Raw genomic sequence first — 57671 nt, 5'->3', positions numbered from 1 at the left:
ACCATGAACAACTTCTCTTCTGCACGTGTTAAGGCTACATATAATAAGCGGATTTCCTCTGACAGCTGCTCTCTTCTAATTTTTTCTCTCATCGCATGATAAAACAAAGTGGAATATTGAATTCGTTTATCGGGATCAATAAATTTACTGGCAAATCCCAGATCTTTATGAAGTAAATATTTCTCGTTTAAATCCATCATATTAAATTCTTTATCCATACCTCCAAGGATCACGACAGGAAATTCCAGACCTTTGCTTTTATGAATCGTCATTATCCGGACAACATCTTCCTGTTCACTAAGGGCACGTGCAGCCCCTAAATCCTTCTGCTCTTCTTCCATCCTTTCAATAAAGCGAAGGAAACGATATAAACCGCGAAAAGAGGTTTCTTCATAGCTTCTTGCCCGGTCATACAGAGCCCGTAAATTTGCCTGGCGTTGTTTACCGCCAGGGATACCGCCAACAAAATCATAATAGCCGGTTTCCCGGTAAATTTGCCATATTAATTCTGACAACGCTCCTTGCTGGGCAGATAATCTAAAAGTACCCAACAGCTCCAGAAATTCCTTTAACTGTACAGTAACCTGATTCTCTTCCTGCTCCAAATATGCTATCAGTGCATCATAAAAATTTCCGTGGCGATTCGCTAATCGGATTGCTGCTAAATCGTTTTCCTTCAAGCCCACAACAGGTGAACGCAACACAGCAGCCAGCGGAATATCCTGACGCGGATTATCAATTATCTTTAATAAACTGATCATGACCCTGATTTCAATTGCTTCAAAGTAGCCTGATGTTAACTCTGCATAGACGGGGATGCCTTGTTTTTTCAACTCATCCATAATAACAGGTGTCCACGTCATCGAACGCATTAAAATGACAATATCCCGGTACATCAGATTTCTATGCTGGCCAGCTCCCTTATCCACCACTTGCATAGGTGTATCTGTCCCTTCAGCGCCAATCCATTCCCGGATTTTTTTTGCATAAGCCCGCGCTTCAATTTGTGCTTTTTCTAAATCTTCCCCCGTCTCTTCCCCTTCTCCGGACTTCTGTCCTTGAGGATTATCAATCATCAGCAATTCCGGATTAGAGTGGAGCGGAAATTCATCATATAGACGATTTCCGTAAATAAGCTCGGCATCCTGGTCGTGGTCGTATTCAATATCGCCGACCTCTTCATCAAAAAGCTGACGGAACAGATAGTTAGCACCAATCAGCACCTCTTCCCGGCTTCGGAAATTCCGGTTCAAATCAATTCTTTCGGCAGGATAATTGGTTGCGGCAAACTGTTTATATTTCTCAATAAACAGGGATGGCTCTGCATGACGAAATCCATAAATGCTCTGTTTCACATCACCAACCATAAACATATTGCCATTATCCTCAGGATTACGGACTAACTGAAGAATACTCTCCTGTACAAGGTTCGTATCCTGATATTCATCAACAAGCACTTCTTTATACTGCTTTTGCAGCTGTATAGCAATAGGTGAAGCGCCATTAGGAGCTCCATCTTCATCAGTCTCCATTAAAATCTCCAGGCAATAATGCTCTAAATCGTTAAAATCAACAATAGCCTGTTCTCTTTTTCGTTGTTGAAACTGATCCATATAGTTTTCTACCATGGAGGTCATCTGTTTTAAAACAGGTGCCATCCCCTGCATATCCTGGATGTGGGCAGCCAGACTGCGGACAAACCATTTTTCCTTCATTTTGTCCCATCTGTCTTTGACTTTTTTTCGGAAAGCCTTCACCTGTTCCCGTTTTTCTGGATTATCTTCTACTTTTTTTCTTGATAACGCTGCAAACTTCGTATCATGAACAAATTGGTGTAATATATCCCATTGTGATAATTTTTCCGTTGCCGCTTCCAGCACCGCCGTGTCTTTTTCCAACGCATCCAAATAATGATATGGTCCGTCCGGCTCTCTTGCCACAGCAATAGCTAAAGCATTCTCCTGCTTCATTGCTTTCAGTTGGTTGGCAATCTCTTCCTTGACTTCCTGAAGCCAGGGAATGGTTTCTTCTGTCCAGTTTTCCTCTATTTCGTAATTTGTTGTCAGCTGGTGCAACCACTTTTTGGGCGAGGGATGTTGAACTGCGAAATTCGCTGTTTTCAGGATTAATTCTTCTACATCCCGGTCACTTCTATCATTCGAAAAACGGTTTACTACTTCAAAAAACTGTTCCTGTTCCTGATTGGAATCATCGTACCAGCCTTCCAGCAGATCATCCAGAACCTCACGCTTTATCATATCCATTTCCACATCATCCGCAATCCGGAAAGAAGGGTCTAAATCAATCATATAGGCATTTTTCCGTACAATATCTAAGCAAAAGGAGTGCAGCGTTGAAATAGATGCTCTCTGCAATAAAGACAGCTGTTTTTTTAAATGAAGAGACCCCGGTTTTTCAGCTAATGACTTCTCCAGTGCTGCTCCGACTCTCGCCCGCATTTCCTGTGCTGCTGCGTTCGTAAAGGTAACGACGAGCAGTTCATCAATATTAATCGCATCGTCTTCCTTTAAGAGTTTTTGAATAATACGTTCAACGAGGACAGCTGTTTTTCCAGAGCCGGCTGCTGCAGCTACAAGAATATCCGTACCGCTTTGATAAATTGCCTGTTCCTGTTCTTCTGTCCATTTAACCACGGATTTCCCCTCCTTTCAGCCGTTCAATGACTTCTTTTTCTTTTATATTTGGTATTTTTCTATAATTATTTCCTTGCAATGCCGGGTCAAACTGACAAACTGCATGAAAAGGACAATACGTACATGCCTCTGTATCCTTCTTCAAAAACGGATTAATTTCCACGCCGCCGGATGTCATATCCAGTCCTGCCTTTTCAAGCAATACATGGATATGGTTTTTAAGCTGCTCAAAGGTATCATTATCCGCAATTTTCGAATGATGGTTGAATGTCCCGTCTTTTTTCAGACCAGCAGGAATAATATTACTTGTTCCCGTTTCTAACGATTCGTCCATCGTCCTGGCGATTTCTTCATCTGATAACAGCAGCCCTCTCATTTTATAAGACTTAAAGATTTGCCCTTCTATATCACTGTCTATTTTTTCTTTATCCAGATTAATCATTGGATTATGCACATGAAAATAAAGGACACCTGCCGGATTCGCCTGCTGACCGAGCCATTTTTCCGAATGTGTCAGTACAACATCCAAATAAGTTAACATTTGCAGGGCAAGGCCATAATAAACCTCCAGCAGATCCAAAGCACGCGAGCTTGATTTATAGTCGATAATCCGCAGATATAAATCCTGATGAAGCTCTGCTTTATCTACACGGTCAATCCTCCCGCGCAAGAGAAGCTCATAGCCATTTTCCAGCGGCAGAATAAGCGGCGGCAGCGGACTGTCCTTCTCTCCAAAACTCAGCTCCAGACCTACCGGGCTAAAATCTGTCTGTCTAGCCTGCTCACTTAATATAAATGCTGCTCTGGCAATTATTTCTTCCAGCTTCTGCTGAATATAGGTATATCGATTGGAGCTATGCAGAATTTGATGCTGAAGTACAGGTGATAATTTCTGAATGGCCCGGTGCGCATAACCCGCTGACGTTTCTCTGGTAAGCTGCTTGAAATCTGTTTTTTCATTCTGAACCCATTCTGTAATTAAACGTAATGCCTCATGAAACAGTTGTCCGATATCAGGAGCATCTAATTTGTAAGTCTGCCGTTCCTGTAAATTCAGGCTGTAACGCGCAAAATGCTGATAGGAGCAGCGATAATAGGATTCCAGACGGCTGACACTTGCTTTGATTTGTTTTGGATAAAGCTCTTCAGCTGTTTCTTTATTTAATTGCTCCGGCAGGTTTTTATAAAATAAACCTTGTAAAATACGATAGGTCATCCCATCCTTGGGCTGATTTTTGACATACCAGTTGTAAACAGCAAACCAGGCCTCATTGATCTCATATCCCCGCTGCATCCTGGCGAATTGCGTTGTCAGAGCAGCCCGGGTTTTCGTTTTAGTAGTAATAAATCTTAGTGTATCTGCAGTATCTTCCACATCCTGAAATAGTAAATGCTTCTGGCATTTTGGAAACAGATCCTCTATCCTGCTGATTACTTGAGAAGGAACTTTCGCTTTTCCTTCCTCATCACTGATTGGATAACTAATCATTAACCTGTCCTTGGCAATCGTTAACGATAAATAGATATAAAACCAATCATCAAGCAGCTGTCTTTTTCCATTCTCGGCAAGCTTCAAGCCATTTTGCTCCAACAGCTCTCTTTCTTCATCATCAATCATGCCGTCTACCGGCGGCTTCATTGGCCATACTCCTTCATTGACACCAAGTAAAAAAGCGCAGCGGACATTAGACATCCGCGATCTGTCGATGGTACCAACCAAGACATGATCCATCGTCGGTGGAACATGAGAAAACTCTAATGCTTCAAATCCGGCATTTATCGATGCGTTGAAGGTAGACATATCCAGCTCTTCATCACCGGCAATCTCGACCATTTCATCCATCAATTGTATAAGTGCATCCCATACCTGCTGCTGTTCCCTTCCTTTTTCAGGAATACCCTGCTCATCAAAAGAGGCACGCATTTCCTCCAGCTTTCCAGGAACACCCAGCGATTCGAGCCAAATAAAAATAGCTTCACAGCGCTCTTTCACGCTAGAGGCAGTACGAAAGCTTTCATCAAAATATCGGAGTGCCTCTGTGATTTGCTTCCGGTATCTGTTAATTTCCTCCTGCATTTTGCTTTCAAAGCTCGTCTGCGCTGCCTGATCAAATCCGCGGAAACGCTGATATTTCCAAGGCTTATCATCTAACCACTGCTTCCGGTAACGGATTCCGTATTCTATTGTATAATTCTCCAGCTGATCAATTGCATCTCTTGTTAATGGAAGTTCCTTATCACTGGCAGGTATAAATCCTGTTTTCAAAACACGAAAAACTGCATCCGACCGCCAGCCGTTTTCAATTGCTTCCAGCATCGAGCGGACCAATTCAATTAAAGGATGATGCAGCATCGAACGTTTCTGATCAAGAAAGACTGGAATATTATAATCTCCAAAGATTGTTTCAATTAAATCAGCATATACATCCGATTGCCTTACTAAAATGGAAATATCACGATAACGATATTCTCCGTCTCTTACCAGTGAAAGGATTTCCCCGGCAACACCTTCCACTTCCGCACGGGGATGAACCGCTTCAGCTATTTGAATGGGCGCATCCTCTATATACTCAGGAGAAGGACGGACATCGAAATTTTGTTCCAGATGAGCAAAATAGGCACGATCTCTAAATTGATCATCCGCCGGATCTAAATAAACCGGCTGTTCAAACGAAATGCCAATTTCCCCGGCAACAGCTGTTAATTGCTGATAGGTCTGGTTTGTCTGATAAAAGATATCTAACTCCTCCAGCTCTTCAGCATTAACCGGATCTAACGTCAAGCCGATATGAACCGCGGCACACTTTTTCATCAATTCGGCAATGACGGATATTTCCTGAGGCGTAAATCGATGGAAACCGTCTATATAAATATGCGCTCCTTCCAGCATGCCGGCTTTTGGAATTTTTTCCTTTAATATTTGTAATCTGTCTTCATTATCCATATAAGTATGCTGCAGCTGTTTAAGAAGCTGGTCATAAATATAAATGAAATCATCCAGTTTTCGTACTAATCCCATTTCCGATGGAGATTGATGGACAAATTTGTTTAATTGATCCTGCTGTATCCGAAGTGTGTCAGGTGTAATTTCATACCTTTTAAATTCTTGAATAACGGATTCCAGCTGATCAAGAAATCCCTGCTTTTTCATTGCTTTTTGGAATGCCATCCAATCTCCATTTTTCTCAGAAATAATTTTTCGAAGCATCATTTGTGTCCCAACTGAGCTGATAAAAGGCTTTAACCCTCCCCCAGTTTCTTGTAAAACACGCCGTGCAAGTCTTGAAAAACTGGCTACCTGTGCCCGGATACTTCCATTTAAACGCTCCCGGCTAAATAAAGCTGTTTCTAATTGAAATGTCATCTGATCCGGAACGATATAAAAAATAGCCGGTCCAATTGGCTCTTTTTGCAAACAATTTTCAATATCATTCATCATCCATTCACTTTTATCTGTACCGGACCTTCCTAAAATAAATTGTACAGTCAATCGCACACACTCCTTTTTTAATGACATATGTATTTATATATTGAGCAAATTCTATTCATATTTAAACGCAAGCTTTCCTTTCTATTCACATACAATTATCAATCACAACAGTAAAGTAAAATCGGCAGAAAAGAGATGAAGAGCAAGGCCTGTTCTGCAATTATTTCACTTAAAATTACAAGGATACACTTTCCTGTTTATTTTTTTCCAGCAAATAATCTATTTTATAATCTGCACGTTTTAATACATGTTTAATTTCCTTTATTTGTTTTTCTTGTTCGAGCATTTGCCTATATTTATTTTGAAAAAGACTTTTTATCTGCTTCAGATTTTTTATTTCTTCTTTTGTCAGCTGCCTTTCATGGTCAGCATCTTTTGACCAGTCTAACAGTGTTTTGATCTCGTTTAGTGAAAAGCCTGTTTGTTTCAGCTTCATAATCGCATCCATTATATCAAGATCAGTTTCACTGTATTCACGATGAGCTTTTTTTATTTTTGGATGAAGCAGGCCGATCTTTTCGTAATATCGTATCGTATCTTTACTTAATCCGGTACTTGAGGAAGCTTCACTAATTTTAATAATAAATCACCTGCTAAACAATATATTTATATATTAGTAATACAAGACTCAAATGGAATATAAACCGAATCAGATGATGACTGGGAGTAAGTTTTCCATTGGTCAACAATCCTTCTGCAACCGCAAGTATATGCATCAGGACAGATGCAGCGATTAAAATAATAAACATGATGTTTTTATTTGGAATAAACAAAGCAACAAGCATAGTAAATGACACGAATACAAATAAAACCGGCTGGAGCCGTATGCCTGTCTGTCTCCATTTTACCGCACCTGCTATTCCTGTTAATACTGCATAGAGACCAACCAAAAAATAAATAACAATTGACAATGTAATCACTCCTATCTTTTATTACCTATACTTTAAAAGATGGAGTTAACTCCATGTCAATTATATTTTGTATTTCCAATTGTCGTTAGCTGTTGAAAGATGCGCCGCTATTTTCGGAAAGATTTCTTCGCATCTATTTGTGCAGCATGATGAAACTGACTTGTATTTTGGTTTTTATCTTTCTTTAAGTGCAAAAAAAGCTCCTATCTTTATTTTAGCAAAGATGGGAGCCTGTTCCTAATAAAATTATTTTTTATATTTTCATCTGTTTTGCATCGTTCAGGTTCTGTCTGTCTATTAAGATATTCAATGGTCATAATCTCAGGCTATTAAAATATTCACCCGCATTAACGCTGCTGCTTAAATAATTCTGTTACCGGCCAGTAGGTAATATCAACCTTTCCAACCACCTCATCAACAGGAATAAAGCCTATAGACCTGCTGTCTAAGCTGTCTCCGCGATTATCACCTAATACAAAAATCTGGTCTTCTGGCACAGTCTCCTCACCTGTTACTTCAAGGAGTGTAAAATCTTCTGTTAATAGCTCCGTTTCTACATTCTCTTTTTCTTCCTGCAGAAAATCCTCGGGAATATACTCGCCGTTTACATATAACTGATCATCCTTGTATTCTATTGTTTCTCCCGGTAATCCGACTACCCGTTTTACATAATCATTTTCTTCGGTTGCATGAAATACAATAACATCAAAACGATGAAGATTTGAAATATTATTTGTAACTGTATTCACCATCATTAAATTACCGTCATAGAGTGTCGGTTCCATGGATTTTCCATTGACAACATAGTTCTCAAATAAAAATGCCCGAACAACTAAAAACACAGCGATTAACAAAACAGCTACAATGGAAACCCTTATATAATTATATTTTTTCACTGTTATTCTTCCTTCGCTTTAGTCTATTACTTACATCATACCCCAAAGCAAAGGAATCTAATCTTTCAACCGCAGGCAGGAAATATTTAAATTTCGAAAAACCCCACTGGATAAAGTTTTGCTTTATTTTCCAGAGGGGTTTTATCATATAGTGTATTATCCACTATGCTTGTCCACTTTTTTATGAAGCCTTTTCTCTAAATACTTGCCGAACATCCAAAAAACAATAATACCTATACCGACTACAATTGTCCTTACCGGATTCTGAGCAAATTCCATGATGCTGGAGCCGACGTAGGAAATGGAGAAAATCATTACTGTCTTACCTAACAGTACGGCCAATATAAATGGATAGATACTGATTTTAGACAATCCAGCTACAACATTAATAACAGACGAAGGGGAAAATGGGAAACAAAGCAATAAAAACAAAGGTCCAAACCCATGTTTTTCTACCCACGCAGTAATCTTACTCACCTGTTTATTATGGCGAACCTTTTTTAACAGCCTTGTATTTCCCAAACGGCGAATAATCAGAAACACAATTACAGCACCAAGACTTGCACCAAGCCAAGAGTACAGAAAGCCTTCAAATAATCCGTAGGCGGCTGCATTTCCGAGCACAAATACTATAAGCGGCAAGAACGGTAAAAACGCTTCAAAAAAAGGCAATGCAATACCGGGCAATGGACCCAGACCTTCATATTGCTCCAGCAGCTGACGAATAAATTCCTCCCAGCCTTCTTCTTTTAAATATGCCTGCCAATTTGAAAATGTAATATTCATTACGTACATGCGGTCAGTCTCCCTCAAAATTCCAACAATCTTATTGATGATTATATGCTACTGCAGATTTTTTGAAAAGTATAAACTTCTCTATCAAATGAAGCTTAACAAACTCAAATTGCCACCAGGGTTTACTTTTTTTATTATTTTAATATTTATCATATTTCAAGAAAGAAATAAGCAGAGAAGTATTCATAATGATATTCTTAGAAAATAACATTATTTTATGCAGTTTTTTATTATAAAAGGATTTTTAGAACAATCTGGGTAAGGGGAAAATCTTAAGTAAGTGAGAATTTTTTGGAAGGAAAGCAAAACGTAATAAATAGAATCATACTGAATGTCATTTATCGATAAACGCAGTGCTCCGCTCATCGATAAGAAAACGAATTTGGGCTGTCCGCTGGATTTGATTGATTACAATACCATGAGAAACCTCTACATCAATTGTTTTTCCATTTTTAAATAGAATTTGTGTGGAGGTACTGTCTATTTTTTTCACTTCATCTATATGAGAATGTGAGATCCAGGAACAGCTTTCATGTGACGGGGATTTCGTCGGGAAGAAGTACATTCTATTTCTTGGATCAACCGGTATTGGAGTTTTATGTGTGATACCGGAAATACTTTTAATGCCATTTTGTCTGCCTTTTAAATCAGATCCAAAATAGGCACATGCATACTCAATTACTTTTGTCGGTTTTCCTTCTAATACGTATTCCACTTCATCTTCTAAAACTCTGGAAACATATTTTCCTTTTTCATCTTTATCAGATATGACCGCCATGGTGTAAGGTGTAATTTCTCTCATTTTCATTTCTATATTCCTCCTAATTACCTGGTGACACAAGTGAGGTTTGAATTATTATAGCACCAAAATGAGTAAAAAGATATATTTATTTTGAATTTTTGTATTAATTTTAAAAATAAAAAGAAATTAATAAAGCTATAATATAAATTACTTCAACTTATAATTCCTTTCTGCCAAACTATCGTGTACTGATTAAAAAAACTCCATTCTATTCAAGGCTTTAACCTGCCCTTCAGAATGAAGTTTTTTCTTTATATTATTTATCACTAATGGTTTAATAAAGCAGTTCTAAAAATTCTTCTTTAGAAATTCTTCCAAGATAATGTGATACATCAATCTGGTCCAGCGCTTCTTTGATGGCATCACGATTATGACGAATGCCGGCTAAAGCATCCTCCAGCTCTTTTACATTACCTATGCCAAAGAAATCACCGTAGATAATGCAATTTTCGATAATGCCTTTTTTTACATCTAAACGGACATCCACCAGTCCGCCAGGGAATTTCTTAGACTCCTGGTAGTTGAATGAAGGTGATTTACCATAATTCCAGTCCCATTGCTGATAGCGTTTTTCTGAAATCTCATAGATTTTTGCCCAATCATCTTCGGTTAACACATATTGAGGGACATCCTTAACATCTTCTACATCAAAGATATAGCGTAAAATTAATTCCTTGAACTCGTCCATTGATATAGGGTTATCAAGATATTCCGCAATATTTGCTACGCGGCTGCGGATCGATTTAATTCCTTTAGATTCAATTTTGATTTTCTTCACCTTTAATGCTTTCGTTAATTCTTCTAATTGTGAATCCAGCATTAAAGTCCCATGGCTGAACATGCGTCCGCGTGTAGAGAACATGGCATTACCAGAGATTTTCCTTCCTTCTACTGCTAAATCATTTCTCCCCTGTAATTCAACTGGAACACCGATATTATTTAAAGCATCAACAACAGGCTGTGTAAACTTAGCAAAGTTTTGAAAGCTGTCGCCATCATCCTTTGTAATAAAGCTGAAATTTAAATTCTGTTCATCGTGATAAACAGCTCCGCCACCGGAAAGACGCCGGACAACTTTAATTCCTTTTTCGTCTACATAGTCCGTATTAATTTCTTCAATGGTATTTTGGTTTCGTCCAATGATAATGGAAGGACTATTTACATAAAATAATAAATATGTATCTTTCTCACCAAAATTTTCAAGAATATACTCCTCAATCGCTAAATTAATACGAGGATCATTAATACCTTTATTATCAATAAATTTCAACTTAATTCCTCCCTCTTTTTCACTAGTCTCATTTTAACGCATAAACTATTGCAAATCAAAACTTCTACCCGGATACTATTCCCACACATATCCTTCAACTGCTAACACAATTTCACCTGTATAAATCTGTTTTGCTTCTTCTTTCAACTGTTCTAGTACACCAAATTGCGGCAGGTGGCTGAGCACTAACTGCTTTACACCGGCAGCCTGCGCAATACCTGCTGCTTCCTCACTGTTCATGTGTCCTGCTTTTGTTCCATCCTGTCCTTTAAAATAGTTGCAGTCAGCTATCAATAAATCTGCTCCTTCTGCAAACGGAATCCAAGCTTCTGTATAACTGCTGTCCGCAGTATATACAATTGTCTTCTTACCATCTGTAATACGCATTCCGAAGCATGGAACGGGATGCTCCGTTCTAAAAAATGTAATTTCAAACGGGCCTGCTTTCAATACTTCATCAGGGTTATAAGCTATTCCCTCTGTATATTGATGTGATAAAGAGAGATAGCCATCCTTATCTTCTGTGTGGCCATATATTTTTAATTTCTTTTCATTGTTATGAACGTAATAATCAATGAGCTTCGCATACTGTAATACTCCGATATCTGCTACATGATCATGATGATAATGTGATAAAATCACTGCATCTAATTCAGATACAGAAAGGAATTTTTGAAGCTTGGACAGGGAACCGCTCCCCATATCCAATATAAGTTTATAATTATCTTTTTCTAATAAGTAGCTGGATGTAGCGCCTTCTTTATTAGGATAGCCGCCCCAAAATCCAATTATAGTTAGTTTCATTCTGACATCTCCTTCTATTTTTATAAAATTGTATCAATACAGTGTTGACACAAATAAACTGTTATAGTACAATACTTTTAAATCAATTAAATCCTTAGGAGGAATCGAAATGACTGGAATTATCGAATTTTTTAAAAACCTGCCAAAGAAGAAATGCGCAAAATGCGGAAACGCAATGGTAAATGAAAAAGCTGACTGTTATGGTAATATTTGCGACGATTGCGATTATCCGGGACGTTAAAGCTGACAGTAACCCTACCATTATAAATTACTGTTTTTAACATCCTGTTTAATAAAGTGAAACTTCAATCAGTGTGGATTTTCTTCCTCCCCACTGATTGCCAGTTGAACCAATCGGGCCGTTACTGGCTGTTGGATTCCCACTTAGAAATTTCGATTTTTCTCTATTCTTGTAGTGAGAGTCTTACAAAAGCCCTTCGATGGGAAGAATAATCGAAGTCCCAGCCTGTTACGCTGCGATAAACTATGATTTCCCATAAGTTACAATCCTTCTCCTGGATAGCCTGTTATAAGGCTATTCTTTTTTTGTATTCTTTCATTTTGCAAATTAACTTTTGAATTATTTAAAAAATCCTATAATTTTTTCTTCTCCTGTACTATAATTAATTAGGTAGTCGAATTAATTGATAAAGTATTGCTGTATCTTTATTTTCTTTTACATGGGGCAATATTTCAAGTATTTGGGGAGGAATGAATATGTCAAATTCAAACAGACAGTATCGGAAAGATGTTCCAATTGAACAAACATGGGATTTAACAGATCTTTTTCCAGACAAAGAAAGCTGGGAAAAAGCATTACAGGAAGCCATTCAGGGCGCGGATCAAATAACGGCTTTTAAAGGGAAGCTTTCTGAGAGCGCACAGACTTTGTCCAAGGCTTTGAAAACAGCAGAGGCTTATCAAGAAAAGGTTATTCACGTTGCTGTCTACGCTAACTTACTAATAAGCGCAGATGGAAGTGACCCTGCTAACCAGAGCGCAGCAGCAAAAAGCGGTGCCGCGCTTGCAGAAATCAGTTCGAAGCTTTCTTTCTTTGAAACAGAGCTCCTAAAGCTATCTTCATCTGATATAGAACAGTTTATAAAAGACGAACCTATTCTCGAAACATACCGTAAATATTTATTTGATATTCTTGAAGAGAAAGATCATATACTCTCACCTGAATTAGAGGAAGCTCTTTCTGCATTGAGCGAGGTATTAGATGCTCCGCATAATATCTTTTCACGCAGCAAGCAGTCCGATATGCAGTTTGAAGAAATTGTTGACGGTCAGGGAAATACACAGCCGATGAGCGAGCCATTATATGAAGAAAGCTATGAGTATTCAGAGGATGCTGTATTGAGAAGAAACGCCTATGAATCTTATGTAAATACATTTGAACAATATAAAAATACGTATGCAGCAACCTATCAGACCGAGATTACAAAACAGGTACAGCTTTCTAAATTAAGAAATTATGATTCCGTTACAGAGATGCTTTTAGCTCCGCAGCAGGTAACAACGGAGATGTACCATAATCAATTAGATGTTATTCAAGAAAAATTAGCGCCGCATATGCGGAAGTACGCAAAGTTATTAAAAGAAAAGCTGGGCTTAGAAAAGCTGCGATTCTGTGATTTAAAAGCGCCGCTGGATCCTTCTTTTAATCCAAGTACATCTTATGAAGACGCTTCGGAAACAATTTTAAGTGCATTAGATGTTATGGGACCGGAATATTTAGAAGGAATGAAAAAAGCATTATCAAATCGCTGGGTAGACCGTGCTCAAAATGTCGGCAAGGCTAATGGTGCCTTCTGTTCCAGTCCATATGGAGCGCATCCATATATTCTCGTAACCTGGGCTGATAAGATGCGTAATGCCTTTATTTTAGCCCATGAGCTGGGACATGCAGGTCATTTCTACTTAGCTGGTAAATATCAGAGTTTATTTAATACCCGTCCATCAACTTATTTTATTGAAGCGCCTTCCACATTAAATGAATTACTGCTTGCAGACCATTTAATGAAGACAAATAAAGACGATCCGCGAATGAAACGCTGGGTTATTACACAATTATTAGGAACGTACTATCATAATTTTATTACGCATTTATTAGAAGGAGCATTCCAGCGTAAGGTTTATGATCTTGCTGAAGCAGGAACGCCGGTGACTGCCGATGTGCTATGCAGAGAAAAACGTGATGTATTAGAATCCTTCTGGGGCGATACAGTCACATTTGATGAGGGTGCCGGGTTAACCTGGATGCGTCAGCAGCATTATTATATGGGCTTATATCCATATACTTACTCTGCGGGACTTACTGTTTCTACAACGATGGCTAAACGCATTCGGGAAGAAGGACAGCCAGCTGTTGAGGACTGGCTAAATGTCTTAAAATCAGGTGGTACAAAGAAACCGCTTGACCTGATTAAAGATGCGGGCATTGATATGTCCAATCCGGAAAATATCGAGATAGCTGTTAATTATGTCGGCTCTTTGATTGATGAATTAGTCGAAAGCTATTCCGAATAAAATTCAATGTGCCGAAAACCAGGCTGGGTGTAATGCCAGTCTGGTTTTCTTGCACCCTACGAAAATTCTAAAAATGATCATCCAGATAATCTTCAAAGACTGGCGGGATTTTTTTAATCTTTTCTACCCCACTCTTCTCGCAGCATTCCATAGACTTCCCGATCATGTAATATATCCCCTATCACTTCATCAGCCCGGATTGTGCCCTCATGTTTAAACCTGAGTCTTTTAGGAACCGCTGCACTTTTACTGTTCTCTACCGCTGTTTTTATTTCAATTTTATTTAATTTCAGTTCATTAAACGCATAATTTACCATGGCAGTACAGACACTCGTCATAATTCCCTTACCTGTATAATCCTCTCCCAGCCAATATCCAATTTCAGTTTTCTTTACCTTCCAATCAAAATATAAGAAACCGACAGAACCCGCTAAGATTCCCTTATACCATATGCCAACCCAAAAACCTTCCCTATTCACAAAACGAAATAATGACCTTTGGATAAAGGATTTCGAATCTTCCGGCTTATTTGTAACAGACGGAAAGCTTAACCAGTTGCTTAAAAACGCTTTATTTGATGATACTAAATTGAACAATGTTTGTGCGTCATTTTCTTCCAGTAATGAAAGCATAATATCCTCATTAACCTGATTATTAAGCAACGCTTCTCCTCCTCTACTCTTTTTCGATTATATTCAAAACCATGGTTATCTGGTAATGTCTATAACGATATTTCTTTAAAGTATAAAACAAAACTTCACTTAATGGGGATTTTTGTGCTTTCTCCAATAAAAGTTGACGCCATAATTATTTTGCCCGTCCAAGGAATTTTATGATTATTTCATCAAAAATATTGTAATCAACGGCCCTATCAAGGAAACAACTTCATAATAAAAACAGCCATGAAATTATTTACCATCCCACAGCTGTTTTAAATTAATTGTTTATTTATTTTCAGTTAGTGCCTTAAGCGCTAATTCAGCACCTTTTTGTCCATGCTCAATACAATCCGGAAGCCCTGTTCCATCATAAGAGCTGCCGATTAATTCCAGGTTTGGAAGATGACCCGCTACATAGTCTCTGATACGGCTGACAAGTTCTAAATGGCCGGTGTGGTACTGCGGGCGGGCCCCGATAAATCTTGTAATCTCATAGAATAAAGGATCTCCCTTGATTTTCATCACTTTGTTCAAATCTTTTAATACGATATCAACCAGCGCCTCATCCGATTCCTTCACTATCTCCTGATCATCAGGCTTTCCGACATAGCAGCGCAGTAAAGCTTTGCCTGCAGGTGCAGTCCCTTCCCATTTACGATGCGTCCAGGTGCATGCAGTAATTCGGTAATTACTGTTTCTCGTCACCAAAAAGCCGGTACCGTCTAAATCACGTTTAATCTGCTTTTCATCAAAAGCGAGCACAACATTGGCTGTTGATGTCGCAGGAATATCAAATAATTCCTGTAATGGCTGATGCTTGCTTAGCATTCCCGGAACCTGTGTATGCGGCACGGCAACTAAAACAAAATCTGCTGCCAAAACATTTCCGGAATCTAAAAGAACATGATATCCCTCTTCTTTTTTCTCAATATGATTTACTCTATTATCCCGGATGATTCCTACAGCGTCCAATTGTGCTTCAAGTTCATCAACAAGTGTCTGCAAACCATTTGTAAAAGAGAAAAATTGGCCTTGAGCAGGCTTTGCTTTTTTATTTTTTTCAGGCTTTGGCATTGTCTTGCCAAGACCTTTCATCACACTTCCGTAATCCTGCTCCATTTTCCCAAAAATAGGATAAATTGCTTGAAGACTCATTTTATCAATATCACCAGAATGAATTCCAGAAAGCAAAGGATCAATTTGATTATCTACAATTTGATTTCCAAAACGGCGGCGCATAAAATGCCCTAAGGATTCGTCTTCTGTACTTTTATTCTTTGGTTTAATTAAATCCATCAGGCCACGAATTTTACCTGATAAAGTAAATGATTTTGAACGCATGAGCGGTCCAATTTCTTTTGGCACACCCATAAAGGCGCCCTTTGGCATTTTATGCAGCTTATTTTTTATAAGCATAAAGGATTGACCGGTAGAATTATATCTTGTTTGATTAAGAATACCTAATTCTTTAACCAGCTCCATTGCAATTGGTTTACGTGCTAAAAGAGAATCTGGTCCTTTTTCAATTGTAAATCCATCCCGTTTTATCGTATGAATCCGGCCGCCAAGACGGTTTGAACCTTCTACCAGAGTAATTTCGATTGGAAGCTTTGCTGATTGCGCCTGTTTTTGAAGATGATAGGCGGCAGACAATCCTGTCACACCGCCTCCAACAATGACTACTCTTTTTTTATCCATCAGGAAGCACGCTTAACTTTCTTTAATACCACATTTGCTAAGGTTTCAATAAATTCTGGACGGGCATTTGGCATTTCCGGACGATAATAGCTTGCTCCAATCTCATCACAGACCACTTTACATTCATGGTCGTTATCATATAAAACTTCCAGGTGATCTGCTACAAATCCAACAGGTGTGTAAACAAATGCTTTGTATCCATCTTTGTTATACAATTCACGTGTTAAATCCTGAACATCTGGTCCAAGCCATGGATCCGGTGTATTTCCTTCACTTTGCCAGCCAACTTCGTAATTCTTAACATCTGCTGCTTCAGCTACTAATTGTGCTGTTTCCTCTAATTGCTGCTTATATGGGTCTCCATTTTGAAGAATTTTTTCCGGCAGACTATGAGCAGAAACAATTAATACAGATTTTTCTTTTTCTTCTTCAGGCATTTCTGCAAAAGCTTTCTGCACGCCTTTTGCCCAGAAGTCAATAAACCCTGGTTCTGTATACCAATCCTGTACGGACTCAATTTTTATGCCATGCTTTTCTGCTGTGCTATTAGCACGTTCATTATATGATTTAACACTGAATGTAGAGTAATGTGGTGCTAAAACAATAGAAACAGCCTCTTTAATACCATCTTTTGCCATTTCATCTACTGCATCCTCAATAAATGGAGCGATATGTTTTAATCCGATATATGCTTTAAATTCATATTCATCCTGGACTTCATTTAACTTGCTTTCTAACGCATAGGTTTGTTCTTTTGTAATTTTGGCTAATGGCGAAAGACCTCCAATTGCCTGGTAACGATCTTTTAAATCCTGCAATGCTTCTGGCTCTGGTTTTCTCCCATGGCGAATATCAGTGTAATATGGTTCAATATCTTCTTCTTTGTACGGAGTTCCGTATGCCATTACTAATAATCCTAATTTTTTCTTTTCCATTTTCAACACACCTCGTTACGTTTTGTTTAAGAGTAAAAATTTTACTTTTTATACACCAGTTCCAGAGCGTGCTAATAACTGTTTAAAATCAGTATTAGCATGCTTTGTACTTTTCTTACTTTTGCTGTGAATAATTGTGAATAAGATTCGTCAGCCTTTTTAGTGTCTCCGGCTTAATATCGGGAGTAACGCCATGACCAAGATTAAAGACATAGCCTTCCGTGTTCATCCCCTGATCCAGTATAGCTTTCGTTCTTTTTTCAATTGTCTCCCAATCACTCAGTAAAATAGCAGGGTCCAGATTTCCTTGTAATGTTTTGGTTACACCTAAGTTTCTCGCTTCTTCTACAGAAGTACGCCAATCCAGGCCAATTACATCTACCGGCAAATCATTCCACTCTAATAACAGATGACTTGCACCTACACCAAAGGTAATCAGCGGGACATTATATTTTTTCAGCGCGGAAAAAATATCTGTCATTACCGGTTTAATAAAATAACGGTAATCTTCCACGTTTAAGGCGCCCACCCAGGAATCAAAGATTTGAATAGCACTTGCTCCGGCTTTAATTTGTGCTTCCACATAATGAATAATCATACTTGCTAACTTATCCATTAATGCAAACCAGGTTTCCGGCTCACGATACATTAATGCTTTTGTTTTCGTATAATTTTTAGAAGGGCCCCCTTCAATCATGTAGCTCGCTAATGTAAACGGTGCACCTGAAAAACCGATTAATGGGACCTCAAGCTGCTCCTCCGTCAATAAACGGATGGTATCAAGCACATATGGCACATCACTTGCCGGATTAATCTCACCGAGTTTTTCTACATCCTGCATAGTCCGGATCGGCTGTTCAATAACCGGGCCAATTCCGCTTTTGATCTCTACATCTACTCCGATAGCCGGAAGAGGCGTCATAATATCCTTATACAGGATTGCTGCATCTACTCCGTAGTTTTCGACCGGAAGTCTTGTAACATAAGCACAAAGCTCCGGCTGATGTGTAATTTCAAAAAGAGAGTACTTTTCTTTTAATGCCCGGTATTCTGGTTGAGATCTTCCAGCCTGACGCATAAACCAGGCTGGTGTGTAATCTGTTTTGTTTCCGCGATAAGCGTCTAAAATTGTTGTGTTTTTCACTTTTACCATGCAACGTTCATCCTTTTATATTCTTTTTCCATCTCTAACTATATCTATTTATCAGGCTAATGTATAGGGAAGAGGATTGTTTGTCATTAAATTGTCTCATTTTAAAATCATTCTAAAGAAATATCTCTTATAATGCGAATTCAAAAAGTTACTAAATCAGATGTAAGAAGATGAAGACTTCGTTGCTTTTACAATTAGGCTTGCGCGTGCGATGACATCTGCATTGCCTGTGCGATGCAGATGTCACTAACTTCGCCGCTTATCATTTATGATTTTTCGAACATCCTCTTGTAGAGTTTTAGAAAAATGATACAGATTCAGAATGCTGCCCTTCCATATTTGTAATCGGGTCAAATGGTACAACATAATAGTATTCATTTCGGAACCAGATATCATCAATGATAAATTCTGTTTCCCCTTCTACTTCTCCCACCAGTTCATCTGTACCTTCTTCCTCTTTATAAATACGGTATACAACACGATCATCTGCTGAACCGCTCCAGGTAAGCTTTCCTTTCACCAAAGCCATCCCGCCAAATGTATAGCTTGCATTTAAATTCTCAATTGCCGGTAAATCAATTGGATCTGGCAAAGGCTCGACATCTTCCGGCATTGAAAAAGAAGCTGTCAATGCTGAGCCGGTTTGATTATCAATATCTGTCAGTATTTTCTTAGTCAACGATGTAGGATAAGCACTCCCGCCTGTTAAATAATGTTTTTCATCTGACTTATCATACCCCATCCACGCAGCTGTAACATAATCCGGTGTATATCCAACAAACCAGGCATCCTTAGATGCCCCATCTACATAAGTATGTTGTGTAGTTCCTGTTTTACCCGCAAGCTCCTTGGCATAATAGCCGGAGCTCGCTGTTCCTGTCCGGACATTTTCCTTGAGCATTTCTGTCATATCCCAGGCAACCTGTGGTGTAAATACTTCTTTGTTACTTGTTTCTGATTGATATATCACTTCTCCGTTACGGTCTTTTATCTCTGCAATAGCTGTTGCTTCAGACATGTTTCCATTATCGGCAAAAGCTTGATAACTTTGCGCCATTTGTAACGGCGTAACACCTTTTTCCAAACCTCCTAAAGCAATAGATGTCCCCTTATCCTTATCATCGAGCGGCAATTCCAATTTATTCAGATAAGACTTAGCATAGTCTATGCCGATCTCATCGAGCAGCCAGACAGCAGAGGTATTTGTTGATTCTACAATCGCCTGATAAATTGTAATGTTATTTTTATATTCTCCACTAACATTCTTGACATCATACTCCTCCATATATTGATCCGGAATAATTGTAAAAGGATTATATTTATCTTCCTTCATCAACGCCGGACCATACACAGCGACCGGTTTAAAGGTGGAGCCCGGCTGGCGCTGTACATTTACCCGGTTTAAATCACCAAGGCTGAAATTACGTCCGCCGATTGCTGATACAATATGACCGTTATCCTTATCCAGCATTACAAAAGATCCTTCTGTTCCTTCTGTGTTTCCAGGGAAAAAAGCATCCTCCTGGAAGTCTTGATAAGCAATCTGCTGAAAATCATCATTCATATATACCGTAATTTCATATCCGCCGCTTTGTAAATCTTCAAAGCTTAAATTGTGCTTTTCTGCAGCTTCTTTTATTGCTATATCAACATAGCTGTCAACCCAGGGGTTTGTTCCTCTTTTTTCTTCTGACAGGTTTATCCCTAAGTCTTTTTCCTGCTCAAGCACCCTTGTTTCTTCATCTATAAAGCCCGCTGATTCCATTGTCTGGAGGACGACATTTCTGCGCTCGGCTGCTTTTTCAGGATGATTCAGGGGAGAATATCCATTTGGCGCTTTCATCAAACCGGCAAGCAATGCTCCTTCAGAAATAGTTAAATCATCAACATCCTTGGAAAAGAAGAATTGCGAAGCTTTTTGGACTCCGTAGACTCCCTCTCCAAAATAAACCTGGTTGACATATAATTCTAATATCTCATCCTTACTAAGCCTTCTCTCCAGGTAAAGGGAGGCCATTGATTCCTTTATTTTTCTGGCCCATGATTTATCATTTGTAAGAAAAAGATTTTTGGATAATTGCTGTGTAATTGTACTTCCGCCTTCTACTTTACTACGCGCTAATATGTCACGATAGACTGCCCGTCCAATGGATTGCAAATCAATTCCTTGATGCTCATAAAAACGGCGGTCTTCAACAGCAACAAATGCTTGCAGCACATGATCCGGAATATGATCTACGGATACATATTCCCTGTTTTCATTATATAAAGTTTTGACCACCTCTCCGTCCTCTGTACGGACAGTGGTTGTCAAATCAAGCAGCAAATCATTCTCATCTGCGACCATTTTACCTCCTAAAATCAGCAGTCCATAACCGCTTAACAAGAACACAAAAACAGCAGCAATAGCAATCCCCAGCCACTTTATTTTTTGTCGAAATACATTCTTTTGATTTTTTCTTCTATTTTTTCTTCTATCTTTTCTTTTTTCATTTCTTCGTTCACTACTCATAAACTCACCTCGGTGCATATACGTTCCTATTATACGTTATTCTAACTTTTTGATAAAGAATGGACATCTTTAAACTACAGAAAGATTCGACAGGAAATATGTATTATTTTCAATATTATTTGTATTTGTGTACAATTTAATTACTCAACTTTCGCACCGAATAAGCATCTATACTTTACTATTTCAGGATGAACATGTTCTACATTATCCTGCTTGTATTTTGTTAAATCATCCTTCTATGGAGATGGAGATTGTGTATAGCTCCGCTCCGACCAACCACTACGCTTTCCATGGGGACGGCTTCAGCTAACTTGAAAAGAAAACCGCTTTTCAAGTGGATCTTCAGCTCGCCCTGCGATGCACAGGACGTGCAAGTGCAGGCGTTGTGACAACGCTTTTCGATGGGGTGAGTAATCGCAACCCCAGGAGTCACGGGTTTAGCCTGCGAACCACTTAGGAGTCTTCGTGGTTGGTCTGCGCTCAGTTAGGCTTCTACAGCGAATGAAAAAACTCATAGTCTGATGGAATTGGATGAAATAATCGCTTTTCGCTCAATGAAAAGATCCTTTTAGTGTTTCAAATGGTTGATTTAGCAATTTAATTTAAGATATAGTATTGGATAGAAAATATTAAAAATAGCTTTGATGAATAGAAAGTAATCGTGAGAGGAAATTTTTATATGCACCACGAAAAAGAAGTTTTTTAAGGGTCTAATTTCTATTGACTCAGTTGTAGTTGTATTAAACAGTATAGAATCCCCTGCTAGCGGAGGCGGACCGTTTTGACTCCTGAGGGATTAGCGCCATCTGAAGATCCACTTTTGCCAAGGTTAGCTGAAGAGCGTGCCCCTAGGAAAGCAAAACGGGCCGCCGTAGCGGTCGCCTTACACGTTACCTTCTTTCTGGGTAGAGTATATGCTTTGTCAAGAGATAGATGGAAGGAACGATCAACGCTTATCACTATGATAAGAAAATTATTTTTTAGGGTGCGAAAGTGGCTGAATTAATTATAAATACGTGTTCAAAATAAACTGTCAAAACAAGGAGGAATTTTTATGAAAGCGTTTATGACAAGAGGAACCATCCGTTTTTTGGAAACATTGGAGAAAAAAAATACAGATATTGATTTTTACTTTATCTCCAGCAATGATGGCGGTATTGCTTATTATGAAAATAGCTCCAAAAATATTTTTTCATCCGGTCAAGCCTTTGAAGTATTAAAAGCTGTCGGAAAATTATCCAAAGAAGGATATGTAGTAATGAACCATCTTCCAGTTTCAGAGGACAGCAGCTCCACCTTTGAATATCGCATGAAGCAAAGTGACAGCGGCATTGAAAAAACGGATGGGTTCCAGGCGTGGCGTTTTTTACGTCAGGAGAAGACAAGCAAATACGTTGTTTTGACACAATGGAAATCCTTTGCCGATTTTGAGAACTGGAAAAACTCTGATCAATTTAAAAAAGCACATGATTCCCAAAAAGCAAAACAACCGAGCTACTTTATGGACCGTCCATTTGTTATTTCTGGTCATATGCATGAAAAAGAAGAATAAAATATCACCTGAAGCATTAATAAAAACGAAGAAAAGCTGAGACAGCAATAGACTATAATCATGATTCTTCATTTTTATAATCCAACTTATCCATAAAAGAGGTTATCCGTCGCTGGATAACCTCTTTTTTAATGAATAAGTGAGACTTCCTTCCAACAGATCAATCCCCAGTTGCTTTAAACAATTGATTTCGATGTACATAAACAGCAGCCTGCGTCCTGTCATTAACACCCAGCTTACTTAAAATATTGCTCACATGCGTTTTGACCGTTTTTATACCAATGTAAAGTTTTTCACTAATTTCCTGATTTGTCATGCCGTCTCCAATACACAGGAGCACCTCTAATTCCCGCTCCGTCAGGTCTTCATGTGGTTTTTTAACCGCAGAACGAAAACGGCTCATCATCTTTTGGGCAACTTTTGGCTCAATCACATTTTCATCTTTGGCAGCCTTGCGTACTGCATCTGCAATTTCCTGTGCATTTGATGTTTTTAGTAAATAACTGAACGCTCCCGCCTCTAACGCAGGGATAACCTGTTCATTATCATAATAGGACGTAAGAATAATGACTTTGCATGCAGGATAAGCGGACATTATTTGTTTTGTCGCTTCTATCCCATTCCCATTCTCCATTATCAGATCCATCAGAACCACTTCCGGCTGCTCCTTCAATACAAGCTCAGCACCATCAAATCCATTGTTCGCCTGCCCGATAACCTCCATATCATCTTCTGTCTGCAGAAAAGAGATGATTCCTTTCCGCACTATATCATGATCATCAATGACAACAATACGAATCATAAAATATTCTCCCCTTTTTAACTCCCCTGATTAGGAATTCGAATATGAATATATGTACCTTGCCCCTGCTTTGAACGAATGGCAAAGGTTCCTCCCAGCTCCTCGCTGCGTTCCTTCATCGTTTTCAGTCCATAAGATGCTTTATTGTCCTGCTGCTTTTCAGATTCAAATCCTACTCCATCATCTTCAATACGGACATAGAGCTCTTCCTGCTTCCTTTTTATTTCTACCTTTACTGTATTTGCATTAGCATGCCGCAATATATTTGATAATGATTCCTGAATAATCCGAAAAAGATGTTCCTCAACTACTTCTTTTAAATCCGGCATTTCATCAATATCGACTTGAAATGTCAGATTACTTTTCTGTTCCAAAGCGTCTATCAGTTTCTGAACTCCTTCTTCTAATGTCTCCCCGCTTGTCAGATAAACTGGCCGTAAATGAAGTAATAATGCACGCATTTCCGCCTGAGCCTGATGCGCTGAATGTACAGCCTCCTGCATCTGCTCTTTTGCTGTGGCAGGATTTTTATCAAATAGCTTTAATGCTGTTTCTGATAACATTGCCAACCCGAAAAGCTCCTGGCTGACAGCGTCGTGAAGGTCTCTGGCAATCCGCTGCCTTTCCTCAATGACTGCAGCTTTATGTGCTGATTTCGCATAATCTGCTTTTTCATCAGCCATACGCTGTAATGACTGAACCTGACGCTGTAATTTATCCCCTAGATCATTGAGTTCATCAATAATTCGATCTGTTTCATCTACATCTTCATGAATTTTCGAAATTTTGGAATTGTAATTCCCGTTGGCAAATTGTTTGATTTGAATCGAGATGGCATCTAAACGCATTTTTAGTAAGTTCCCGATTTGAGTAAATCCCGATTGTAAGGACAAAATAAAACCGATAATCAGATACAGACCGATAAATAAAAATATGCTTTGTGCTGTTAACCATTCCGGGTCCCAGATAACAAATAAGGATAGAATAATTGCCAGCAGGATACAGGTCGTTAAAAATAAATTATATAGATGTAATCTGATAAAACTGAACCGGACACTTCTCCATCGTTGTTTCATTTTATCACCCCTTATACCCGATCAATACGAATAGAGCCCGCCTTTAAACGTATGTCGATATATAATTTTTTGGTAGCACTTTCAAACTGATCCGTTTCATAAAATAATTCTGTATTAATCCCGGCAGATTCTTCACCTGAAATGTTTATATCTCCGGCTTTTGCTGTTGCACTGGCCTGAAATTCCACTTCTTCCGGAATAATAATAGTGACATCACCTGCTAATGAGCGGATATTTATTTCCGTTTCTTCATCAGGAATATAGGCATCTGTTAAATCCAGATAATAAGTGCCTACCATCGTATTTATATTCATCGGCTCCAGATTCCAATTCCCCTTTTTCTCCATATCACCTATTGTAAATGGCCTATCTTTATTTTTAGAATATGCAGAAGTTTTCTTACGATCTTTTTTTGCTTTTTTATGTTTGTTAGAACTGTTGCTGTACAATACTAAAAAATGGAATCCGCGAAATAAACTGAGTCCTATAAAAATTAAAATCATCGGCCAAAGCTTAAACACACTCCAAAATGTAAATTCAACCAATCCAAACCTGTCCGCTAATAAAAGTCCCCCAAAGACCAGCAGGAAAATCCCGCTCATCCAGGCTCCACGTCTTTTGATAATAGCTGTCCTCAGAAGTACAATTCCTGTCACAACAAAAAACAGCGGGTAAATATAACCCCAGCCGAAGCTTAATTCAAAACCATCTATGTTTAAACTATTTACAATTAACATGACTCCAATCCAAATAAGGCAAATCGCAATAAAATAGGAAAAAATTCTTTTCATGCGTTTCATCAACTCCTTTCTCTATGATTCTATTTTACTTTAGAAAGCTGATTAGAGAGAACCAGCTTAAGAATGTTTCCTTCTCCGCCTTAAGTCTGAGATCGTTCTGCCGATACATATATACAAATAAAGCAATGCAAAACCAAGCGTAAACCCAGCTATAATATCCGTTAAATAATGCACATTGATAAAAAAGCGGCTGATTCCTATCAAAAATACAAGTGTACCCAGCCCAATCTGTACAATAAGGGCTATTTTTTGTGAACGGATTTTTTTACAAAGTAAATACGCAATCAGCCCGTAACAGACCATTGAAATCGTACTGTGACCGGATGGAAAACTGAACCCTTCAGCATTTAGTGCAACAGAAATACTTGGTCTTTCTCTGGAAACCAGCTGTTTTATAAATGAATTCAGCAGGTGCGCAAATAAAGAGCCTCCTAAAAGCAATAATCCCGGGTACCAATGCTTATATAAAAACATAATTCCTATGGCGGCTGCAATAGCTATTGGTATAAGCACGTGTGAAGATCCAAGCTCCGTAACCATCCGGAAAAAGTCATATGTACCTGTTCCATGAACAAGGGTGACTATCGACCTTGTCCATTGATCGGTATAAGGAAGCATTTCCATTTTTATTTGTATTACCCAGCCAATACTTAATAAAAATCCAGCTGTCCATATGCTGAATAAAATAGCTGCAAATTTATTCTTCATGCTATCTCTCCTTCTGTTCTCTCCTTTATGCTAAACAGGTTTGCTGAAAATAACAACGGGAAATACACTTACGGAAGTAAAATTTTATATTTTCTTATATGAATAATATATTTCTACACACGAAATATATTATTCTACAGCATCATTAATTAGTGATATAATAAAATAGATTGGCAATAAAATGAGATTTCACACAATTCTCAGACGTACTACAATAGTTAAGAGGTGATTAAATGTTATCAGCTATTCATTCGCTAATTGATAACACATATGAAGAAATGGTTGACATTCGCAGATATTTGCATCAGCATCCGGAATTGTCATTTCAAGAAACGGAAACAGCTAAATACATTGCGGATTATTATGAAAAACTAGGTATTCCCTATGAAAAAAATGTTGGTGGAAATGGTGTCATTGCAACACTCAAGGGAGCGAAACCGGGAAAAACGGTTGCTTTCCGTGCCGACTTTGATGCTTTACCTATACAGGATGAAAAGGATGTCCCTTACAAATCACAGGTTCCAGGTGTCATGCACGCTTGCGGCCATGATGGACACACAGCTATCCTGCTTACCTTTGCAAAGGTTATGCAGCAGTTTCAGAATGATTTGGAAGGAACCATTGTTTTTATTCATCAGCATGCAGAGGAGTATGCCCCAGGCGGAGCGAAACCGATTGTTGAAGCAGGCGCCTTAAAAGATGTGGATGCTGTATTCGGCACACATTTATGGGCTCCTCTCCCGCTCGGTACTATCTACTCCTCGCATAAGGCAATCATGGCCGGTGCAGACCGTTTTGAAATTACTATTCAAGGGAAAGGCGGACACGGGGCTATTCCACAGGATACAAAAGATGCCATTGTAATTGGCGCTGAAGTGGTGTCACAATTCCAGCAGATTGTCAGCAGACGATTAAGCCCCCTGGCATCTGCTGTTATCTCTATTGGTATTTTTGAAGCAGGAAATGCTTTTAATGTGATTGCAGACCAATCGAAACTGGTTGGAACAGTCAGACACTTCGATACTGCTGTACAGGAGAAGATCATTGGGGAAATGGAACAAATTCTAAAAGGAATTTGTGATTCTTTTGGCGCTTCCTATGAATTTAACTATGTTAAAGGTTATCCGCCGGTTATTAATCATCCGGAACAAACAGATCTTGTCCTGCAGACAACAAAGGAAATTGACGGAGTAAATCTTACTGCTATTACAGAGCCATTAATGGTAGGAGAAGATTTTTCTTATTATTTATTAGAAAAACCCGGCTCTTTCTTCCTGACCGGTGCAAATCTGGAAGGAAATGATTACCCTCACCACCATCCTAAATTTGATATTGATGAAAGATCAATGGTTATCGCTGCAAAAGCGTTCGCCAATATTTATTTATCCTATCAGGAAGAAGCAAAATAAAAAACAAGCTGACGGCCATGTGATATAGCCGTCAGCTTGTTTTTTATACTTTATCTAATTTAGGTTTTACATAGAGCTTAATATATGCCCAAACAAAGGTAAGACCGCCAAGTAATATGATCACGCTCCCCAGCCACTCAAGCTGGAAGATAAATAAAAAGGTAAAAGCAAATGCCTGTACATAGCCGAGCTTCCGAATAATCCGGATAACAGCTATCTGCTTCAAACCCGGGTTAACTGGATAAAGATCCAGCCACATTTGTGTACGGTGATGCTGATAAAGAGCCATCATTTGGAAGACACTTAAATAGATAAACAGAATAGCAAATATCATTTTAATCCAGATGTTAGGAATAACCCAAATAAAAATACCGCCAATTACGACAAGCCGGATGTACATTCCTAAATAATCTCCGCTGCGCAGAAAGGAAATCTGATATAGATAATCATAGGTTGCTGACCGTTCAAATGGAATTCTGCTGATAAACATTTTCGTCAGCCATTCTCTTCTCTTTACTTTATTTTTCAAATGCGGAACATCTGCAAATAAATTAGCAATACGGTAAAAGGATTGTAAACGGATCTGATCCTTCTCGATCAACAAGTCCCAAAAAATCCCAGGCTGCTTCGATGCTACAATAAAATCATATACGATAACCAGAAAAAGCAGCACAATCGCTATAACAGCATATAAAGCCTGCCCCTCAATAACAAAATAGGCTATGACAATATTTAGCAGTGTCCGCACTGTTAAATCAATTGTTCTTAAGCTTTTATCCCGGACTTTCAGCATGTACCAGTTTATCAGCATATTCATCCCTTTTAAAAGAAGAAACAAAAGAATTGTAACAAGAAAAACACTCCCTGCCCGGTCGTCGAAACTGGTAAAATACAATGGACTGAAAGCAGCGGATGCTAATACAATCAGATATGTCTGAATGACGAAGCTATAAATAATACTATTGCGGAAATATGGTCCCATTTGCTGTTCCGCTGCAAGGAGAAAAACCAGGTCCGGCTCCTGCAGCAGTGTCCTTATTGGATTATAGCTCATCAGCAGTCCTAAAACGACTCCCATAATAATGCCCGTCGGGAAATTAGGAGGTATTTGTTCCAGCCATTGCTGATAGTAATAAGCTGTTGCAGCTATGAAAAAAAACATAGCAAATGCAATATGCCCGTTAAACATATACTTTAAATACCTGCTTAAATTCTTCACATGCGCAGATAGGCGTTTTTTATAGAATGCATGGGAATCAAACATGGTCATCTTCCTTTGTCAGCTGAACATATAAATCATCCAGTGTTGCATCCGGCATTTGGAACTCTCCGCGAAGCTCCTCCAAGGTCCCTTCAGCCCGTAATTTTCCATCATGTAAAATGATAAAACGGTCACAGTATCTTTCAGCTGTGGCCAGGATATGTGTGGACATTAACACTCCTGCCCCCTGCTTCTTCATCGAATCCATCATTTGTAAATAAGATTGAATCCCCAATGGGTCCAGTCCGACAAACGGTTCATCGACAATATAAAGCGGCGGTTCAATAAGAAAAGCACACATAATCATGACCTTCTGCCGCATTCCTTTTGAAAAATGAACCGGAAACCAATTCAATTTCTTTTCGAGCCGAAATTCTTTTAAAAGCTTTGGCAGCCTCTGCTCAAACACCTCTTCTTCAATTCCGTAAGCCATTGCGGTCAGCCTCAGGTGTTCGTATAAGGTCAGTTCATCATAGAGGATTGGCATCTCAGGAATATATGCCATCTGATTACGATACGCTTCGGGATCATTTTGAAAGCTTTTTCCCTGAACCAGCACTTCCCCCTTTTTGGGCTGCATTAAACCGATAATATGTTTAATGGTTGTACTTTTTCCAGCCCCATTTAGCCCAATGAGTCCGACGATTTCTCCTTTATTTAAATCAAATGATATATCATGTAAAACATTTTTATGGGTATAGCCCCCATATAAGTTTTCTATATGTAATAAGGTAGTCACCCTGTCATCCTCCTTTGTCCATTACTTTGATTTTATCATCATTCCAGAAAGATTCCAAAATGAACCGTTCTACAAATTGCGGGAGCTTTTGCTAAAGACAGAAGCTGATAAGTTGTATCCTCCACTTTCGCGCCTAAAAAATAATTTGCTCGTAGTGATGGGTCTTGACCGTTCCCTTTTGACAAAGCATAAATTCTATCTCGAAAGCAGGTAACGTGTAAGGCTACCGCTGCGGCGGACCGTTTTGCTTTCCTAGGGGCATGCTCTTCAGCTAACTTTTGCCAAGAAGAACACTTGGCAAAAGTGGATCTTCAGATGATGCTATTCCCTCAGGAGTCAAAACGGTCCGCCTCCGCTAGGTTGAAACAGCTGACTAAATAGAAGTTAGACCAGATAAAACATGTTTCCTGGTTTATGGTAAAATATTCTGCCACGATTACTTTCTGTTCATAAAAGCTATTCCCGATATTTACTATTTATGCTGTGTGGTGTGTCATCGTTTCAATTGCCACATTAACCATTTGAAACACTAAAAGGATCTTTTCATCAAGTAAAAAGCAATTATTTCATCCAACTCCATCAGGCTATGATTCCTTTCATTCGCTGCAGAAGCCTAACTGAGCGCAGAGCAACCACGAAGACTCCTGTGGGAACAGGGCGAGCTGAAGATCCACTTGAAAAGCGGTTTTCTTTTCAAGTTAGCTGAAGCCGTCCCCACGGAAAGCGTAGTGGTTGATCGGAGCGGCGCTATACACAATCTGTATTTCAATAATAAGGTGACAACATACAAGCAGCATAATGAATAACATGTTCATCCTGGAATAGGAAAGTATAGATGTTTATTCTCAGGTGAGAAAGTTAAGTTATATCCAATATTTAAAGAAACCTTTTACATTTCCTTCTATAAGAATAATATAGAATCCTTTACTTTACCCGACATAACTCTTTACAATAGAAAAAAAGAATATTTTTTTCTATTGATAAGGAGGAACAAATGATGGCTCATGAAGATTGTATTTTTTGCAAAATTATCGATGGAGACATACCTTCTGCAAAGGTTTATGAGGATGAAAAGGTATATGCTTTTCTCGATATCAGTCAGGTAACTAAAGGACACACACTTGTTATTCCCAAGGAACATACAAAAAACATTTATGAAACCTCACCAGAAACAGCAAGAGAGCTATTTAGTAGAATACCCGTTATTGCTAACGCCATTCGTGATGTGTATCAGCCGCTGGGAATCAATCTGCTCAACAATAATGAAGCAGCAGCAGAACAGTCTGTTTTTCACCTGCATGTACATTTAATCCCGCGTTACGGCGACGGAGACGGTTATTATCCAAACTGGACAACACATACAGAGGACTATTCGTCAGAGGATTTACAATCTGTTGCTAAAGCAATTAGCGAGCAGATAAAGCAATAAAACAGCAAATTTAGTTCTTTTTATTTTAAGCAGTATTTGATATACTGGCTGTATCCTTTCGCGGCTGGCAATGAGCGCACAGCTGGAAAGCAGAGTTTAGAAAAGCAGAGGAGAGTTAAGTAATGAAGACAAAAATTTTAACAATGCTTGCCCTTCTGGTGAGTATCGGAACCGTATTGCACCTGGTAATGCCCCCGCTATTATTTGGAGTGAAGCCTGACATGATGCTGGCAATGATGTTCTTAGGAATTATTTTATTCCCCAAATGGAATTATGTACTTCTGATTGCATTTGCAACTGCAGCTATTTCCGCATTAACTACAGCTGCTCCGGGAGGACAAATTGCTAACCTGATTGATAAACCAATAACTGCAATTGCCTTCTTCCTGTTGTTTTTACTAGTAGGAAAGCAATGGAATACAAAGGTCACAGCATCTGTATTAACGTTTGCAGGAACACTGATCAGCGGCAGTATCTTTTTATCTGTAGCACTTTTTATTCTCGGATTTTTAGATGGTGGTTTTCTCGCTTTATTTGCAGCTGTTGTGCTTCCGGCAGCAGTAATGAATACAGTAATCATGTTAGTTGTTTACCCAATTGTAGAGGGTATTATGAAACGAAGTAAGATGGCTGCGGTTTAAATGAAAAAGAACGGAAAAGAAATCTGTTTTCCTCTTCTTCGTCTTCAAAAGCATTCGTTCCATTTTTATTAGGACGAATGCTTTTTTATTATTGCAACGCATTTTTATCATATATTAACTATTTTGTGTTAAGATAATGGTAAGTTAAAAACATTAACACTAGCAGAAAATGATTCCATTTCCTATAATAAGTATGTAGGATTTACTTTTTGAACACCCTCTTTATTGTAAAATGTTTAATTACATGTGGTAAAAGGAAAAGGTATATGGAAAGAAGAAAGGAGTGCGTTTCCTATGTCTAAGAAAAAATCATTAACTATTGGATTCCTGGTCGGAGCATCTGTCAGCGCTGGTATTGCCTTACTAAGCACACCTGAATCCGGAAAAGACATCCGTGTAAGAGTTAAAAACCAATCCTTAGAATTAAAAGAATTATTGATGAACTTAAAAGAGGATAGTATCCGAATTAAAGAACAGCTGCTTCGAACTTCTAAAGAAGGTGCCGTTCTGGTCAAAGAGTTGACAGAAGAAATGCGAAAATCTGTGGAAGACTGGAAAAACGCGGTAGAGCCTCAGCAGGAAAATATTCATCAATCCCTGGAACAAATTGAATCAAGTATTCGTGAATTAGAAGAAAAACTTAAAAACACAAATGCCAATTCATAAAAAGAAAGCTTTTGCCTGAAAACCACTGGCAAAAGCTTTCTTTTTTCTGCAATTAAACAGGACTGCTCCCTCTGTTTCCAAATAAAATTTAGCAATATATGGATGTTTCTCAAAAGAATTCGAAAAACTGTACTCAGAAAACCGGGCATCTTTTCACTATCTCCGCTAAAGAAATTAGAAATCCGTATAACTTTATTACTGTTCAACACTATTTGTTTTTGATAGAGTTATAGGAGTATCATTATTGTAAAGGGGCGTTACATAGAACATGGCTATCTTCTATATTATTTTTGGTTTTTTTATATTACTTATTTTTAATGTCATGATCAGTGCTATTTGTACAAAGATGGAGATGTCCAGGCAAAAGTCAGATAGAATGGACCGGGTCACGAACATGATACTGGTAGCTATGCTTGTTTGCTCATATATCCGCATTTTAAATGTGACAGTTTAATGTGATTTTTAAGTAAATTGTTGAAAATATTTATTTAAAATGGAAAAGTATGATATATTAATCATGGTAAACAATAAAAGTAATATTAGGAAAGAGTAGGAGTGTATATCAAACATGAAAAAATGGACATTAGCAGCAACAATATCTGCCAGCTTGCTTGCATTGGCTGCATGTAATTCTTCTGACGGCGATGTAGTTGCAACTACGGACGCCGGCGATATCACAAAAGAAGAATTTTACGATGAATTGAAAGACCGTAATGGAGAAGCTGTTCTTGAAGAGCTTGTTACTATCAAAGTTCTTGAGGATAAATACGACGTTACTGACGATCAGGTAAATGACGAAATTGAAAAAATGAAGGACGAGTTTGGCAGTCCTGAAGAATTTGATTCCATGGTAGAACAGCAATTTGGCGGTGAGGAAGCCCTTAAAGATCTTGTCTATGTAGGAATGCTTCAAGAAGCTGCTATTTCTGAAGATATGGATATCACTGATGAAGATTTAAAAGAGTACTATGATAAAAAGAATACAGAGGTAGATGCACAGCATATTCTTGTGGAAGATGAAGAAACAGCTAATGAAGTAAAACAGAAATTAGACGATGGAGAAGATTTTGAAGATCTCGTTGCCGAGTACTCTACAGACAGCGGCAGCGCTGAAAATGATGGCAGCCTTGGTTACTTCTCTGCCGGTGATATGATTCCTGAATTTGAAGAAGTTGCGTTCTCTATGGAACCGGGTGAAATCAGTGATCCTGTACAATCTCAATTTGGTTACCACATCATTAAAGTAAACGATGTACGTGAAAAAGAAGAAACAATTGGTGACTTCGACGAATTAAAAGATGAACTAAGAAGTGAATTAGTGCTTCAGCAGGCAGACCAGGAAAAAATCCAGGCAAAACTGCAAAAAATTATCGAAGAATCTAATGTAGATGTTAAGGCAGAAGGACTTGAAGATTTATTTAAAAAAGAAGATGCTGATACAGATGCTGATTCTTCAAAAGCTGAAGAAGAATAAATAAAAGTCTCTCTTAAACAGTACTTTTATAACACAAAAAAACAATCGCTGCTTTTAGCGGCGATTGTTTTTTTGTGTCAGTATAGAACCAATGTATACCCCCCTCCTGCTCTATTTTCTCTGTTAATTAACCTGCTTCTGCTTCTGGTAAAACTGTAGAAAAACATTTTATCGCAATATGAAGTTAACATTGTTATAATATAGAAAAACATATTGTAAAATAATTCTATATACTAAGTAACAATGAGAATTATTGTTACACAAAGGCGTTCTTAGCAGAAAATCCTTTTATCTCCGTATTATTTTTATTGGATTTTTTGAACGCCCTCTATAACAGTATCCGACTCTACGAGGTGAATATAATGCGTATTACCATGAAAGAAATAGCTAAAGAAGCCGGTGTATCCGTAACGACGGTTTCGCATGTAATTAATGGCAGTAAAAAAATAACCGAAGAAACATATAACAGAGTAATGGACATCGTAAATAAATATAATTACGTCCCTAACTACTCTGCAAAAAATTTAAGAAATAACACAACGAAAACAGCCGGGCTCATTGTTCCAAGCTTCCCGGATTCTTTTGTTACACAGTATATAAATGCTATATCCCTTAGAGCAAAGGAAATGAATTATAATTTACTTTTTGTAAACACAAATGAAGATGTGGATTATGAAGAATCTACTTTAAAATTGTTTAGCTCCCAGATGGTGGACGGCATTATTCTCGCCCCTGCTGCCAGCTATTCCAAGCCTTTTCCATATGATATACATAGAATCATGAAAAACCTGCCCGTTGTTTTAATCAGCAGGTATCATGATGCACTGGCAGATACACCTATGGTTTGTCAGGATGATTATCAGGCCGGTTTTGATGCAGCAAAGCACCTTCTGTCCCATGGACATAAAAAAATGGTTGTTGTGTATGCCATGGACGATATCGGCCCGACTTTTAACCGTATTAAAGGATTTAAAACAGCATTAGAACAAGAAGGATTGACATTAGAACCTGAACAAATTATTGACGGAGAAGCAACGGTTCAGGGAGCTGAAAAGGCAGTTAAGAAATTAATTAACAATCAGCCTGATATTACAGCAATGTTCCTGCTGAATGATTCTATGACCATTGGGGCGATCTCCGCTTTAAAGGATATGAATGTTTCCATTCCAAATGACATGGCAATTATCGGTTTTGGTGATTTCCCTTCCGCGTCTATTATCAGCCGGCCGATTACAACAATCAGCGCTTCTGCGGAAACAATGGGAAGAACTGCTTTTGATATGCTTTTAAATAAAATAAATAATCCAGACTATAATAATAAGGTTATCGTTCCAACTTATTTGATAAAAAGAAAATCCTGCGGTTGTTAGGTTAAACGTTTTTCTTTTGTTTTTCTCCTTTTTCCTATATACTTTAAATAGCTACATATATGAAGGGGGAGATTACCATATCATCGTTTAAAAAGAACACCGTAATCCATATAACCGAGGATCAGACTATTATTGAATTAAGTTATTTACTTCAAAAATATGATTGTGAAGTGTTTATTCGTAATGAATCAGGCAACCAAATTCATGAAGTAAATCCTAAAAGTGTTTTAGGTCTTGCAACACTGCAGCTGAGAAATGGTGTGGAAGCTACTGTACGCGCAGAAGGAAAAGATGCTGAGGAAGCTGTTTTGGAGGTTATCCGTTTCTTTGGTGGCGAATAATAAACCATCCAGCAATAACGAAGCAGGAATGTAAAAAAACCATCAACGTAACATGATGTTTTTTTACATTCCTGCTTTTAGTTTTCTATTAAATTCCGGACACTTGCTTCTTTAATAATCCGCTCTACTATATCTGCAGCAGTCTGGATAGACCCTGTCAGCCCGCCCTTACCAACAACAACCAGTCCATCAGAATAACCACCGATTACCACACCTAAATCAGCTTGCGGAATAACATAATCGAGCAGCTTGATGCCAACTGCTTCAAGCGTTTTTAAGATATGAACCATCGTATCTCCACCCGTCATATATATTCCATTAATTTTAGACGTCTGCAGCAATATACCCTTGGTAATTTCACCTAATGCCTTATTAATATTATCAGCAGATTCTCCTGGCTGCAGTCCGTTTCTTTTTTCCACTGCTTTTAAGTCAACTCTTTCATTCGTCACCGATGTTTCAATAATAAGCGCCTGCGGTGAAGCTTTCTTTAAATGATTAACCGCTAAATTAATGACACGCTTTATTTCTTTAGCGGATACCTCATTACAGCAAATTAAATCTTTTGCAATGACTGGTATTTGAATGATATTCTCCTGCCTGGATAAATGATTAATCTGTTCTTTCGTTACAGAAGAAGCACTCCCGGCAACAGCAAGAACTGTTCCGTTTCCTTGTTCAGCAGAAGCAATCTCCTTATCAAGTGCTTCCGCTTTCTTCTTAAACCCATTATAATAAGCCATTCTTTCTGTGAAAGGCCCTGGATCAATCATCAGCACATTCCATTTTAATCCTGAAATAACCTGTGCAATCAAATCAATATGCTCTAAGGAAACAGCATCCGCAATGATAATTTTCGCACCATTATTACGAGCTGTTCTTAAGCTTTTTTTCAGAGATTCTTTACCGGCTAATATGGTATTTAATGAAATGGTTTCAACGGGATAATCAGTCTGCTTTTTTATTAAAGTAGGACAATGCGACTCTTCAACAGGTGTACGGACATCCTTGGCTACAGGTGTCTGCGATAAAGGTACACTATCAATAATAGAATAACCTCCTACTAAAATACGTTTGGACTGCGGCATCGCCGGGACCATAATACCAATTGTGTCCTCATCCATTAATTCCAGCATAGCTTCTACCTCTGCGCCAATGTTGCCTCTCAGTGTAGTATCGATTCTCTTGGATAAGTATGTAACACCGTTTTCTTTCAGGCTGATAACGGCTTCTTTTACCCTTGCTTTTGCTTCTTCTTTTTTTATTGCTCTGGAATCTGTTGTTAAAATAAATGCTTCCTGTTCTTTATCCTTTGATAAATTATCTGAATCAAAATAAGCTGCAACGGATATATTCGATCTCGCCAGTAAAACACCCACCGTTGTTGCACCTGTTAAATCATCAGCAATAATACCTAATTTGGACATTTCCGCACCTCGTTTGTCTAACCATATATAGAAATAAAAACAGGAAAGTCTCCCTCCCTGTTTTTACCACTATTTATATGGAGTAAAGTCTGTCAGGATGAAATTGCTATTTATCCTTGTAATGCTTTTTGTTGTTTTTTCCAATATTGAACTGGAACTAATGTAGACTCAATCATACTTACGGATCCAGCAATTCCTTTACCAGCAATATCAAATGCAGTTCCATGATCTACAGAGCTGCGCATAAACGGAAGTCCCCAAGTAATTGTGATAGATTTTTCAAAATCATATGTTTTACAAGCAATATGCCCCTGATCATGATAAAGAGATAAAATTGCGTCATAATTTCCTTGTAATCCAAGGTGGAATACAGAGTCAGCCGGTACAGGACCTACAACATTCATTCCTTCTTCCTTCGCAGCTTCCACTGCTGGAATTAAATGATCCTTCTCTTCTGTACCAAATAATCCATTATCGGAAGCATGCGGATTTAGTGCAGCGAGTGCAATTTCCGGATTTTCGTATCCAATGCCTTTTAATTCTGTGTCAATTTGACGCAAAGTATCTAAGACAACATCCTTGGTAGCATAACGGCAAGCTTCTACCAGTGCTTTGTGCCGGCTGACGAAGAATACTTTTAAGTTGTGACAGTTAAACATGGTAAGTGCATAATCAGAATTCGTTAAATCACCAAATATTTCTGTATGCCCCTCATGCTTACAGCCGGCTAATTTAATCGCTTCTTTATGAATAGGAGCTGTAGACACAATATCCACCTCTTTATTCAGCCCTAATTCGATTGATTTTGTAACGTAATCATACGCCATTTCACCAGCCAGCTTTTGTACTTTGCCATATTCAATCTGCGAGCAGTCATATTCTTTCGGCTCCAGTACATCAATGATGCCATAAATAAATTTCGCTTCTGAAGGAGAATTAATTTTATTCACTTCAAAATCGCTGTTCTTTACCTCCAGAGCCCTTTTTACAATATCAACAGATCCGATAAGAAAGGGATTACATTCGTCATAAACCTTCTCAGTCAGCATTGTATCCACTGTAATTTCTGGTCCTATTCCGGCCGGGTCTCCCATTGTAACTGCAACAACTGGTTTCTTTAAATCTCCGCTCATTTAAATTGCCCCTGTCTATTTTAAGTTTGGTTAAACGTTTTTATAACATATATTTTATATACCTAATCACTATATGTCAACATATATATTTTATCGTTTAACCGAACACAAAAAGACTAACATATCTTTTATATCAGATAGTCAGTCTCTAAATAATTTTTCTTCTCCAGTTATCTAATCAGCTTCTTGGAATCAGATCACAAGCCTCCGCCGGCATCCAGTATTTATCCTTTCCATTCCATTTTATATTACATCCAAGCGGGTTAGTGACTGGTGTTGATATAGGTTTTCCTGCAACAGCCTCCTCCAATACATTCTGTAAATTATTTTCCGATGCATCTTCCGGATTTTTTGGATTATCTAAGCCTCTGCCAGTGTATATAAGCTCCCGATCTTCATTAAAAATAAAAAAGTGCGGCGTTTTTAATGCTCCATATGCTTTAGCAATTTCTTGATTTTCATCTCTGAGATAAATCCAGGGAAATAGATTTTTCTCCATTCTTTTCACCATAAAATCATAGGAGTCCAGCTCCTTTATCTCTTCACTGTTGGAATTAATTCCAACAAAAGCAACTCCTTCATCTTTAAATTTATCAGCAGTTTCTCTTGTTATCTCATCTGACCCGATAACGTACGGACAGTGATTGCAGGTAAAAAATACAACTAGTATTTTCTCATCCTTAAAATCCTTTAAACTATAATTCTTCCCGTCTGTTGCCAGAAGAGAAAAATCTGGCGCCTTCATTCCCAGTTCAATGGTATATGACATCTTCATTCCTCCACACAAATATTTTCGTTAAACGTTATCAGAATTTTTGTATTTCGTCAATGTAAGCTTCTCAAATACAAAAGCACCATATTATTCCCTCCGTTAATGGAATAATATAGTGCTTCCCTTCCGCAAATTCATGCTTTATTCATGCTCTCTTCGCTTTATCCGTTCTTCCTGGATACGCTCCATATATATTTTACCTTCACGCTCAATAAACTGCCTATCCAGCTTTTTCTCTGCCAAAAATGCACGTACTGCCATATATCCACTCAAAAAAATTAATAGAATCACCGCAAAAACCCAAATTGGAATCGAGCTCATCTTACATCCCCCTTGTCCATTCCTTAATAAATATATATGAACAAGTTAATAGAAAATGACATGAACTTCATTTTTATCCTGCAGATACACTATCCCGGATTGAAAATTACTCAAAGGATGGCTTGTAAAAAGAACGATTATCCATCGCAAAAAGCCGTTCTGTAAATTCACCCGGCTGAACTTTATCTAAAGCTTTATCCAGCATATTCATTTTCGCATCAATTAAGTCAATAATATGCAGAAGCTCTGCCTCTTTCACCATTGGCGGCTTCGGGCTTCCCCATTCTGATTTTCCATGATGGCTTAAAATCAGATGCTGCAAAATAAGTACCTCTTCCTTTTCTGCCACCTGCAGCTCCTTGGCCATTTCTGCTATTTCTTCTACCATAATCGTTATATGCCCCAGGAGCTTGCCTTCAAGTGTATACGTCGTCGACACAACACCTGACAATTCCTTTATTTTACCGATATCATGCAGAATAATACCTGCATATAATAAATCTTTATTGATGGAAGGATAAAGCTCATGAAGCTGCCTTGCAATCCCAAGCATACTGACAATGTGGTAAGCCAAACCGGATGCTACATCATGGTGATTTTTCGCAGCAGCCGGATAAATGAGTAATTCGTGCTGATATTTTTTCACAAAGCCCCGTACGATACGTTGTAAGGTAGGGTTCTTCATTTCAAAAATAGCTTCTGTCAGTTTATCACCCAGCTCTTCTTGACTTAAAGGAGCCTTGCCGACAAAATCACTCACCTGAACCTGATCCGTTGGCTGAGACAGGCGGATAGCGTGAATCCGTAATTGGTTTTTTCCCCGGAATTGATTAATATCTCCTGTCACATGAATAATCTGCTCTGCCAGCAAATTTTCCTCATCTTCCTTGGTGGCATCCCATAGCTTTGCTTCCAATTCACCTGATTCGTCGCGGAGCATTAATGTCAGGAATGGCTTCCCATTACTTGTTGTGCCTTTTGTCGCTTCATTTATTAATAAAAATCCTTCAAATTTATCCCCGACGGCTAAATTTGCAATGCCTTTTTTCATTTTTATTCCTCCTTCCAAATCAATAAAACATCTTTATATGGAGAGATGAATGATATCCCCATTGGCAGCCTCAGCCAACTCCCTGCGGCATGTAAATAAAATCACCTGCTGTTCCTCTGCCAATCTCTCCAGCACCTTATGCATTCTCTCTGTCCGATTCATATCAAAATGCACAAAAGCATCGTCCATGAAAAATGGCAGACCAGAGGATTTTGCCATTACTTCATTAATCGCAAACCTCAAGGAAATATACAGCTGATCCTTTGTCCCCTGAGAAAGCTCCTCTACGTAAAATCGCTGTTTTTTCTTACTGTTTTCTACCTGAAAAGATTTTTCCGCTGCCGGTGCATATATTGTATCATATTGATTTGCTGTAATCTCTTTAAAATAGATTTGTGCTGTTTCTATAACAAGGGCTAAATATTTGTCCTTAAATTGATTTTTGGCAGCTTCCAGCATGCGTAAAGCGGTTTTTTGCACTGCCCAGTTTCTCACCAGATCCTCCAGCTCTTCCTTTTCCATTGCCAATTGATGCATTTGCAAGGATATGTCTTCCTCTGATTCCAGCTGTTCTATCCGTAATCTTTGTTCTGCAAGCTCATTTTTTAATCGTTCTAAGTCTTCTTCATAATCTGCCAGTGCTAATTCCAGTTCTTTTCTATTCTTATAATAGTTCTCAGCTTCTAAGGGCTCATCAGCCAATTCCTGCTGCCATTCTTCAGGAATCAATATCTGGAGTCTTTCTTTTAGCTCTTCCAGGCGTTCATAAAGCTTATTATACCGCTCTTTTCTCGTTTGTTTTTCAAAATAAATCTCTTCAGACTCTGTCCCGGATGCTTTTAAGAGTTTATCTCTTTCTTCTGTATAACGATTTCGTTTTTGTTTTAACACCATCAGTTTATTCTGGACATCCTTTATGAATTGTGTAAGCTGCTGAAGCTCGTGCTGATGCTGCTGTTCCTGCTGTTGTATATCCTCCAGTGTGAGCATCATTTCCTCCAGGGTTGTCTGATTGGCTAACCCGTTTGTCCTAAACCAATTCTTGACCTGGTCAGAAAACTCGTATATCCTTTCTGTTACTCTATCTAATTCTTTTTTTAGGCTTTGTTTTTCATTGGTCAGCTGAATCAACTTTTGTAAGAGATGATAAATATCCTGCCAGTATAAAACATCCACATCCTGTAAAACAGAAAAGTGATTTTGCTGATCAACAATATTCTCTTCCAATCTGTTTTGCTGCTTCGTTAAATCAAATCGTACTGCTTCATTTTCCTCAAACTGACTGCGTATATGCTGTAATCTATCTTCTAATGAATGCAGCCTGCGCTGTAATTTCTGCTGCTCTTCCAGAATTTCCTTTGCCTCCTGATACTCCGCTTCTGTCACATCGATTTCCTGACCCGGATATTCCGGCTGCAGTCCTTTCCGCTGCTGATTTAATTCTTTAATATCCTGCAGCTGTACAAGCCGAAAATAATATACTCCCGCAACGACGGCAAGACTTATCAGATACAGCCAGGGAACGTCTGCTGCAAAACCGGTCAAAGCTCCGGCCAATGCTATTACTGCTCCAATAATAACAAGCATCCGTCCTTGCTTTTTCTTCTCCCGGATCATTTTATTAAGTATTTGAGACATATTCTTTTGCTGGCTTTCATCCGCCCGATTCTTCTGTTTATATGCATCAATCCGCTGGTTTAATTCTTTTATATGCGCTTCAGCAAGCAGTTCCTGGTTTAAATTCTTCTGTTCTTCCTCCATCCGGGATTTCTCTTGTAAAAGCTGTTCGTTTTTTTGAACGTTGCCAGCAAGTTTTTCCTGTATATTTTCCTGCTCTTTCCTTAATGACCCCCATTCTTTTTCAAGATAGAATGGCAATTCCTGCCGCTCCAGTTCATCAGTTGTTATATGAATCTGCTTCTCCTGAATCATTTCTGTTATTTCGCGGGCTTTATAACTGTAATCCTGCTCTATAGTTCTCTGGCGTTCCCGTATTAATGTTATTTCCGCTTTTTGATTCAAAAGATGATTTAACTGCTCTTTTTCCTCATTCTGAAGGGAGGCAATTTCTAAATCCTGTTTTTTCTTCGTATAAGTATCCAGTGTATCCTGCTGAGATGCAAACTCTCTATTAAGATTATTTATATCTATATGCAGCGTTTTTATTTGCTCTTGATTATCTAATGGAAAATTACGGACATCAGCCAGCCCTTGAAGCTCCTCGGAAACATGATGTATTTCTTTTCGGATAGGCAGTATTTTTTCCATCAACTGTTCTTTCGCAAGCTGTTCGTTTTTTTGTGCAATCTGCTCTTTTTTTAATTTGTGCTTTTTCTCCAGTGTATCGATTTGTTCTATCTGGTCTTTATATGACTTTTCAAGCCTTTTGCTTTCTCCCAGCTGTTGATCCATGGCACGTAACTCGCTTAATTTTTCATTAATAACCGGCTTGGTACCAGACGGTTTAAATTGCTTTTGTAATTCGGACTGCAGTTTCTTTTCTACCTTATATACCGCTGCTGATCCGGTTAAACCGATACTTAACAAAAGTTCATTTATATCCGATTCCTTCATATTTTGGAAGACAGCTAAATCCTGGCTGGAAAAGGAATAAATCGATTGAAAAGCTTCTGCATTCATATTTCCCAAAAGCTCCCTGAACCAGGCTTCATCCCTTTCTTCTCCATCATCAGCAAAGTATTGCACTTGCGCAGCATCCAGCCGTTCAATCCATATAGTTCCTTCACAAGGATGATCTATAATCATCCTCCCGCCCAGCTTACTGCTTGTTTTCGGACGATAAAAATCACATTTCTTTTTTGTCATCCCGAAGAGCATATATAGAATAAATTGATGCAAGGTTGTTTTTCCCGATTCATTATCGCCAAGAAGTGTTATCATATTGGAATTGGAAAAGGAAAACGTTTGATCGATCCACCTGCCAAATCCGTATATCGTTATTTCCTTTATCTTCACTCCGTTCTCTCCCTTCGCAATAACACATTCAGCAGCTGATAGGCATTCTCTTTAACAGCCTGCTCCTCTTCATCGGATAAGGAGGATAGGAATTTACGCGCATTTCGATGATGATAAATTTCATTTAAGCCTTCTTGAATAAATGAAGTATCTGCTTCTTCCAATATGTCTTTTAAAAAGGAGTCCTCCAGCCAGGCCGGTTCTTCCTCCACAGCCATCCGGTAATGGTAAATGTACTGCCAGGGAAATGCTTCAGACACAGATTCATTTATCACTTCAATTAACTCCTGAATCAATATTTCGTCCGGTGTGAACTCTTCATTTTCTTTTGCTATTATTTTTAAATACAATAAGCTGGGTACACTATTTGCCGGCAGCTGCTTCATAATGGATTTCTCTACATGTGAAGGAGTAAGGCACTCACGTATATCTACCTCCACTTCTTCATAACGGATCGCCTGAAGCGGTAAAAATGTCTGTTCTATATTGTGCTTGCTTAAATGTATAAGGTAACAGCCTTTTTCCCCCGTTTCCTTCCGGTGCCTCCCCTGAATATTACCAGGATAAATAACCGGCGGATTGGAATGCAGCTGCTGTCGTTTATGTATATGGCCCAATGCCCAATAGTCCATTCCTTTATTTAACAAGTCTTTTATTTGAAATGGTGCATACGAATCATGTTCTGTATTCGTTGCCACACTGCCATGCAGCATGGCAATATGAAAGGGGTATTCCCCGGCGGCAACCTTATACTCCGCTGATTTATTTTCATATACCGCTCTGTTTTCATAACTAAATCCGTATATCGCTGCAGCTGCTTCACCATTCTTATAAAAAGGAATATATGTCACTGTCTCCTCAGAAAAAATATGTACATTATCAGGATATTCCACATCAAAAGAGTCACCTTTCATAAAATCATGATTGCCATAGGATAAAAACACATCAATATTCTGTTCGTCCAACCGCTCAAAGGCACGCCGCAATCTTATTTGTGCTTTTAAACTTTGTGATTCATGGTCGTATAAATCACCGGCTAACAAAACAAAGTCAACGTTATGGTTTATCGCTTCATCGATCAGATGGTTCAGAGCGGTAAACGTGCTTTCTTGAATTTCTTTAAATATATTTGCAGGTACATGTCTTAAGCCTTTAAACAGGCTGTCTAAATGTAAATCTGCTGCATGAATAAAAGTAACCGCAGAATCCACAATCTCCACTCCCAGTTTAATGATAACCTTATTTTAACAGAGCTAATAATAGAATGCACGTTCTACCATCAAATAAAAAAGCCTGCCCAGGGCAGACTTTTCAATACATATTTTATTTTGTAAACTGGTGAAGCACATCCATCAGCTCTTCAATTGCTTCATCGCCTTCTCCAGACTTCACCGCATCACTCACGCAGTGTTTGACATGACGTTCAGCTACTTCAAATCCTACACGCTTCAGCGCAGAATTGATGGCACTGATTTGGACAAGAATATCCACACAGTATCTATCTTCATCAATCATTTTTTGAATGCCGCGTACCTGACCTTCAATTCTTTTTAATCGGTTTGTAACTGCTTTTTTCTCTGTTTCTGTTCTTGGTTTCAATGTATGCTCATGTAAGGAATCCATCGTATCCCTCCTTTTGTCTTCATCTTTAAAATACCACCCTACCGTATATATGTCAACGAAGAAGCGTTCAGTTAAAGGCTGAGAGTATAGTGACTCATCTTTCGCACCTTAAAAAATAACTTGCTTATCATAAAAGTTAATCCCGACATTTACTATCCCATGCTGTATCTTAATTTAAATTACCCGATCAACCATTATTATCTTATATTCGTTGTTTATATTATTCCTCTTCGTAGTAATTGTATAAGATAAGATCTTTTTTTGGCAAATACATTTAAAATAAGACTGAAAAAAGAAGCGGAATAAATAAAAATTTGAAATATAAGTGAACCTTTTTGCCTGTTCAACTGTATAAGTTAGTAAAAGCATGAAAAGGAGTCGATTACTTATGACTTTGGGCTGGTTATTAGGCATGATTGCAGCAGCAATTCTCGGGACCACTTTTGGAATCATGATTGGAACAATGAATAAAAAAGTCGCCCGGAATAGAAAGGGAGACATTGATTTTAGTAAGTCGGACATTTATTTTCACTGGACAAGATGGGATTACGCTATCATTCTGGCTGCGGTTTATACATTTTTATGTATAGCAGGTTTAATGTTATTTCTGCTTCGGGGTGATAACATTGACAGCCACTGGATACAATTTTTTATTCATCAGACATTTGTGTTTTCATTACTAACATTTATTTGGTTCATAACCAGAATCGCATTTGTATTTAGAGGAATAAAAGAGCGGTGGCCTGATGAGTTCAAATAAGACGGCCGCATCCGCTGAAAGTGAAAATCGGGATGAATATACGATAGAGGAATTATATGTTACATATAAAACACAAATTTATCAGTTTATTTTCCGGTATTGTCAGGATGAACAGCTATGCCTTGACCTGGTTCAGGATACATTTGTCAAATTTCATAAGTATCAGGCAAACTTTGATGAGAGAAAGTCCAGTATCAAAACTTATCTGTTTCGCATAGCCTACCAGCTGATGATTAACCGTCTTAAAAAACGCAATAGAATGAGAAAAATACTGCCTTTTTTATATGTGAGCAATCAGCGTCAGAGCTTATCATACGAAGATAAAATCACAGTTCAGACTGCCATTCAACAGCTCCCTGACGAGCAGCGGGCAGTTATTCTTTTAACTTACTATCATGACCTTACACAAAAGGATATTTCTGAAGTTCTTGAAATTCCAATCGGCACTATAAAATCACGGCTGCATGCTTCGCTGAAAAAATTAAAAGTATTATTGGAGGGTAACGAATGAGTAAAAGAGATATTCCAGATCAGCTTCAGAACAGACTGGATGAGTTTCAGGTGGAAGTACCGGAAATTCCGATGAAAAGCAGTAAGCTGGAACGACTGGCAAACTGGATTTACAGCCCTGCCCGGGATCCGCTGGAAATATTCCGTATAAGCGGGAATTCCATTACTCGTCTTGCTTTCTACCCATTAATTTTTGTACTGGCTTTATTTTTTGCACCGATTTTCTTTATTTGACTTTAGCAGCCTCAAATGAAAAGCCTCCATATTCCCTGGAGGCTTTTTGCATCTATTCTTTTTTCGATAAGTTTATCGCACGTTTTAAATCCTTTAATGATCCGGATTTTCCATACATCAATACGCCGCCTTTATAGACTCGTGCTGCCAATGCACCAATTGCAACAATGGTCAGAACAAGAATACCGATGGATAAGGCAATTTCCCAAATCGGGATATTCAGCATGCCGATTCGAAGAAACATAATCATCGGCGCAAAGAACGGTATATAGGATGTTACAGTAATCATTGTCGATTCAGGCATACTTAGACCAGTTGCCGCTAGTATAAATGCAATAATTATTAACATAATCATTGGCATAATTAATTGGTTAACATCCTCAATCCGGCTGACTAATGATCCCAGCATTGCAGCTAATGTTGCATAAAGAAGATACCCTAATATGAAAAAGACAACTGCGTAAATATAAATCACCGGATCATTATTTGTCAGTCCCATCACTTCAAAAAATTCACCTGACATTGTGTCTTGATTTGCCTGGATGGCAAAATAACCTCCGCCAAGCAATATGATAACTTGTGTCAATCCTAAGAAAGCAATTCCTATAATTTTTGCAAACATATGCGTAATTGGAGGAGCACTGGAGATAAGAATCTCCATCACACGGGAAGATTTTTCTGTTGCAACGTCTGTGGCAATCATCTGTCCATAGACTAACACAGTCATATATAGAACAAACAGCATTACGTAAACTAAGCCTCTTGACTGATTCATTTCTTCAGCTGTTCTTGCACTATCATCCAGCTGTTCCGTAGCTAAGGTCACAGGAGCATAAATAGTTGCTAATGTTTCCTGATCAATCCCTGCCTCCTGTGTTCCAACAATCGTTTTCAACTGCTGCAATGCCTGCTCAATTTCAACCTGTTCTCCCATTTCAGAAATACGGTTTGCGTAATAACTTCCTTCAGGTAAACTATTTTCATCCGTTGTAATAATAAGTAAACCATCGTATTTCTCATCTATTACTGCCTGTTTGGCAGCTTCCTCTGTTCCTTCAAAATTTTCAAAGGTAATTCCGGTCTCTCCAATTATCTCATCTTCCTGCAAATAACTACTGTAGATTTCAGATTCATCCATTACGAGTACCTGATCAGATTCGTCATCACTTGAAAGCATTTCAAGAATAGAAGGTAAATTTGCAAAACCAATAATGATTGTCAATGTAATAGCCGTTGTAATAATAAATGATTTCGTTTTAACTCTGGAAAAATATGTGTGCCCGACAATCGTCCAAAACTTATTCATAAGAAGCACCTACCTTTGCAATAAAAATATCGTTTAAAGATGGCTCTTCTATTTCGAATTTCCGGACAAAACCTTTCTCATGCAAACTTGAAAAGATATCCTGAGCCGCCTGTTCATTCTCAATCTGCAGCGTACATCCATCCGGCAATTCTTTATAAGAAGCTACGCCCCGAAACTCCTTTAAATACTCCGTTGAAAAATCAGCGCGGATATCGAGATTTTTCTTTCCAAAGCTGTGTTTAATATCCCTTAATGAGCCATGCACAATAGGAGCCCCTTTTTGCAGAATACAGATATGCTGACACATCTCCTCCACATGCTCCATCTGGTGAGAGGAAAATACAATAGATGTTCCTTGATTTTTTAAATCCTTAACAGCACCCTTTAGCATCTCCACATTAACTGGATCAAGCCCGGAAAAAGGTTCATCTAATATTAATAATTCTGGTTCATGAATCACTGCAGAGATAAACTGTATTTTCTGCTGGTTCCCTTTCGATAATTCCTGTACTTTTTTATCTAAGTACTCAGGCACTTTAAACCTTTCCAGCCATTCATCCAGTTTTTTGAGAATGTCCTGTTTTTTCATTCCCCGCAGCCGGCCTAGATAAATAATTTGTTCTTTTACAGTTAATTTTGGGTACAAACCTCTTTCTTCCGGCAAATAACCAATTAAATGACTCTCATTATAAGAAATGGGTTTGCCCTGCCAGGTGATATCTCCTGACGTTTTATCAAGCAATCCGAGGATCATCCGGAAGGTCGTTGTTTTACCAGCTCCATTTCCTCCTAAGAAACCAAACATCTCACTTTCTGGTATCTCAAGGGATAAATCGTTCACAGCGGTATGATTTCCAAACCGCTTCGTTACATTTGATAATTTCAGCATAATTTCTCTCCCTTCCCTTTACTAACTTATACAGTTGAACTGTTGAAAAGGTTCATTTTTATTTCAAGGTTGTATTTATTCCATTTGTAATACGTATAAAACATAAAATTGTTTCATTTTATTATATTTCATCAATTACCTTATCAGTTCTCACCAGACAGTTGTTTCCAAAACTTTATTCTTCAAAAATGAATAGTTATTCATTGCAATATTTACTCATTTTGATTTACAATTTATAAATAAAGCGATTTCATTCATTGGGGGTTTTATCATGGCAACATATTACTTAACGGTATTTTCAAAAACAGGAGAAAAGCTGCTTGACGAGCATTTTGAAGCCTCAGATGATTTAAATGCCAAAGAAATGGGTAAAGGTAGGCTTGAGAATGAAGGGTATTCCGAACATACACACCGTTGTGTCAGTCCAAGCGCTAAACTGGTCCTCTTCCATCGTTAAAAAATACCCCGCTGCTACAAAGAATGTAGCAGCGGGGTATTGATCAAAATTGTTTATTCAGCAGCACCGTAGAGTTCCTCTAATGGCTTTGTGATAATTTGAGAAATTTCGTTAATCACGTTGTTTAGCTTTTGCTCTTCTTCCATTAATTTCGAGATTGCTTCATGCTGTTGTACAGTTTCAACAATCTGTCTTGCTTTTTCAATTTCTTCTTCGGAAATATCTAAGCCTTGCATGTGTTTTTCTTGTAAGTTGAGTTGTGTTTCACGGAAGTTTTCAAACATTTGCTTTGCGGCAGGGTCAGACATTACTGCATCATAAGCCTGTTTTAAATCCTGGAATTCTGCGCTTTCACGAAGTGCTTGTTCTAATTGATTTGCTTGCTCTTGTAAATTTGCCATAAAATATAATTCCTCCTTCATCGTCTCTTGCTACTATAACAAAGCTGTTAACGTATGTATAGCCATATCTATTTGATGCAATGAAAAATTTCCATAGATAAATTTGATGTATAATAAAGAAGAGGATTTATATTTTCAAGAAAAAAACTCTGTATTAATTATTATTTACTCAACTTTCGCACCTGAGAATAAACATACTAACCTTGCTGTTCCAGGACGTACATGGTCTCAATTATCCCAGTTGCTTTTAGTTAACTCATCTTTTTATTTTTTGAACAGGTTATTGTGTATAGCTTCCGCTCCGGCCAACCATTCCGCTTTCCGACGTACAAATGTTTCAGGTGGGGCGAGTAATCGCAACCCCAGGACACTGCGATCTTAGCCTGCAAACCACTCAGTCTCCGTGGATGGCCTGCGCTCTAATAGGATTCTACAGCGCATGGAAGAAGTAATATCCTGATGAAGTTAGATGAAATCATCGTTTTTAGCAGTTCAAATCATGACAGCATAAATAATTCATATCGAGAATAGCTTTCATGTGCTAAAAAAAGGATTGCTGAACATGTTTACCATGCAACACGAAAATTAGTTCTGTCAGATTTGCCTTTTATTTGTTCAGTTATTCCAGTATAGAACATCCTGCTAGCGGAGGTGGACTGTTTTGACTCCTGAGGGATCAGCACCATCTGAAGATCCACTTTTGCCAAGCGAACTTCTTGGCAAAAGTTAGCTGAAGAGCGTGCCCCTAGGAAAGCAAAACGGTCCGCCGCAGCGGTCGCCTCACACGTTACCTTCTTTCTCGATAGAGTTTATGCTTTGTCAAGAGTTAGATGGAAGAAATGATCAACCCCTTGTTCCTATGGATAGGAAGTTACTTTTTAAAGTGCGAAAGTTGAGTTATTTATATATAAGTTTTTTCTGCATACATAAATAAAAAAGGAGTAATAAGATTGAATTTACAACGATTAAAAAGACTCTACCCAAGCCTAATAAAATTGCCTAAAAGCCGCAAAGAGATTAATCCTGATTATCGATGGTATCAATTTGAAAATACGATTATCGGTATTGATAATAAAGAGTTGACTGAACGCGACAAGATGCTACTAGGTACCTTTCTCCCCGCGTATCAAATTCAATTACCAGTCCAAACATCCAAGGAAAAGGAATGGGAAATTCGTATTCAGGAAAAGAATAACCAAAACCTTGGAAAAGAAGGACGTTATCGTTTTATTTTCTTTCAAATTGAAAAAGGACAGGTTGATTTGGAAACATTTAAACAAATTCTGCAAGAATTTTTTCATGGAGACTTATCCATTATTTGGAATAATGGAAATAAAGGCTTTATTATTGAAGACCGCGAGAATTATTTAGAAGAAGATTTAGCTTATCATCATCTTGCGGACACATTAATGAGTGAATTATATGTAAAGGCTACTTTCTTTATCGGTCCTTACTTGGAAAATGATGGTGATTTAGAAGACTATATCCAACAAATCACACAGATGGCAGAGATGAGTTTTCGCAAAATGGATACTGCTGTAATTGATTATACCCAAGTATATCCTTCTTTTCTTATTGAAACCCTCTCCTCCAAAGAACAGCAGCAGCTGAGCCAATGGATTTTAAAGGAGTTTACAACAGATCAGGAAGCATTAGATACCATTCAGATGTTTATTGAATGTAATTTAAATGTCTCAGAAACCGCAAAAAAATTATACATTCACAGAAACAGCTTACAGTATCGGCTCGATAAGTTTCACGAAAGTACAGGCATTGATATCAAACAATTTGATAAGGCTTTTACCGTCTATTTAGCCATTCTGGCAAACATGCACAATTTCCACTCATAATTTTTGTGCAACATTTCCATATTGTTTTTACAGCTTTTCCAGTAAGATGAAAGCAGATGTTAAAACGCTTTCAAATAGGAGCTTTTGAAATTTAAACAATTGAAGGAGATGTAAATATGGCAGAATTAAAATTAGAGCATATTCAGAAGAAATATGATAAAGATGTATTGGCGGTAGAGGATTTCAACCTACATATTCAGGATAAGGAATTTATTGTATTTGTCGGTCCATCCGGCTGCGGGAAATCAACAACCCTTCGTATGATTGCCGGCCTGGAAGAGATATCTGAAGGTGAATTGTATATTGATGAAAAGTTAATGAATGATGTCGCACCAAAAGATCGTGATATCGCTATGGTATTCCAAAACTATGCTCTATATCCGCATATGAATGTGTATGATAATATGGCATTTGGGCTTAAGCTTCGTAAATTCAAAAAAGAAGAAATTAAACAGCGTGTTGATCAAGCTGCTAAAATTTTAGGTTTGGAAGCATACTTAGATAGAAAGCCGAAAGCATTATCGGGCGGGCAAAGACAGCGTGTTGCATTAGGGCGTGCGATTGTCCGTGATGCAAAGGTATTCCTGATGGATGAGCCTCTATCCAACTTGGATGCAAAGTTACGTGTGCAAATGCGTGCAGAAATCCAAAAGCTTCATCAGCGTCTGCAGACAACTACCATTTACGTAACCCATGACCAGACAGAAGCAATGACAATGGCAACAAGGCTGGTTGTTATGAAGGATGGTGTTATTCAGCAGCTTGGAGCTCCAAAGGATGTGTATGATTTACCGGAAAACATTTTTGTGGGCGGATTTATCGGCTCCCCATCTATGAACTTCTTTACCGGAACACTGGAGGGTAACAAATTCAAAGTTGGCGGCAGCACTTTCTTAGTTCCAGAAGCGAAGCTGGTACCTCTGCGTGATCAGGGGTATGAAGGAAAAGAGCTGATTATTGGTGTTCGTCCTGAGGATATCCATGATGAGCTGGTTTTCTTGGAAGCGTCTCCTGAATCAAAAATAACAGCAAAAATTGAGGTTGCTGAATTAATGGGAGCTGAATCTATTCTTTATTCCAGTATCGATGGTCAGGAATTTGTTGCACGTGTTGATTCCCGTACAGATGTACAGGGCGGGGACGAATTAGAGCTTTCCTTCGATATGAATAAGATCCATTTCTTTGATAAAGACAATGAGCAGCGTATACGTTAACACATTTTAAAATAATAAAATTGGTAAGGGGGAGCTCATAATGAGCCCCCCCTGTTAGCCAGTAATATTTTTTTAGATAAAATTATTTACCATGCATTTGTTGTTGAGCAGTTTGCACTAAACGTTTAGTGATTTCCCCACCTACAGAACCGTTTGCACGAGAAGTTGAATCTGGACCAAGGTTTACACCAAATTCTTGAGCGATTTCGTACTTCATTTGATCAAGAGCTTGTTGTACTCCAGGCACTACTAATTGGTTTGAATTGTTATTTGCCATAGTTATCACCTCCTGTAAACATATCATCTGCATTTTTTCTAAACTTATGATAGTTAATTATTGGTAATTATAATGGCAAATATCATATTGGTTTGAATTGACAATTTTCGCTATCTCCAAACACTTTCTTACAAGTCTTATACATCCTTAATATATAAATAGATGTTCAAAAGTGATGCTACTCTCTTACTTCCTCAAATTCTTCTCTGATTTTCTCCAATAATGCGGAATCGGATAAAATATCATAGCCAGTACAAGCTAACGCCAGCGCACCATGAAGCAGAGCCTGCTTCCCGGCCGGGCTGATCGTCTGATCCGCGAACGCTTTAGTGTGCAGCACGAGTGAAGGATCACCAATTCCAATCGAAGGATGTATTGCCGGTACAACCCTGCTGACATCTCCCATATCCATAGAAGCTTTTAAAAGCTGCGGAGGATATACAGTTTCATCAGTTGCTGCTTTTAAATTTTTTGTAAATATATCTGAAAGCTGCCGGTTAGTCACCATATTATCATAACTGCCTTCCTGTTCGATTATTTCGATTTCCGCACCAGTCATTAATGCTGCTCCTTTTGCAATCTGAATGACTTTCTCTTTCGTTTCATCTAAAATTTGGCGTGATTGTGCCCGAATATAAAATTCAGCTGCTGCCAAATCCGGAACAACATTCGCTGCTTCTCCGCCCTTAGTGATGATTCCATGTATACTGACATCATCCGGTAAATGCTCTCTTAAAGCATTTATACCATTGTATAATTGAATAACACTGTCAAGTGCATTAATCCCTTCTTCAGGAGATGCGGCTGCATGCGCTGCTTTCCCAGTATATATAAATTCAAGTGCATCATTTGCCAGTGAAGCTCCACTTTCTCTGGATTCGGCTTCTGGATGGAGAATCATTGTCACATCAATATCCTCAAAAGTACCTTCTTTACTCATTGGCACCTTTGATCCATGCGTTTCCTCTGCTGGTGTACCAAACACAACAACTTTTCCTCCTGTTTGATTGACAACCTTACTTAGAGCTATTCCTGCACCGGTACTCATCGTTCCAATTAAATTATGTCCGCAGCCATGACCAATATCGGGCAAGGCATCATATTCTGCCAAATAGGCAATCGCCGGCCCCGGCTTGCCGCTGTCATAAACTGCTTTGAATGCAGTCGGGCGATTAATTATATTTGTCTCCACCTGGAATTGATTTTCACTTAACAAATCCGTCAAAAGCTCCATTGATGCAAATTCTTCATCTCCCAATTCCGGGTTATAATACATTTTTTCGCTTATGTCCCATAATTGCTGTTGAATGTCTGCTAATTTCTCTTTTAATATTTTCTCCATCTGAACAACCCGCCTTAACTTTCATCTGATTTGTAAAATGGAGAACGCACTCTGCGCTCTCCACTGTCCTTTAATATTCTAATAAATCACTTTTCCCAGGCTTAAAAAGCTCATTTGCTACTTCTCTTTGATATCTTTTTTGATTTTCTGCTTCCGTAAACAAATGCTGTACATTTTTCCGGCACAGCTGTTCAATATCATCTATCACAGCTTGAGGCGTCGGGTCTACAAGACCAAATACCACGACATCATAAGCACGTACAGATCCTAAATTCACCACATAATCATTTACTAAATGAATCCCTTTTTCTTTAATGATTTTATCTCCTTCAGCAGAAATCGGAATGTTTGCCGCTTCTGCAATCAGGCTTGCATTGACTTGGTCGGCGTTGGATTCATTAATCACATCCTCCAATGCACAAGGAATCAGAATATCTGTATCTACATCCAGCCATTCATTGTTCGGCCTCACACGATAGTCCGACCCAAAATAAGCCTGATCCATTTCACCATATTCATTTTTATGTTCGATAAGAGAAGGAATATCTAATCCTTCTTCACAGGTTACCAATAAATTGGCATCAGAAATCCCCACCACTTTGTAGCCCAGGTGATGCAATTTTAATGCACAGCTGGCACCAACGCAGCCAAATCCCTGAATCACTACTTTTGCTCCATCTTTTCCATTTGTAAACCTCCATGCTTCATCCGTTGCAAATGCAGCTCCATAGCCTGTAACTATATCGTTTAAAAGAAGTCCGTCCATTTTTTGTGTTAACAAATAATCATAATCTTTTATTCCTTTTAATACGACCGGGTCCTCTTTCATCGATTTTGTCAGTGGGATATCAATACCAAATTCGTGGAAGACTTCCAGGATATCTTCGTATTTTGTTCCTAAATCATTCCCTAAGGACACACCGTTATCAATATACGGCATCATGGCGATTAAAAATCGTTTTAATACACCATGTGCATCCGGCGCTTTATAATCATAAGCAATTCCCGCTTTGCATCCGCCTGTGGTTTCAGATCCGCTTGCTACATATTTATAAGCCATCGCTTCAGCCAGCCGGATTACTTCTTCTTTCGTTACGGAAGGATGCATTCTGGTTCCCCCGCCGGAATATCCTTTTTTTAAATTTTGAACAACAAGCCAGCCCCGGGCGTCTGTTTCTGTATCATTCCATTCTACAACTAAGTATGGTTTTAACATTTCTCTTCTCCTTTATTTTTTCTTTCAAATTATTTATTGCCTTCGAACCAATCAAGTCTCTCAGGGTTCATGCTGATATTGATTTGTTTTGTCTCCTGATATTCATCCAAACCATATTTACCGAGACTTCTTCCGATACCGCTTGTTTTATATCCTCCCCATGGAGATTGTACACTGGATAAGTGATATGTATTCACCCATGTAATGCCTGCACGTATCTTTTTAATGATACGGATAGCTTTGGCCTGATCTTTGGTAAATACAGCACCAGCAAGTCCGTAATCGGTATCATTTGCGATTTGAATTGCATCCTTTTCATCTTTAAATTTCTGAATAACAATCACAGGGCCAAATATTTCTTCCCGGACAATGCGCATATCGCTTGTAACATCCGTAAATACTGTCGGCTCAATGAAAAAACCTTTCTCCAGGCCGTCGCTTTCCATTCGATTGCCGCCTAATGCCAGATGTGCACCCTCTTCTACTCCAATTTGAATATAATTTAAAATACTTTCCATGTGCTTTTCGCTTACAATCGCTCCCATTTCTGATTTTGTATCATTTCCAGGACCAACCCGAATGGCTTTTGCTTTTTCTATATATTTTTCTATAAATTCCTCATAAATGCTTTCTTGAACAAGCAGCCGGCTCCCGGATGTACAGACTTGTCCTGCTCCCATAAAAATACCGAATAAAGCATAATCTACTGCTAAATCAATGTCTGCATCACCCAAAATAATATTCGGTGATTTTCCGCCCAGTTCAAGGGAAACTTTTTTTAAATTTTCTGATGCGGCCTGCATAATCTGCTGGCCGACCTTTGTGCTGCCTGTGAAGGAAATAATGTTCACGTCATTACCTTCAGCAAGTGTCTGCCCAGCAACAGATCCTGTTCCCAGCAACAGTTGTGCAGCGCCTTTAGGTAAGTCAGTCTGTTCCATAAGTTCATAGAGCCTGACTGCTGTTACCGGTGTAATTTCCGCCGGCTTTAAAATAATGGAATTCCCAGCTGCCAATGCAGGAGCTATTTTCCATACACTCATCAGGATTGGGAAATTCCAGGGCACAATTAAACCGGCAACTCCCATCGGCTCTTTCACAATCACTGTTTGCAAATCCTTATCCGCCTCAAAGGCTTCATCCATTTGATTATGTAACAGGCCGGCATAATAACGGAATGTATTTACGGCATCTTCTACATCTGCCTCCGCTTCTCTTTTTGTTTTCCCATTATTCATTACTTCAAGCTCTGCCAATTCATTCAAATTCACTTCTATCTTATCCGCAATCTGGAGCAGTATCTCTGCTCTTGCTGACGGAGTCTGTTCCGACCAGACCCCGTTTTCAAATGTTCTTTTAGCAGTACGAATCGCTTTTTCTGTTTCTTCTTTTGTCGCTTGTGAGGCTTTGGCAATAACCTCCTGAGTTGCGGGGTTAATCACATCCTGCAACTTTGGATTAGCAGAATCGATCCATTCTCCATCTATATACAGCTTTAAATGTTTTGTCATATTACGATTCTCCTTTGATAAAATCTGATTAATCCTCAGCAGATTTATTATTGATGCGGACGGAATGATTGAATATATTCTGGTGAATCTTCATATTTTAAATCACCAATTTTATTAGCATCAACAACAACCATATAGGATTGATTGCTTGTAAGTGCTTTTTCCAGAACATGATCAAATTCACGGACAGATGTTACTTTTTCCGCTTCAAAGCCCATTGATTTTGCCATCATCACAAAATCAGGATTTTTCAAATGGACAGCTGTCTGCCTGCCATATGCTGCATCCTGATAATACTGCAGGATTCCGTAACCGCCGTCGTCAAACAGCAGTACAATGATTGGTGCATCTTCCTGAACGGCTGAAATCATTTCTCCGGCATTCACCATAAAGCCTCCATCACCAGCTATTAAAACAACCGGCTTTTCCGGCTGAGCTATTTTGGCACCGACTGCCATTGGCAATCCCTGTCCAATTCCTCCGCCGGTCATATGCAGATAATTTCCAGGCTCGTGAATATCTACCAGTTTGTTTCCCCATATGTACCCGTGCATTGTTACATCCGTTACTAAAATAGTGTTTTCCGGCAATTGCACATTCATCATATTGGCAAAATCCCCATAAGGCTGAATCGTCTCGTTTAAATCATCACGGACAGCTTGGCGGCATGCTTTCACTTCTTCAACATAGGAACTTTCCGGTTGAACATCTTTTTCTGCAAGCGTTTTATTAATTGTTTGTAAAACGGATTTGGCATCACCGATTAACCCGTATTTTGTAGGATAATTACGATTGAAAGCATGTGGGTTCAAATCAATATTGATATGATTTTCCGGCAAAGGCAGCGTACCTTCAGCGGTTTCCGTTTCACGAAATCTGACGCCTATACTGATAAGTAAATCTGATTTTTTCAGAAGCTCTATAAATTGTGGCGTTGCAGCAAAATTTCCGATACAAAGCGGATGATTTTCCGGGATACCGCCTTTTCCGGATTCACTTGTCACAACTGCCGGATGAAGCTT

Annotated in this window: 53 protein-coding genes (2 of these 53 cut by a window edge); 17 read left to right on the top strand and 36 right to left on the bottom strand. The window is 38.5% G+C overall.

Annotated features, from left to right (window positions below; all coding sequences use genetic code 11):
• From addA to IEX29_RS07105, 9 genes are all read right to left on the bottom strand, one after another.
• Positions 1 to 2654: the 5' portion of a helicase-exonuclease AddAB subunit AddA gene (gene addA, locus IEX29_RS07145; RefSeq protein WP_188733766.1), read on the bottom strand. The gene continues 1069 nt to the left of window position 1, outside the view; 2654 of the gene's 3723 nt are visible here — the first part of the coding sequence; its start codon is at positions 2652 to 2654; its stop codon lies beyond the left edge, outside the window.
• Complete coding sequence (addB, locus tag IEX29_RS07140) at positions 2647 to 6144, bottom strand: helicase-exonuclease AddAB subunit AddB (RefSeq protein WP_188733765.1); 3498 nt, start codon at positions 6142 to 6144, stop codon at positions 2647 to 2649. Before addB ends, addA begins: the two co-directional genes overlap by 8 nt.
• A 175-nt stretch (positions 6145 to 6319) precedes the next feature.
• On the bottom strand, positions 6320 to 6718 hold the full coding sequence (locus IEX29_RS26620) for a MerR family transcriptional regulator (RefSeq protein ID WP_268239029.1): 399 nt from the start codon (positions 6716 to 6718) through the stop codon (positions 6320 to 6322).
• A gap of 19 nt (positions 6719 to 6737) precedes the next feature.
• The gene (locus tag IEX29_RS07130; protein WP_188733764.1) at positions 6738 to 7055 is read right to left on the bottom strand and encodes a hypothetical protein; all 318 of its coding nucleotides are present in this window, start codon (positions 7053 to 7055) and stop codon (positions 6738 to 6740) included.
• 347 nt (positions 7056 to 7402) lie between these two features.
• Positions 7403 to 7951 carry a signal peptidase I gene (gene lepB / locus IEX29_RS07125; RefSeq protein WP_188733763.1) on the bottom strand — a complete coding sequence of 183 codons (549 nt, stop codon included), beginning with the start codon at positions 7949 to 7951 and terminating at the stop codon, positions 7403 to 7405.
• A 156-nt stretch (positions 7952 to 8107) separates the two neighbouring features.
• On the bottom strand, positions 8108 to 8746 hold the full coding sequence (locus tag IEX29_RS07120; protein WP_188733762.1) for a TVP38/TMEM64 family protein: 639 nt from the start codon (positions 8744 to 8746) through the stop codon (positions 8108 to 8110).
• A gap of 334 nt (positions 8747 to 9080) precedes the next feature.
• Positions 9081 to 9554, bottom strand: coding sequence for a competence protein ComK (locus IEX29_RS07115; protein ID WP_188733761.1), 474 nt, complete (start codon positions 9552 to 9554; stop codon positions 9081 to 9083).
• A 268-nt stretch (positions 9555 to 9822) separates the two neighbouring features.
• Positions 9823 to 10818, bottom strand: coding sequence for a lipoate--protein ligase (gene lplA, locus IEX29_RS07110; protein ID WP_188733760.1), 996 nt, complete (start codon positions 10816 to 10818; stop codon positions 9823 to 9825).
• Between the two features lie 75 nt (positions 10819 to 10893).
• Positions 10894 to 11622, bottom strand: coding sequence for an MBL fold metallo-hydrolase (locus IEX29_RS07105; protein WP_188733759.1), 729 nt, complete (start codon positions 11620 to 11622; stop codon positions 10894 to 10896).
• A gap of 109 nt (positions 11623 to 11731) precedes the next feature.
• Here IEX29_RS07105 and yhfH point away from each other — a divergent pair, with 109 nt between their 5' ends.
• On the top strand, positions 11732 to 11863 hold the full coding sequence (yhfH, locus tag IEX29_RS07100; protein WP_084612985.1) for a protein YhfH: 132 nt from the start codon (positions 11732 to 11734) through the stop codon (positions 11861 to 11863).
• Between the two features lie 470 nt (positions 11864 to 12333).
• Positions 12334 to 14154 carry an oligoendopeptidase F gene (gene pepF / locus IEX29_RS07095; RefSeq protein WP_188733758.1) on the top strand — a complete coding sequence of 607 codons (1821 nt, stop codon included), beginning with the start codon at positions 12334 to 12336 and terminating at the stop codon, positions 14152 to 14154.
• A 113-nt stretch (positions 14155 to 14267) separates the two neighbouring features.
• Here pepF and IEX29_RS07090 read toward each other — a convergent pair whose 3' ends face one another.
• The 5 genes from IEX29_RS07090 to IEX29_RS07070 all read right to left on the bottom strand — a co-directional run bounded on the left by IEX29_RS07090 (position 14268) and on the right by IEX29_RS07070 (position 21111).
• Complete coding sequence (locus IEX29_RS07090) at positions 14268 to 14816, bottom strand: GNAT family N-acetyltransferase (RefSeq protein WP_188733757.1); 549 nt, start codon at positions 14814 to 14816, stop codon at positions 14268 to 14270.
• 282 nt (positions 14817 to 15098) lie between these two features.
• Entirely contained in the window at positions 15099 to 16511 is a 1413-nt protein-coding gene (gene hemY, locus IEX29_RS07085) for a protoporphyrinogen oxidase (protein ID WP_308423625.1), read from the bottom strand.
• Positions 16511 to 17446 (bottom strand): ferrochelatase, encoded by a 936-nt coding sequence (gene hemH / locus IEX29_RS07080; protein ID WP_188733756.1) that lies wholly within the window; start codon positions 17444 to 17446, stop codon positions 16511 to 16513. Before hemH ends, hemY begins: the two co-directional genes overlap by 1 nt.
• Before the next feature lie 115 nt (positions 17447 to 17561).
• Positions 17562 to 18599 carry a uroporphyrinogen decarboxylase gene (gene hemE / locus IEX29_RS07075; protein ID WP_188733755.1) on the bottom strand — a complete coding sequence of 346 codons (1038 nt, stop codon included), beginning with the start codon at positions 18597 to 18599 and terminating at the stop codon, positions 17562 to 17564.
• A 298-nt stretch (positions 18600 to 18897) separates the two neighbouring features.
• Positions 18898 to 21111: a transglycosylase domain-containing protein gene (locus IEX29_RS07070; RefSeq protein WP_188733754.1), complete on the bottom strand. Its 2214-nt coding sequence runs from the start codon at positions 21109 to 21111 to the stop codon at positions 18898 to 18900.
• 1054 nt (positions 21112 to 22165) lie between these two features.
• On the opposite strand from IEX29_RS07070, the gene IEX29_RS07065 reads away from it, so the two are divergent.
• Positions 22166 to 22663 carry an antibiotic biosynthesis monooxygenase family protein gene (locus tag IEX29_RS07065; protein WP_188733753.1) on the top strand — a complete coding sequence of 166 codons (498 nt, stop codon included), beginning with the start codon at positions 22166 to 22168 and terminating at the stop codon, positions 22661 to 22663.
• A gap of 160 nt (positions 22664 to 22823) precedes the next feature.
• Here the strand turns inward: IEX29_RS07065 and IEX29_RS07060 are convergent, their stop codons facing one another.
• The 4 genes from IEX29_RS07060 to IEX29_RS07045 all read right to left on the bottom strand — a co-directional run bounded on the left by IEX29_RS07060 (position 22824) and on the right by IEX29_RS07045 (position 26049).
• A complete protein-coding gene (locus IEX29_RS07060; RefSeq protein WP_188733752.1) occupies positions 22824 to 23465 on the bottom strand; it encodes a response regulator in 642 nt (213 codons plus the stop codon).
• 17 nt (positions 23466 to 23482) lie between these two features.
• Positions 23483 to 24541: a sensor histidine kinase gene (locus tag IEX29_RS07055; protein WP_188733751.1), complete on the bottom strand. Its 1059-nt coding sequence runs from the start codon at positions 24539 to 24541 to the stop codon at positions 23483 to 23485.
• An 11-nt stretch (positions 24542 to 24552) separates the two neighbouring features.
• Positions 24553 to 25332, bottom strand: coding sequence for a cell wall-active antibiotics response protein LiaF (liaF, locus tag IEX29_RS07050; RefSeq protein WP_188733750.1), 780 nt, complete (start codon positions 25330 to 25332; stop codon positions 24553 to 24555).
• Positions 25333 to 25398: 66 nt separating this feature from the next.
• Positions 25399 to 26049 (bottom strand): phosphatase PAP2 family protein, encoded by a 651-nt coding sequence (locus IEX29_RS07045; RefSeq protein WP_188733749.1) that lies wholly within the window; start codon positions 26047 to 26049, stop codon positions 25399 to 25401.
• A gap of 233 nt (positions 26050 to 26282) precedes the next feature.
• On the opposite strand from IEX29_RS07045, the gene IEX29_RS07040 reads away from it, so the two are divergent.
• The gene (locus tag IEX29_RS07040) at positions 26283 to 27458 is read left to right on the top strand and encodes a M20 family metallopeptidase (RefSeq protein WP_188733748.1); all 1176 of its coding nucleotides are present in this window, start codon (positions 26283 to 26285) and stop codon (positions 27456 to 27458) included.
• 43 nt (positions 27459 to 27501) lie between these two features.
• On the opposite strand, the gene IEX29_RS07035 is transcribed toward IEX29_RS07040, so the two are convergent.
• The gene (locus IEX29_RS07035; protein WP_188733747.1) at positions 27502 to 28722 is read right to left on the bottom strand and encodes an ABC transporter permease; all 1221 of its coding nucleotides are present in this window, start codon (positions 28720 to 28722) and stop codon (positions 27502 to 27504) included.
• The gene (locus IEX29_RS07030; protein WP_188733746.1) at positions 28715 to 29458 is read right to left on the bottom strand and encodes an ABC transporter ATP-binding protein; all 744 of its coding nucleotides are present in this window, start codon (positions 29456 to 29458) and stop codon (positions 28715 to 28717) included. The genes IEX29_RS07035 and IEX29_RS07030 overlap by 8 nt, the downstream gene beginning before the upstream one ends.
• A gap of 994 nt (positions 29459 to 30452) precedes the next feature.
• Here IEX29_RS07030 and IEX29_RS07025 point away from each other — a divergent pair.
• The 7 genes from IEX29_RS07025 (at position 30453) to IEX29_RS06995 (ending at position 35379) form a co-directional block, all read left to right on the top strand.
• The gene (locus tag IEX29_RS07025) at positions 30453 to 30887 is read left to right on the top strand and encodes an HIT family protein (protein ID WP_268239026.1); all 435 of its coding nucleotides are present in this window, start codon (positions 30453 to 30455) and stop codon (positions 30885 to 30887) included.
• A gap of 122 nt (positions 30888 to 31009) precedes the next feature.
• Entirely contained in the window at positions 31010 to 31528 is a 519-nt protein-coding gene (locus tag IEX29_RS07020; protein ID WP_188733745.1) for a tryptophan transporter, read from the top strand.
• Between the two features lie 294 nt (positions 31529 to 31822).
• Positions 31823 to 32194: a YtxH domain-containing protein gene (locus IEX29_RS07015; protein ID WP_188733744.1), complete on the top strand. Its 372-nt coding sequence runs from the start codon at positions 31823 to 31825 to the stop codon at positions 32192 to 32194.
• A 268-nt stretch (positions 32195 to 32462) separates the two neighbouring features.
• Positions 32463 to 32648 (top strand): hypothetical protein, encoded by a 186-nt coding sequence (locus tag IEX29_RS07010; RefSeq protein ID WP_188733743.1) that lies wholly within the window; start codon positions 32463 to 32465, stop codon positions 32646 to 32648.
• A gap of 114 nt (positions 32649 to 32762) precedes the next feature.
• The gene (locus tag IEX29_RS07005) at positions 32763 to 33668 is read left to right on the top strand and encodes a peptidylprolyl isomerase (RefSeq protein WP_188733742.1); all 906 of its coding nucleotides are present in this window, start codon (positions 32763 to 32765) and stop codon (positions 33666 to 33668) included.
• Positions 33669 to 34030: 362 nt separating this feature from the next.
• Positions 34031 to 35038: a LacI family DNA-binding transcriptional regulator gene (locus IEX29_RS07000; RefSeq protein ID WP_188733741.1), complete on the top strand. Its 1008-nt coding sequence runs from the start codon at positions 34031 to 34033 to the stop codon at positions 35036 to 35038.
• Between the two features lie 59 nt (positions 35039 to 35097).
• The gene (locus tag IEX29_RS06995; protein ID WP_229720123.1) at positions 35098 to 35379 is read left to right on the top strand and encodes an HPr family phosphocarrier protein; all 282 of its coding nucleotides are present in this window, start codon (positions 35098 to 35100) and stop codon (positions 35377 to 35379) included.
• 77 nt (positions 35380 to 35456) lie between these two features.
• Here IEX29_RS06995 and IEX29_RS06990 read toward each other — a convergent pair whose 3' ends face one another.
• The 8 genes from IEX29_RS06990 to IEX29_RS06955 form a co-directional block, all read right to left on the bottom strand.
• Positions 35457 to 36806 carry a four-carbon acid sugar kinase family protein gene (locus tag IEX29_RS06990; RefSeq protein WP_188733740.1) on the bottom strand — a complete coding sequence of 450 codons (1350 nt, stop codon included), beginning with the start codon at positions 36804 to 36806 and terminating at the stop codon, positions 35457 to 35459.
• A 110-nt stretch (positions 36807 to 36916) separates the two neighbouring features.
• Positions 36917 to 37939 carry a 4-hydroxythreonine-4-phosphate dehydrogenase PdxA gene (gene pdxA / locus IEX29_RS06985; protein WP_188733739.1) on the bottom strand — a complete coding sequence of 341 codons (1023 nt, stop codon included), beginning with the start codon at positions 37937 to 37939 and terminating at the stop codon, positions 36917 to 36919.
• Positions 37940 to 38117: 178 nt separating this feature from the next.
• Positions 38118 to 38708: a thioredoxin family protein gene (locus tag IEX29_RS06980; RefSeq protein WP_188733738.1), complete on the bottom strand. Its 591-nt coding sequence runs from the start codon at positions 38706 to 38708 to the stop codon at positions 38118 to 38120.
• Between the two features lie 144 nt (positions 38709 to 38852).
• Positions 38853 to 39032 (bottom strand): sporulation YhaL family protein, encoded by a 180-nt coding sequence (locus IEX29_RS06975; RefSeq protein WP_188733737.1) that lies wholly within the window; start codon positions 39030 to 39032, stop codon positions 38853 to 38855.
• Between the two features lie 106 nt (positions 39033 to 39138).
• A complete protein-coding gene (gene yhaM, locus IEX29_RS06970) occupies positions 39139 to 40083 on the bottom strand; it encodes a 3'-5' exoribonuclease YhaM (protein WP_188733736.1) in 945 nt (314 codons plus the stop codon).
• A 33-nt stretch (positions 40084 to 40116) separates the two neighbouring features.
• On the bottom strand, positions 40117 to 43059 hold the full coding sequence (locus tag IEX29_RS06965) for an AAA family ATPase (protein WP_188733735.1): 2943 nt from the start codon (positions 43057 to 43059) through the stop codon (positions 40117 to 40119).
• Positions 43056 to 44270, bottom strand: coding sequence for a metallophosphoesterase family protein (locus IEX29_RS06960; RefSeq protein ID WP_188733734.1), 1215 nt, complete (start codon positions 44268 to 44270; stop codon positions 43056 to 43058). The genes IEX29_RS06965 and IEX29_RS06960 overlap by 4 nt, the downstream gene beginning before the upstream one ends.
• Positions 44271 to 44382: 112 nt before the next feature.
• Entirely contained in the window at positions 44383 to 44682 is a 300-nt protein-coding gene (locus IEX29_RS06955; RefSeq protein WP_077603324.1) for a metal-sensing transcriptional repressor, read from the bottom strand.
• Positions 44683 to 45070: 388 nt separating this feature from the next.
• Between IEX29_RS06955 and IEX29_RS06950 the strand changes: the two genes are divergently transcribed.
• From IEX29_RS06950 to IEX29_RS06940, 3 genes are read left to right on the top strand one after another with little or no spacing between them, the layout of a single operon-like run.
• Positions 45071 to 45442: a hypothetical protein gene (locus IEX29_RS06950; protein WP_188733733.1), complete on the top strand. Its 372-nt coding sequence runs from the start codon at positions 45071 to 45073 to the stop codon at positions 45440 to 45442.
• Complete coding sequence (locus IEX29_RS06945; RefSeq protein WP_188733732.1) at positions 45429 to 45953, top strand: RNA polymerase sigma factor; 525 nt, start codon at positions 45429 to 45431, stop codon at positions 45951 to 45953. The genes IEX29_RS06950 and IEX29_RS06945 overlap by 14 nt, the downstream gene beginning before the upstream one ends.
• Entirely contained in the window at positions 45950 to 46186 is a 237-nt protein-coding gene (locus IEX29_RS06940; protein WP_188733731.1) for a hypothetical protein, read from the top strand. The genes IEX29_RS06945 and IEX29_RS06940 overlap by 4 nt, the downstream gene beginning before the upstream one ends.
• A gap of 52 nt (positions 46187 to 46238) precedes the next feature.
• On the opposite strand, the gene IEX29_RS06935 is transcribed toward IEX29_RS06940, so the two are convergent.
• Together IEX29_RS06935 and IEX29_RS06930 are read right to left on the bottom strand one after the other, a co-directional pair.
• Entirely contained in the window at positions 46239 to 47492 is a 1254-nt protein-coding gene (locus tag IEX29_RS06935) for an ABC transporter permease (RefSeq protein WP_188733730.1), read from the bottom strand.
• Positions 47485 to 48384: an ABC transporter ATP-binding protein gene (locus IEX29_RS06930; RefSeq protein WP_188733819.1), complete on the bottom strand. Its 900-nt coding sequence runs from the start codon at positions 48382 to 48384 to the stop codon at positions 47485 to 47487. Before IEX29_RS06930 ends, IEX29_RS06935 begins: the two co-directional genes overlap by 8 nt.
• A 268-nt stretch (positions 48385 to 48652) precedes the next feature.
• Between IEX29_RS06930 and IEX29_RS06925 the strand changes: the two genes are divergently transcribed.
• The gene (locus IEX29_RS06925; RefSeq protein WP_188733729.1) at positions 48653 to 48838 is read left to right on the top strand and encodes a YhzD family protein; all 186 of its coding nucleotides are present in this window, start codon (positions 48653 to 48655) and stop codon (positions 48836 to 48838) included.
• 53 nt (positions 48839 to 48891) lie between these two features.
• On the opposite strand, the gene IEX29_RS06920 is transcribed toward IEX29_RS06925, so the two are convergent.
• Entirely contained in the window at positions 48892 to 49239 is a 348-nt protein-coding gene (locus tag IEX29_RS06920) for a YlbF/YmcA family competence regulator (protein ID WP_188733728.1), read from the bottom strand.
• Between the two features lie 950 nt (positions 49240 to 50189).
• Between IEX29_RS06920 and IEX29_RS06915 the strand changes: the two genes are divergently transcribed.
• The gene (locus IEX29_RS06915) at positions 50190 to 51089 is read left to right on the top strand and encodes a PucR family transcriptional regulator (RefSeq protein ID WP_188733727.1); all 900 of its coding nucleotides are present in this window, start codon (positions 50190 to 50192) and stop codon (positions 51087 to 51089) included.
• A gap of 116 nt (positions 51090 to 51205) precedes the next feature.
• Positions 51206 to 52303, top strand: coding sequence for an ABC transporter ATP-binding protein (locus tag IEX29_RS06910; protein ID WP_188733726.1), 1098 nt, complete (start codon positions 51206 to 51208; stop codon positions 52301 to 52303).
• An 82-nt stretch (positions 52304 to 52385) separates the two neighbouring features.
• Here the strand turns inward: IEX29_RS06910 and IEX29_RS06905 are convergent, their stop codons facing one another.
• The 5 genes from IEX29_RS06905 to IEX29_RS06885 all read right to left on the bottom strand — a co-directional run.
• A complete protein-coding gene (locus IEX29_RS06905) occupies positions 52386 to 52580 on the bottom strand; it encodes an alpha/beta-type small acid-soluble spore protein (protein WP_077603336.1) in 195 nt (64 codons plus the stop codon).
• A gap of 178 nt (positions 52581 to 52758) precedes the next feature.
• Positions 52759 to 53922, bottom strand: coding sequence for a M20 family metallopeptidase (locus tag IEX29_RS06900; RefSeq protein WP_188733725.1), 1164 nt, complete (start codon positions 53920 to 53922; stop codon positions 52759 to 52761).
• Positions 53923 to 53992: 70 nt separating this feature from the next.
• The gene (locus tag IEX29_RS06895; protein ID WP_188733724.1) at positions 53993 to 55138 is read right to left on the bottom strand and encodes a Glu/Leu/Phe/Val dehydrogenase dimerization domain-containing protein; all 1146 of its coding nucleotides are present in this window, start codon (positions 55136 to 55138) and stop codon (positions 53993 to 53995) included.
• 29 nt (positions 55139 to 55167) lie between these two features.
• Positions 55168 to 56649 (bottom strand): aldehyde dehydrogenase family protein, encoded by a 1482-nt coding sequence (locus IEX29_RS06890; RefSeq protein ID WP_188733723.1) that lies wholly within the window; start codon positions 56647 to 56649, stop codon positions 55168 to 55170.
• Positions 56650 to 56696: 47 nt separating this feature from the next.
• Positions 56697 to 57671, bottom strand: the 3' portion of a protein-coding gene (locus tag IEX29_RS06885) for a thiamine pyrophosphate-binding protein (protein WP_188733722.1). The gene runs 693 nt beyond the window's last position; 975 of the gene's 1668 nt are visible here — the last part of the coding sequence; its start codon lies off the right edge, out of view; it ends in the stop codon at positions 56697 to 56699.

Origin of the sequence: Oceanobacillus neutriphilus (genome assembly GCF_014645515.1) — a bacterium.
Lineage (GTDB): Bacteria > Bacillota > Bacilli > Bacillales > Amphibacillaceae > Oceanobacillus > Oceanobacillus neutriphilus.
The sequence above is the reverse complement of the archived record's forward strand: the minus strand, read 5'-3'. Positions and strand labels throughout refer to the sequence as shown.

Coding starts and splice junctions, on each gene's coding strand:
- IEX29_RS07120 (WP_188733762.1), bottom strand. CDS start 8,746: ATGTACGTAATGAATATTACATTTTCAAATTGGCAGGCATATTTAAAA.
- IEX29_RS07115 (WP_188733761.1), bottom strand. CDS start 9,554: ATGAAAATGAGAGAAATTACACCTTACACCATGGCGGTCATATCTGAT.
- IEX29_RS07105 (WP_188733759.1), bottom strand. CDS start 11,622: ATGAAACTAACTATAATTGGATTTTGGGGCGGCTATCCTAATAAAGAA.
- yhfH (WP_084612985.1), top strand. CDS start 11,732: ATGACTGGAATTATCGAATTTTTTAAAAACCTGCCAAAGAAGAAATGC.
- pepF (WP_188733758.1), top strand. CDS start 12,334: ATGAATATGTCAAATTCAAACAGACAGTATCGGAAAGATGTTCCAATT.
- hemY (WP_308423625.1), bottom strand. CDS start 16,511: ATGGATAAAAAAAGAGTAGTCATTGTTGGAGGCGGTGTGACAGGATTG.
- hemH (WP_188733756.1), bottom strand. CDS start 17,446: ATGGAAAAGAAAAAATTAGGATTATTAGTAATGGCATACGGAACTCCG.
- hemE (WP_188733755.1), bottom strand. CDS start 18,599: ATGGTAAAAGTGAAAAACACAACAATTTTAGACGCTTATCGCGGAAAC.
- IEX29_RS07070 (WP_188733754.1), bottom strand. CDS start 21,111: ATGAGTAGTGAACGAAGAAATGAAAAAAGAAAAGATAGAAGAAAAAAT.
- IEX29_RS07065 (WP_188733753.1), top strand. CDS start 22,166: ATGAAAGCGTTTATGACAAGAGGAACCATCCGTTTTTTGGAAACATTG.
- IEX29_RS07060 (WP_188733752.1), bottom strand. CDS start 23,465: ATGATTCGTATTGTTGTCATTGATGATCATGATATAGTGCGGAAAGGA.
- IEX29_RS07055 (WP_188733751.1), bottom strand. CDS start 24,541: ATGAAACAACGATGGAGAAGTGTCCGGTTCAGTTTTATCAGATTACAT.
- liaF (WP_188733750.1), bottom strand. CDS start 25,332: ATGAAAAGAATTTTTTCCTATTTTATTGCGATTTGCCTTATTTGGATT.
- IEX29_RS07045 (WP_188733749.1), bottom strand. CDS start 26,049: ATGAAGAATAAATTTGCAGCTATTTTATTCAGCATATGGACAGCTGGA.
- IEX29_RS07040 (WP_188733748.1), top strand. CDS start 26,283: ATGTTATCAGCTATTCATTCGCTAATTGATAACACATATGAAGAAATG.
- IEX29_RS07035 (WP_188733747.1), bottom strand. CDS start 28,722: ATGTTTGATTCCCATGCATTCTATAAAAAACGCCTATCTGCGCATGTG.
- IEX29_RS07025 (WP_268239026.1), top strand. CDS start 30,453: ATGATGGCTCATGAAGATTGTATTTTTTGCAAAATTATCGATGGAGAC.
- IEX29_RS07020 (WP_188733745.1), top strand. CDS start 31,010: ATGAAGACAAAAATTTTAACAATGCTTGCCCTTCTGGTGAGTATCGGA.
- IEX29_RS07015 (WP_188733744.1), top strand. CDS start 31,823: ATGTCTAAGAAAAAATCATTAACTATTGGATTCCTGGTCGGAGCATCT.
- IEX29_RS07010 (WP_188733743.1), top strand. CDS start 32,463: ATGGCTATCTTCTATATTATTTTTGGTTTTTTTATATTACTTATTTTT.
- IEX29_RS07005 (WP_188733742.1), top strand. CDS start 32,763: ATGAAAAAATGGACATTAGCAGCAACAATATCTGCCAGCTTGCTTGCA.
- IEX29_RS07000 (WP_188733741.1), top strand. CDS start 34,031: ATGCGTATTACCATGAAAGAAATAGCTAAAGAAGCCGGTGTATCCGTA.
- IEX29_RS06995 (WP_229720123.1), top strand. CDS start 35,098: ATGAAGGGGGAGATTACCATATCATCGTTTAAAAAGAACACCGTAATC.
- IEX29_RS06990 (WP_188733740.1), bottom strand. CDS start 36,806: ATGTCCAAATTAGGTATTATTGCTGATGATTTAACAGGTGCAACAACG.
- pdxA (WP_188733739.1), bottom strand. CDS start 37,939: ATGAGCGGAGATTTAAAGAAACCAGTTGTTGCAGTTACAATGGGAGAC.
- IEX29_RS06980 (WP_188733738.1), bottom strand. CDS start 38,708: ATGTCATATACCATTGAACTGGGAATGAAGGCGCCAGATTTTTCTCTT.
- IEX29_RS06975 (WP_188733737.1), bottom strand. CDS start 39,032: ATGAGCTCGATTCCAATTTGGGTTTTTGCGGTGATTCTATTAATTTTT.
- yhaM (WP_188733736.1), bottom strand. CDS start 40,083: ATGAAAAAAGGCATTGCAAATTTAGCCGTCGGGGATAAATTTGAAGGA.
- IEX29_RS06955 (WP_077603324.1), bottom strand. CDS start 44,682: ATGGATTCCTTACATGAGCATACATTGAAACCAAGAACAGAAACAGAG.
- IEX29_RS06950 (WP_188733733.1), top strand. CDS start 45,071: ATGACTTTGGGCTGGTTATTAGGCATGATTGCAGCAGCAATTCTCGGG.
- IEX29_RS06945 (WP_188733732.1), top strand. CDS start 45,429: ATGAGTTCAAATAAGACGGCCGCATCCGCTGAAAGTGAAAATCGGGAT.
- IEX29_RS06940 (WP_188733731.1), top strand. CDS start 45,950: ATGAGTAAAAGAGATATTCCAGATCAGCTTCAGAACAGACTGGATGAG.
- IEX29_RS06935 (WP_188733730.1), bottom strand. CDS start 47,492: ATGAATAAGTTTTGGACGATTGTCGGGCACACATATTTTTCCAGAGTT.
- IEX29_RS06925 (WP_188733729.1), top strand. CDS start 48,653: ATGGCAACATATTACTTAACGGTATTTTCAAAAACAGGAGAAAAGCTG.
- IEX29_RS06920 (WP_188733728.1), bottom strand. CDS start 49,239: ATGGCAAATTTACAAGAGCAAGCAAATCAATTAGAACAAGCACTTCGT.
- IEX29_RS06910 (WP_188733726.1), top strand. CDS start 51,206: ATGGCAGAATTAAAATTAGAGCATATTCAGAAGAAATATGATAAAGAT.
- IEX29_RS06905 (WP_077603336.1), bottom strand. CDS start 52,580: ATGGCAAATAACAATTCAAACCAATTAGTAGTGCCTGGAGTACAACAA.
- IEX29_RS06900 (WP_188733725.1), bottom strand. CDS start 53,922: ATGGAGAAAATATTAAAAGAGAAATTAGCAGACATTCAACAGCAATTA.
- IEX29_RS06895 (WP_188733724.1), bottom strand. CDS start 55,138: ATGTTAAAACCATACTTAGTTGTAGAATGGAATGATACAGAAACAGAC.
- IEX29_RS06890 (WP_188733723.1), bottom strand. CDS start 56,649: ATGACAAAACATTTAAAGCTGTATATAGATGGAGAATGGATCGATTCT.